The sequence below is a fragment of the Hydrocarboniphaga sp. genome (assembly GCF_965279055.1).
GTDB lineage: Bacteria > Pseudomonadota > Gammaproteobacteria > Nevskiales > Nevskiaceae > Hydrocarboniphaga.
This window is the reverse complement of the sequence record NZ_OZ257125.1, coordinates 1,820,529-1,877,572: the sequence shown is the minus strand read 5'-3', so window position 1 is coordinate 1,877,572 and position 57,044 is coordinate 1,820,529. Positions and strand designations below refer to the sequence as shown.

General features: G+C 64.7%; 49 protein-coding genes and 2 pseudogenes. 20 read left to right on the top strand and 31 right to left on the bottom strand.

Going from position 1 to position 57,044, the window contains the following annotated elements; genetic code table 11:
* Positions 1-75 precede the first annotated feature (75 nt).
* The 3 genes from ACQZF9_RS08480 to ACQZF9_RS08470 are packed head-to-tail and all read right to left on the bottom strand — an operon-like array spanning position 76 to position 2,936.
* A complete protein-coding gene (locus ACQZF9_RS08480) occupies positions 76-1,614 on the bottom strand; it encodes a cryptochrome/photolyase family protein (RefSeq protein WP_428312801.1) in 1,539 nt (512 codons plus the stop codon).
* Complete coding sequence (locus ACQZF9_RS08475; RefSeq protein ID WP_428312800.1) at positions 1,601-1,774, bottom strand: DUF2256 domain-containing protein; 174 nt, start codon at positions 1,772-1,774, stop codon at positions 1,601-1,603. Before ACQZF9_RS08475 ends, ACQZF9_RS08480 begins: the two co-directional genes overlap by 14 nt.
* 10 nt (positions 1,775-1,784) lie before the next feature.
* The gene (locus ACQZF9_RS08470) at positions 1,785-2,936 is read right to left on the bottom strand and encodes a sensor histidine kinase (protein ID WP_428312799.1); all 1,152 of its coding nucleotides are present in this window, start codon (positions 2,934-2,936) and stop codon (positions 1,785-1,787) included.
* A 236-nt stretch (positions 2,937-3,172) separates the two neighbouring features.
* Here ACQZF9_RS08470 and ACQZF9_RS08465 point away from each other — a divergent pair, with 236 nt between their 5' ends.
* The 3 genes and pseudogenes from ACQZF9_RS08465 to ACQZF9_RS08455 all read left to right on the top strand — a co-directional run bounded on the left by ACQZF9_RS08465 (position 3,173) and on the right by ACQZF9_RS08455 (position 4,495).
* On the top strand, positions 3,173-3,526 hold the full coding sequence (locus ACQZF9_RS08465; protein ID WP_428312798.1) for a response regulator: 354 nt from the start codon (positions 3,173-3,175) through the stop codon (positions 3,524-3,526).
* Positions 3,527-3,611: 85 nt separating this feature from the next.
* Positions 3,612-3,887: pseudogene (locus ACQZF9_RS08460) on the top strand (helix-turn-helix domain-containing protein); the annotation flags it as partial.
* Between the two features lie 263 nt (positions 3,888-4,150).
* Positions 4,151-4,495 (top strand): HopJ type III effector protein, encoded by a 345-nt coding sequence (locus ACQZF9_RS08455; RefSeq protein ID WP_428312797.1) that lies wholly within the window; start codon positions 4,151-4,153, stop codon positions 4,493-4,495.
* Positions 4,496-4,658: 163 nt separating this feature from the next.
* On the opposite strand, the gene ACQZF9_RS08450 is transcribed toward ACQZF9_RS08455, so the two are convergent.
* A complete protein-coding gene (locus tag ACQZF9_RS08450; RefSeq protein WP_428312796.1) occupies positions 4,659-5,453 on the bottom strand; it encodes an esterase/lipase family protein in 795 nt (264 codons plus the stop codon).
* Between the two features lie 112 nt (positions 5,454-5,565).
* On the opposite strand from ACQZF9_RS08450, the gene ACQZF9_RS08445 reads away from it, so the two are divergent.
* On the top strand, positions 5,566-6,447 hold the full coding sequence (locus tag ACQZF9_RS08445; RefSeq protein WP_428312795.1) for a rhodanese-related sulfurtransferase: 882 nt from the start codon (positions 5,566-5,568) through the stop codon (positions 6,445-6,447).
* A gap of 78 nt (positions 6,448-6,525) precedes the next feature.
* On the opposite strand, the gene ACQZF9_RS08440 is transcribed toward ACQZF9_RS08445, so the two are convergent.
* Entirely contained in the window at positions 6,526-6,843 is a 318-nt protein-coding gene (locus ACQZF9_RS08440) for a hypothetical protein (RefSeq protein WP_428312794.1), read from the bottom strand.
* 364 nt (positions 6,844-7,207) lie between these two features.
* On the opposite strand from ACQZF9_RS08440, the gene ACQZF9_RS08435 reads away from it, so the two are divergent.
* Complete coding sequence (locus ACQZF9_RS08435; protein ID WP_428312793.1) at positions 7,208-8,416, top strand: CehA/McbA family metallohydrolase; 1,209 nt, start codon at positions 7,208-7,210, stop codon at positions 8,414-8,416.
* Positions 8,417-8,561: 145 nt separating this feature from the next.
* On the opposite strand, the gene ACQZF9_RS08430 is transcribed toward ACQZF9_RS08435, so the two are convergent.
* Complete coding sequence (locus ACQZF9_RS08430) at positions 8,562-9,041, bottom strand: hypothetical protein (protein ID WP_428312792.1); 480 nt, start codon at positions 9,039-9,041, stop codon at positions 8,562-8,564.
* A 314-nt stretch (positions 9,042-9,355) separates the two neighbouring features.
* Here ACQZF9_RS08430 and ACQZF9_RS08425 point away from each other — a divergent pair, with 314 nt between their 5' ends.
* Positions 9,356-10,075, top strand: coding sequence for a dienelactone hydrolase family protein (locus ACQZF9_RS08425; protein WP_428312791.1), 720 nt, complete (start codon positions 9,356-9,358; stop codon positions 10,073-10,075).
* A complete protein-coding gene (locus ACQZF9_RS08420; RefSeq protein WP_428312790.1) occupies positions 10,072-10,527 on the top strand; it encodes a MarR family winged helix-turn-helix transcriptional regulator in 456 nt (151 codons plus the stop codon). Before ACQZF9_RS08425 ends, ACQZF9_RS08420 begins: the two co-directional genes overlap by 4 nt.
* A 122-nt stretch (positions 10,528-10,649) precedes the next feature.
* Here ACQZF9_RS08420 and ACQZF9_RS08415 read toward each other — a convergent pair whose 3' ends face one another.
* The 5 genes from ACQZF9_RS08415 to ACQZF9_RS08395 all read right to left on the bottom strand — a co-directional run bounded on the left by ACQZF9_RS08415 (position 10,650) and on the right by ACQZF9_RS08395 (position 18,232).
* A complete protein-coding gene (locus tag ACQZF9_RS08415) occupies positions 10,650-11,816 on the bottom strand; it encodes a serine hydrolase domain-containing protein (RefSeq protein WP_428312789.1) in 1,167 nt (388 codons plus the stop codon).
* 85 nt (positions 11,817-11,901) lie between these two features.
* Positions 11,902-12,585, bottom strand: a complete 684-nt coding sequence (locus tag ACQZF9_RS08410; protein WP_428312788.1) for a LuxR C-terminal-related transcriptional regulator — start codon at positions 12,583-12,585, stop codon at positions 11,902-11,904.
* 100 nt (positions 12,586-12,685) lie between these two features.
* The gene (locus ACQZF9_RS08405) at positions 12,686-14,299 is read right to left on the bottom strand and encodes a flavin-containing monooxygenase (protein WP_428312787.1); all 1,614 of its coding nucleotides are present in this window, start codon (positions 14,297-14,299) and stop codon (positions 12,686-12,688) included.
* A 107-nt stretch (positions 14,300-14,406) separates the two neighbouring features.
* The gene (locus ACQZF9_RS08400; RefSeq protein ID WP_428312786.1) at positions 14,407-17,145 is read right to left on the bottom strand and encodes a LuxR C-terminal-related transcriptional regulator; all 2,739 of its coding nucleotides are present in this window, start codon (positions 17,143-17,145) and stop codon (positions 14,407-14,409) included.
* A 34-nt stretch (positions 17,146-17,179) separates the two neighbouring features.
* Complete coding sequence (locus ACQZF9_RS08395; protein WP_428312785.1) at positions 17,180-18,232, bottom strand: NAD(P)-dependent alcohol dehydrogenase; 1,053 nt, start codon at positions 18,230-18,232, stop codon at positions 17,180-17,182.
* Between the two features lie 265 nt (positions 18,233-18,497).
* On the opposite strand from ACQZF9_RS08395, the gene ACQZF9_RS08390 reads away from it, so the two are divergent.
* Positions 18,498-20,069, top strand: a complete 1,572-nt coding sequence (locus tag ACQZF9_RS08390) for a long-chain-fatty-acid--CoA ligase (protein WP_428312784.1) — start codon at positions 18,498-18,500, stop codon at positions 20,067-20,069.
* A 161-nt stretch (positions 20,070-20,230) separates the two neighbouring features.
* Here the strand turns inward: ACQZF9_RS08390 and ACQZF9_RS08385 are convergent, their stop codons facing one another.
* The 7 genes from ACQZF9_RS08385 to ACQZF9_RS08355 form a co-directional block, all read right to left on the bottom strand.
* A complete protein-coding gene (locus ACQZF9_RS08385) occupies positions 20,231-21,268 on the bottom strand; it encodes a hypothetical protein (protein ID WP_428312783.1) in 1,038 nt (345 codons plus the stop codon).
* Between the two features lie 150 nt (positions 21,269-21,418).
* Complete coding sequence (locus ACQZF9_RS08380; protein ID WP_428312782.1) at positions 21,419-21,868, bottom strand: hypothetical protein; 450 nt, start codon at positions 21,866-21,868, stop codon at positions 21,419-21,421.
* 12 nt (positions 21,869-21,880) lie between these two features.
* A complete protein-coding gene (locus ACQZF9_RS08375) occupies positions 21,881-22,489 on the bottom strand; it encodes a hypothetical protein (RefSeq protein WP_428312781.1) in 609 nt (202 codons plus the stop codon).
* A 191-nt stretch (positions 22,490-22,680) separates the two neighbouring features.
* Positions 22,681-24,585: a tetratricopeptide repeat protein gene (locus tag ACQZF9_RS08370; protein ID WP_428312780.1), complete on the bottom strand. Its 1,905-nt coding sequence runs from the start codon at positions 24,583-24,585 to the stop codon at positions 22,681-22,683.
* Positions 24,586-24,752: 167 nt separating this feature from the next.
* Entirely contained in the window at positions 24,753-25,736 is a 984-nt protein-coding gene (gene rsgA / locus ACQZF9_RS08365) for a ribosome small subunit-dependent GTPase A (RefSeq protein WP_428312779.1), read from the bottom strand.
* Between the two features lie 58 nt (positions 25,737-25,794).
* Positions 25,795-28,836, bottom strand: a complete 3,042-nt coding sequence (locus tag ACQZF9_RS08360) for a PAS domain S-box protein (protein WP_428312778.1) — start codon at positions 28,834-28,836, stop codon at positions 25,795-25,797.
* Positions 28,837-28,983: 147 nt separating this feature from the next.
* Positions 28,984-29,421 (bottom strand): hypothetical protein, encoded by a 438-nt coding sequence (locus tag ACQZF9_RS08355; RefSeq protein ID WP_428312777.1) that lies wholly within the window; start codon positions 29,419-29,421, stop codon positions 28,984-28,986.
* 118 nt (positions 29,422-29,539) lie between these two features.
* On the opposite strand from ACQZF9_RS08355, the gene ACQZF9_RS08350 reads away from it, so the two are divergent.
* A complete protein-coding gene (locus tag ACQZF9_RS08350; protein WP_428312776.1) occupies positions 29,540-30,343 on the top strand; it encodes an SDR family NAD(P)-dependent oxidoreductase in 804 nt (267 codons plus the stop codon).
* Between the two features lie 15 nt (positions 30,344-30,358).
* On the opposite strand, the gene ACQZF9_RS08345 is transcribed toward ACQZF9_RS08350, so the two are convergent.
* The 3 genes from ACQZF9_RS08345 to ACQZF9_RS08335 all read right to left on the bottom strand — a co-directional run bounded on the left by ACQZF9_RS08345 (position 30,359) and on the right by ACQZF9_RS08335 (position 32,562).
* Positions 30,359-30,649, bottom strand: coding sequence for a DUF1330 domain-containing protein (locus ACQZF9_RS08345; protein WP_428312775.1), 291 nt, complete (start codon positions 30,647-30,649; stop codon positions 30,359-30,361).
* A 10-nt stretch (positions 30,650-30,659) separates the two neighbouring features.
* Positions 30,660-31,730, bottom strand: coding sequence for a phosphotransferase (locus ACQZF9_RS08340; protein ID WP_428312774.1), 1,071 nt, complete (start codon positions 31,728-31,730; stop codon positions 30,660-30,662).
* 376 nt (positions 31,731-32,106) lie between these two features.
* The gene (locus ACQZF9_RS08335) at positions 32,107-32,562 is read right to left on the bottom strand and encodes a hemerythrin domain-containing protein (protein ID WP_428312773.1); all 456 of its coding nucleotides are present in this window, start codon (positions 32,560-32,562) and stop codon (positions 32,107-32,109) included.
* 109 nt (positions 32,563-32,671) lie between these two features.
* On the opposite strand from ACQZF9_RS08335, the gene ACQZF9_RS08330 reads away from it, so the two are divergent.
* Entirely contained in the window at positions 32,672-33,211 is a 540-nt protein-coding gene (locus tag ACQZF9_RS08330) for an ECF-type sigma factor (protein ID WP_428312772.1), read from the top strand.
* An 88-nt stretch (positions 33,212-33,299) separates the two neighbouring features.
* On the opposite strand, the gene ACQZF9_RS08325 is transcribed toward ACQZF9_RS08330, so the two are convergent.
* Positions 33,300-36,029, bottom strand: a complete 2,730-nt coding sequence (locus tag ACQZF9_RS08325; protein ID WP_428312771.1) for a protein kinase domain-containing protein — start codon at positions 36,027-36,029, stop codon at positions 33,300-33,302.
* A 514-nt stretch (positions 36,030-36,543) separates the two neighbouring features.
* Here ACQZF9_RS08325 and exaC point away from each other — a divergent pair.
* The 9 genes from exaC (at position 36,544) to ACQZF9_RS08280 (ending at position 44,628) form a co-directional block, all read left to right on the top strand.
* On the top strand, positions 36,544-38,064 hold the full coding sequence (gene exaC, locus ACQZF9_RS08320; RefSeq protein ID WP_428312770.1) for an acetaldehyde dehydrogenase ExaC: 1,521 nt from the start codon (positions 36,544-36,546) through the stop codon (positions 38,062-38,064).
* A gap of 134 nt (positions 38,065-38,198) precedes the next feature.
* Positions 38,199-38,486: a c-type cytochrome gene (locus ACQZF9_RS08315; RefSeq protein WP_428312769.1), complete on the top strand. Its 288-nt coding sequence runs from the start codon at positions 38,199-38,201 to the stop codon at positions 38,484-38,486.
* Positions 38,483-39,751 (top strand): FCSD flavin-binding domain-containing protein, encoded by a 1,269-nt coding sequence (locus ACQZF9_RS08310; RefSeq protein ID WP_428312768.1) that lies wholly within the window; start codon positions 38,483-38,485, stop codon positions 39,749-39,751. The genes ACQZF9_RS08315 and ACQZF9_RS08310 overlap by 4 nt, the downstream gene beginning before the upstream one ends.
* Positions 39,752-39,944: 193 nt before the next feature.
* Positions 39,945-40,364 carry a putative toxin-antitoxin system toxin component, PIN family gene (locus ACQZF9_RS08305; protein WP_428312767.1) on the top strand — a complete coding sequence of 140 codons (420 nt, stop codon included), beginning with the start codon at positions 39,945-39,947 and terminating at the stop codon, positions 40,362-40,364.
* The gene (locus tag ACQZF9_RS08300; RefSeq protein ID WP_428312766.1) at positions 40,361-40,606 is read left to right on the top strand and encodes an Arc family DNA-binding protein; all 246 of its coding nucleotides are present in this window, start codon (positions 40,361-40,363) and stop codon (positions 40,604-40,606) included. Before ACQZF9_RS08305 ends, ACQZF9_RS08300 begins: the two co-directional genes overlap by 4 nt.
* Positions 40,607-40,869: 263 nt before the next feature.
* The gene (locus tag ACQZF9_RS08295; RefSeq protein WP_428312765.1) at positions 40,870-41,502 is read left to right on the top strand and encodes a hypothetical protein; all 633 of its coding nucleotides are present in this window, start codon (positions 40,870-40,872) and stop codon (positions 41,500-41,502) included.
* Positions 41,483-42,874 carry a 7-cyano-7-deazaguanine synthase gene (locus ACQZF9_RS08290; protein ID WP_428312764.1) on the top strand — a complete coding sequence of 464 codons (1,392 nt, stop codon included), beginning with the start codon at positions 41,483-41,485 and terminating at the stop codon, positions 42,872-42,874. Before ACQZF9_RS08295 ends, ACQZF9_RS08290 begins: the two co-directional genes overlap by 20 nt.
* On the top strand, positions 42,871-44,082 hold the full coding sequence (locus tag ACQZF9_RS08285; RefSeq protein ID WP_428312763.1) for a helix-turn-helix domain-containing protein: 1,212 nt from the start codon (positions 42,871-42,873) through the stop codon (positions 44,080-44,082). The genes ACQZF9_RS08290 and ACQZF9_RS08285 overlap by 4 nt, the downstream gene beginning before the upstream one ends.
* Before the next feature lie 6 nt (positions 44,083-44,088).
* Positions 44,089-44,628 carry a hypothetical protein gene (locus ACQZF9_RS08280; protein ID WP_428312762.1) on the top strand — a complete coding sequence of 180 codons (540 nt, stop codon included), beginning with the start codon at positions 44,089-44,091 and terminating at the stop codon, positions 44,626-44,628.
* 95 nt (positions 44,629-44,723) lie between these two features.
* Here ACQZF9_RS08280 and ACQZF9_RS08275 read toward each other — a convergent pair whose 3' ends face one another.
* The 6 genes from ACQZF9_RS08275 to ACQZF9_RS08250 all read right to left on the bottom strand — a co-directional run bounded on the left by ACQZF9_RS08275 (position 44,724) and on the right by ACQZF9_RS08250 (position 51,270).
* A complete protein-coding gene (locus ACQZF9_RS08275; RefSeq protein WP_428312761.1) occupies positions 44,724-45,644 on the bottom strand; it encodes a quinoprotein relay system zinc metallohydrolase 1 in 921 nt (306 codons plus the stop codon).
* The gene (locus ACQZF9_RS08270) at positions 45,641-46,432 is read right to left on the bottom strand and encodes a quinoprotein dehydrogenase-associated SoxYZ-like carrier (RefSeq protein ID WP_428312760.1); all 792 of its coding nucleotides are present in this window, start codon (positions 46,430-46,432) and stop codon (positions 45,641-45,643) included. Before ACQZF9_RS08270 ends, ACQZF9_RS08275 begins: the two co-directional genes overlap by 4 nt.
* Positions 46,429-47,313, bottom strand: a complete 885-nt coding sequence (locus ACQZF9_RS08265) for a substrate-binding periplasmic protein (protein WP_428312759.1) — start codon at positions 47,311-47,313, stop codon at positions 46,429-46,431. The genes ACQZF9_RS08270 and ACQZF9_RS08265 overlap by 4 nt, the downstream gene beginning before the upstream one ends.
* A 73-nt stretch (positions 47,314-47,386) precedes the next feature.
* Positions 47,387-47,803, bottom strand: a complete 417-nt coding sequence (pedF, locus tag ACQZF9_RS08260) for a cytochrome c-550 PedF (RefSeq protein ID WP_428312758.1) — start codon at positions 47,801-47,803, stop codon at positions 47,387-47,389.
* 139 nt (positions 47,804-47,942) lie between these two features.
* Positions 47,943-49,682 (bottom strand): PQQ-dependent methanol/ethanol family dehydrogenase, encoded by a 1,740-nt coding sequence (locus ACQZF9_RS08255; RefSeq protein WP_428312757.1) that lies wholly within the window; start codon positions 49,680-49,682, stop codon positions 47,943-47,945.
* A 358-nt stretch (positions 49,683-50,040) separates the two neighbouring features.
* Positions 50,041-51,270 carry a porin gene (locus tag ACQZF9_RS08250; RefSeq protein WP_428312756.1) on the bottom strand — a complete coding sequence of 410 codons (1,230 nt, stop codon included), beginning with the start codon at positions 51,268-51,270 and terminating at the stop codon, positions 50,041-50,043.
* Positions 51,271-51,718: 448 nt separating this feature from the next.
* On the opposite strand from ACQZF9_RS08250, the gene ACQZF9_RS08245 reads away from it, so the two are divergent.
* Positions 51,719-53,869 (top strand): sigma-54-dependent Fis family transcriptional regulator, encoded by a 2,151-nt coding sequence (locus ACQZF9_RS08245; RefSeq protein ID WP_428312755.1) that lies wholly within the window; start codon positions 51,719-51,721, stop codon positions 53,867-53,869.
* Positions 53,870-53,992: 123 nt separating this feature from the next.
* Here the strand turns inward: ACQZF9_RS08245 and ACQZF9_RS08240 are convergent, their stop codons facing one another.
* The 3 genes and pseudogenes from ACQZF9_RS08240 to ACQZF9_RS08230 all read right to left on the bottom strand — a co-directional run.
* Entirely contained in the window at positions 53,993-54,385 is a 393-nt protein-coding gene (locus ACQZF9_RS08240) for a hypothetical protein (protein ID WP_428312754.1), read from the bottom strand.
* A gap of 101 nt (positions 54,386-54,486) precedes the next feature.
* Positions 54,487-56,412 carry an acetate--CoA ligase gene (acs, locus tag ACQZF9_RS08235; RefSeq protein ID WP_428313395.1) on the bottom strand — a complete coding sequence of 642 codons (1,926 nt, stop codon included), beginning with the start codon at positions 56,410-56,412 and terminating at the stop codon, positions 54,487-54,489.
* A gap of 87 nt (positions 56,413-56,499) precedes the next feature.
* Positions 56,500-57,000: pseudogene (locus ACQZF9_RS08230) on the bottom strand (adenylate kinase); the annotation flags it as partial.
* Positions 57,001-57,044: the final 44 nt, after the last annotated feature.

Genomic DNA, 57,044 nt, shown 5'->3' with positions numbered 1-57,044 from the left:
ATCTAGGCGCATCGCGGGTACGGCCGCTGAATGGACTTTCGCCTCAGACGCATTGCCGGACGCGGAGCGTCCCGGTCATGCACGCAGCCGCTGTCTCAACAGCTCGGCTTCGGCACGAATCGCGGAGACGGCCTCGGGCTGCATCCGGTCGAGGTTGCGCACCTGCATCACCAGCCGTGGATGCGCGGCGAAGCGTTGACGATGGCGCGCGAGGAAATCCCAGTACAAGGTGGTGAACGGGCAGGCTTTCGGGCCGGTGCTCAGTGCCGGATCGTAGCGGCAGCCGCTGCAGTAGTTGCTCATTTTCGCTATGTACTTGCCGCTGGCGATGTAGGGCTTGGAGCCCATCAGGCCGCCGTCGGCGTGCTGGCTCATGCCGATGCTGTTCGGCAGCTCCACCCATTCGACCGCATCGACATAAACCGCCAGATACCACTCGTGGACCTGGCGCGGGTCGACGCCGAGCAGCAGGGCGAACAGGCCGGTGATCATCAGCCGCTGGATGTGGTGCGCGTAGCCGTTGGCGAGCGTGTCTTCGATGGTGATGCGCAGGCAGCGCATCTCGGTCTTGCCGTTCCAGTAGAACGGCGGCAGCGGCTCGTGCGCGCCGAGCGCGTTGTCGTCGAGGTATTGCGGCATGTGATGCCAGTACAGGCCGCGCACGTACTCGCGCCAGCCGACGATCTGCCGCACGAAGCCTTCGACGCTCGCCAGCGGCGCCTGCCTGGCGTGCAATGCGGCGACGGCCGCGTCGATGACTTCGCGCGGCGACAACAGCTTGAGGTTCATCGCCGCCGACAGGCGGCTATGCCAGAGCAAGGGCTCGCGATCCCACATCGCATCCTGGTACGGGCCGAAGTCGGCGAGCCGATGTTCGACGAAATCCGCGAGCGCGACGCGTGCCTGCTCGCGCGTCAAGGGCCAGTCGAAGCCGGCAAGCGAGCCAGGATGATCCGGGTACTGCGCCTCGACCAGCGCCAGCACGTCGCGCGTGATCGCGTCGGGCTCGAAGCGGCGCGTCTGCGGCACGAAGCCAGGGCCCTGGGCGCCGAAGGACCGGCGATTGTCCGAGTCGTAATTCCACTGGCCGCCTTCAGGCTGGCCATCGGCGCTGATCAGCAGGCCGCTGCGGCCGCGCATCCAGCGGTAGAAGTGTTCTAGGCGTGGATGCGTCCGGCCGCGCATCCAGCTGTCGAAGTCGTCGCGGGAGCACAGGAAATGGCGATCGGCGCGGACATCGAACGGCAGCCCGACAGACGCGGCCACCTGCTCCAGATCGCGCGCCAGCCGCCATTCACCGGCTTCGACCCAGACCAGTTGCTGCGGCTGCAGCGCGGCGACCGCCGCGCTCAGCGCCTCGGCCAGCGTCGTGTGCGGATGCGCGCCGCTGGCCTGGTAGTCGACGCGCCAGCCGCGCGCTTCGAGCGCAACGCGAAAGTGGCGCATCGCCGCGAGGAAGATCGCGATACGCGCCTGGTGCGTCCATACGTAGCGGGACTCGGCCGGCGCCTCGCACATCCAGACCCGGTCCCTGCCCGGCTCGAAACCGTCGAACGCGGCCGAGTCCAGGTCGAGCTGGTCGCCGAGCACGACGACCAGGTTACGGACCGTCATTTGCGCCGTCCGGTGGTTTCGCCGTGCCGCGTCGGGCGCGACAGGCGTCGGAGCAATAGCGCACCTGGTCCCAGACCTTCTCCCACTTTTTTCGCCATGCGAAAGACCGGCCGCAGACGGCGCAGGGCTTTTCGGGGAGATGCGGCTTGCGATGCCTCACAGCCCGCGGATCACACCGCGGTGCTTGCAGCAGCCCGAGCGGCGGCATCGCGGCTCGGCAAGGTGAAGCGGAAGATGGCGCCGCGTCCTTCTTCGCTCTCGGCTGCCACGGTTCCGCCATGGGCCTCGGCAAAGGTCTTGACGATGGTCAGTCCCAGGCCCATTCCGCCGGTATCCAGCGCATCGGTTTCGCCCTTTTCGAACACCTTGCCGATCATGTCGGCGGCAATGCCGGCGCCGGTGTCGACGACGATGCATTCGACGGTTCCGTCTTCGCCGGTCGAGGCCTCGATCGAGATTTCGCCGCGCGGCGTGTAGCGGATCGCGTTGGAGATCAGGTTCTGGAAGATCCGCTTCAGAAAGTCGGCATCGGCGTAAACCACCAGATCCTCCGGCACGCGATTGATCAGCTGGGTGCTGCCGGTGCCGGCGACCGGATGCAGATCGTGAACCAGCGCCTCGACGAAAGGCCACAGGTCGAACTCGCGCCGCTCCAGGCGCACGCCGACCTCGGTCTGCAGATTGGTGTTCTCCTCGAGCACCTTGCCGACCAGCTTTTCGAGCTGGTCGACGTTGCGGCGCAGGGCTTTGAGCATCTGCGCGGTCTTGCCGCTGGCATCGCCGTCGGCGACCGTCTTCTCCAGTACCCGGCCGACGAGTGCGATCGCATTCAACGGCGTGCGCAGGTCGTGCGCGACGAAGGCCAGATATTCTTCACGCCGCTGGCGCACATCCAGCGCGCGCTGGGTGGCGTAGGTCTGCAGCGCCAGGCCGATCGCATGGTCGAACACGCGGTTGACGATGTGGAACGGCCGCCCCTGCAGCTGGATGCCGCTTTCGTCGGCGAGGTCGTGAATGCAGCCGCGAAGGATGTTGTATTCGGCGACGACCTCGCCGATATCGAAAGCATCCTGCACGCGCTGCAGGCCATGCGACGTCGAGCTGGAGTTACGCAGCATCTCGGGAATGCTGTCGTCGCGCCCGGCCAGCAAGGCCGCTTCCAGCTCGACCAGCAGACCGGGGATGTGGTCGTTCAGGGTCGGCACGTCGAGGTGCCGGGCCGAGGGCAACTCGCGTATCTGCGCACGCCAACGCCGCATCACGGTTTCGCTGCTGTCGGCGAGCAAACCGGCCAAAAGCGTCAGATCCTTGATGACGTTCACTCCATGCCGGAACGGATGCAATCCACGGCGCGACAAGACGGTGGGCCGATCATACACGCCCGCCCAGGCCGTCCGCTGCCGCGCCCCAGAACCGCCTGCCACACCGTGGCGGCGCCGGCCCGCATGGCCCGGACGCGGGCGTTCATATGTTTTCGCCTAGCTTGCCTGATCACCCTGTGCCGGTAGGTCGAATCAACATGAAGGGCGCGAGAGCTTCACCAGCGGAACCGTGCACGGTGCTGGTCGTCGACGATCACGAGAGCACGCGGGAGATGCTGCGCATCGCGCTGGGCATTCACGGGTTCCAGGTCGAAACGGCGGAAAACGGCGTGGAGGCGCTCGCGGTACTCGCCGGCACCCGATGCCATGTCGTCCTCACCGACTACTGGATGCCGGAGATGAACGGCGTCGAGCTGCTGCAGGCGATGCGCAGGGACGACGATCTGGCCGATATCCCGGTGGTGATCATGACCGCCGCGCACGACAGCCTGCCGCCGCTGGCCGGCGGGGCCGATGCCTTGCTGCACAAGCCCTTCGACTCGGACTCGCTGATTCGGGTGCTGGAACAAGTCGACTGCCTGCCGCATTGAGCCGGTCGAAGTCGCGCCGCGCCGTCTATCGGCCCGGCGCGGCAGAACTCAGAACCGCTCGTTGGCGGTCTTGGAGCGGCCGTAGGCCGGCATGAGCCGCGCCTCGTTCCATCGGCATTTCAAAGCCGCGACGACGATGAGCCCGCTGCAGTACCAGAAGACGCTAAGGCTGCGGCTGGCGCGGCGATTCCTGCTGGAACGTGGCAACACTCAACTCAGCGCGCATAGCGTCGGCTATGAAAGCGCGTCCCAGTTCAGCCGCGACTACGCCCGGCTGTTCGGCCTGCCGCCGGCACGCGATGCCGCGCGACTGCGCGGCGAGGCCGTCGACGCCAGCTTGCGGGACGAAGGAGTGGAATAGCCCAGGCGCGGCGCGTCGCAATGCGGCAGGTCTTTGCCTTCTCCCTCCGGGAGAAGGTGGCCTGACGGGCCGGATGAGGGCTCATTCTCCCAACGCCCTCACCCGTCGCTGCCGCGACACCCTCTCCCGGAGGGAGAGGGCAAAAGCTCGCGCTGCACTTGAAAGTTCGGAACGATAGCGGCATAGAGGCAAACACACCCACGACAACACCACGCATTGACGCCGCGATGCCGACTGCACACTCCGATCGAATCCCCACCGACATGTCTCTGAGCCTGTTCCTGCAACGATTGCGCGAAACCCCTGAGCTCGTCGAATTCGCCGACAGCATCGCCGCGATCGAAAGCCACTACGACTACACGCCGACGGCGTTTCGCAATGGCCAGGTCGAAAGCGCCGCCGGACAAAACGCCGGCTCCTGCAAGATCTTCGCGTTCGCCAGGCTGCAGCAACTGAGCGCCGAGGAAACGCTCGCCTGCTTCGGCCGCTACTACCGCGAAGACGTGCTGCGGCACCCGCACGGCGACGACCACGCGAACATCCGCAACTTCATGCGCAGCGGCTGGGACGGCATCGCTTTCGAAGGCCAGGCGCTCAAGCCTCGTTGATTGCGCTGCAGGCGCGGCCATTGTCAGGCCTGCTCGGAGCCTGCGATCCAGTTGCGACCAAGTGAACGCAGCGCCGGCGACGGTAGCGCCCGGGATATCGAGGCAGCTTTCACGCCCGCGGTCTGATCGCGAACGCTGCCCGGCATATCGACCGGGCCGCGCCTCACCGACCGCTTTCTATCGCCGCGAGAACTTCGCGCCAGACGACGGGACTGAAGGCCATGCCCAGATGCGAGCCGGCGATCTCAACCTGGCGCAGCCGCGGGCTGAAGTGATCCTGCGCTGCCGCCCAGCCGACGATGCCGTCGCTGCGACTGACGATGCTGGTGATCGGCTGCCGGATCGGCCGGCTTTCGCGAAGGCGGACATGCTGCTCGATCCAGTCCAGATCCAGGCCTTTTGCGCGCAGCGCCCGCGCCGTCGCGGTGTACTTGGGGCCGCCGATCACCGGCGAACCCAGCGTGATCACCTGGGCGATGTCGTCCGGCAGATCGCGCGCGACTTCGCGGGCGATCGTGCCGCCGAGGCTCCAGCCGATCAGGGTCAGCGGCTCGCCGAGCTGCCTGGATCGCTGTGCCGCGCGCTCCACCATGCGGTCACAAAGCAGCGCCACACCGGCTTCGCGCCGGTACTGCCGCAACGGAGACAGCGCCCAGCCCGCGGAAATATCGGCCAGCGTGTGCGGCAGATCGAGACCGGCGCGATTGACACCCAGGCCCCAGCCCTCGACCTGATAACCCCGCGACGACAGGTAGCGCCGCAGCGGCAGCATGATCGCATCGTTGGCGCCGAAGCCCGGCAGGATGACGATGGGCCGGTTCGATCTTGCAGCACCCGGCTGCGGCTTCTGCGTCAGCATCGCCGACAGCATGTGCGCGAGGTCGAACACCACGCGCGACTCGCGCCACATCGCGAGCCGCGGCGGAGGCTTGAGTTCGGCAGCGGGCGGGTAACTCATTGCGTGAAAATCCGGTCGATCGCGGCCGGCAATGGTAACCCGCTGCGCAAGCGACCGCGGTGCCCGCGCGTGGGCGATTTACAATACCGGAACCCTGGTCGCATCCCGCCCGATGAAGCCCTACGTTGTCGCTGCGCTGTATCACTTCGCCCGCCTGCCCGACTACGCCGAGCTGCGCGAGCCGCTGCACGCGGTCTGCGTGGACGCCGGTGTGCGCGGCACGCTGCTGCTGGCGTCCGAAGGCATCAACGGCACCATCGCCGGCGAGCGCCACGGCATCGATGCGGTGCTGGCCTGGCTGCGCGCCGACCCGCGCCTGGCGACGCTGGAGCACAAGGAATCCTTCGCCGACCAGCTGCCGTTCGCGAAACTGAAGATCAAGCTCAAGCGGGAGATCGTGACGATGGGCGTGCCCGGCGTGGATCCCGCGAGGCTGGCGGGCACCTACGTCGATCCGCAGCAGTGGAACACGCTGCTGAGCAACCCGGATGTGCTGGTGGTCGATACGCGCAACCGCTACGAGGTCAAGGTCGGCACGTTCCGCAACGCGGTCTCGCCGCAGACCGACAGTTTCAGCGAATTCCCGGCCTATGTGGCGCGTGAACTGCGCGACCAGAAGCAGCGGCCGATCGCGATGTTCTGCACCGGCGGCATCCGCTGCGAGAAAGCCACGGCCTATCTGCGCGAACAGGGCTTCGAGCAGGTCTACCACCTGCACGGCGGCATCCTGAAATACCTGGAGCAGGTGCCGGAAGCCGACAGTCTGTGGCAGGGCGAGTGCTATGTCTTCGACGATCGCGTCGCCGTCGGCCACGGACTCAGGCCGGGACAGACGCGGCGCTGCGAACCCTGCGGCGCACCGCTGCTGCCCGATGAGCTGAGTTCAGAAGACTACGATCCCGGCATCCATTGCCCGCACTGCATTGCGCAGCTGACGCCCGAACGGCGCGCGATGCTGCTGATGCGACGCGAACAGCGGGCAACTTCAGGCTGAGCGCGGCTTGCCGGCGATTCCGCCGCATACAGAGAAGCCGCGCCGGTTACCCGACGCGGCTTTGGCGCCGACCGCAGGCTAGTTGCCGCTGGAGTTTTCGCCGCCGCCGGTTCCGTCGCTGGTCATGCTGTTGCCGCCGCTACGCTGCATGTCGCCCTGCTGCTTTTTGGCTTCGCTCCTGCTGACGATGTTGAACTTGGTCTTGTCGGGGCCCGAGCCGCCATCCGGCTTGAGCTGCAGGCCGTTGACCGTCGTCGTCTGAGGCTGCGCGGCCGGCGCCTGGCTGTACTGTGTCTGCGCCTGCGTCGGCTGGGCCTGCGTCTGCGCGAGGGCCGAAGCGCCGGTCAAACTGGCGGCAAGGCCGGCCGTTGCCGCAAAAATCGTGATGGGGTTCATTGGGGTAACTCCTCGTAGGTTCCGTCCTGGAACGAGTTATAGGTCGCTGGCCGCGCTGCGTTGCGCCCCGATGCTTCGTTGCATCGATCACCAGCGATTACACACTGCACCCTGTTTTACGGACCGCGACTGAATCCGGATGCGCGCTTACCGGTGTAGATCGACCGCTGCAATTCGACAGACTGCCGAGCTGCCGCTGTCGCGATCAAACCGCTTCGCCGCGCTTCAGACGGAGTGACGGCGCTCCGGAGCGTTCCATCCGCGCGCCGTGCCTGATTTCAATTGCCCGTAACATCACGCTGGCATCTTTCGCGGCCCGCTGCGCTTGCCTCGCCTGCGCTCACGCCCGCCAGGATGCTCTTTAATGTCCCTGAACCGCTGCAGCTATTTGCTCGTCATCTGCCTCTGCCTTGCCGCCTGTGACACCAGCGCGCCGAGCGCCCACAACGAAGCGTCTGCCAGCCCCGGTTCACCTGGAACGCCGACGCTGCCACCGGTGGCCAGCCTCAAGGGCGGACTATGGATGAAGGGCGACCTACACATCCACTCACGGCACAGCACCGACTCCAGCAACAACCCGGAATCAAAGATCATCGCGCTCGGCGAACGCGTGGGCATGGACTACCTTGCCATCAGCGATCACGACAATCACGTCAACGGCGACGTCGCGCACAATACCTGGACCGATCCCGAGTTCCGCTCCAACTCGTTGCTGCTGCTCTACAGTGCCGAGCTGACCACCGCCCGCGGCCACGCTAATCCGTTTTCGGCGAAACCCTACAACCATCAGCGGCTATACGACGCACGGGACGGCCTGGACACGACGCTGGCGAAGATCATCAAGGAGGAAGGCGTGCATTTCTCAGCCAACCATCCCAACGGTGCCGATCATTTCGGCTTCAGTTATGACATGGTCGATTCGATGGAGGTGTGGAATTCCTCGATCTGGTCCAGCAACGCCGGCTCGCTGCTGATCTGGCAAGACATGCTCAACTCCGGCCGCAACATCACCGCGCGTGGCGGCAGCGACTCTCACCATGGTTATCCCGGAGTCGGCGACACGCCCGGGCAGAACAGTATCCAGGCTGGTGCCAACAATGTCGGCACGCCGACCACCTGGGTGTATGCCACCGCACGCACCTCGGAGGCCGTGATCGCCGCACTCACCAACGGCCGCGTCAGCATCAGCAGCAATCCCAATGCGCCGCGCGTGGAGCTCTACGCCGACCTCGACCAGGACGGCACGATGGACATGATGATGGGAGACAACACCGCGCCGACAGGGAGCGCCGTCGCCTTTCGCGTCGATCTGGTTGGCGTCGGTGCGGCGGTCGCGCCCTACACCGTTACCGTGATCAAGAACGGCGCCACGTTCGGCACCTATACGGTGCTGCCGACGTCGCCCTCGCTTAGCTTCACCGACACGCCCGCGACCGGCGAACGCAGCTACTACCGCGTGCAGGTCGAGGGGCAGCAGGCGCTATACCCGGAGGTACCTGCATCCGCCTTGCTGAGCGCCAACATGATCGCGCTATCCAACCCGGTCTATTTCAACTTCAACCGTCCGCGCTGACCTGCAGACGGCCGATCGCGATTGGATCTTGCGCTGCGCCCCGCTGAGCGAAGCGTCGAGCGGGCTTATTGATTTCAGCTTGCAACCGACCGGATCCAGCGGCCACTCCGGGCAACTGAGCCGCGTCAACGTCTTCGCGCGCGGCTCAGTCGCTTGTCTGCCTGCGCAAGTAGATGATCTGCGCAGTCAGGCCGATGACGAGAAACACAAACAGGGCGCCGTGAGCTCCGAGGAGAATCGGTGATTTCAAGTCCGTTACCAGCGGATGACCGTCCGGAACACGACGCAGAGTTTCGGTCACAGTTGGCAACATCAGCAGAAAGGCGGTCAGTGTGAGGCTGATCGTCTCAACGTAGATCCTTGCACGCCCCTGCCCAGGAAGCCGAGCGACGCCATACCCAACAAGGAGCAGCAGGAGTGTCACACCAGCAATGACATAACTAACCGGCGCATGGGCGATGGCGAGGATGGTGACTGAACCGATCAGCATCGAAAAAAAGTAGATGGCGCCTGCCGTCGAGCGCGGCACGATCCGGCCGAAGCGGGCAAACATATAAGCAGCGACGGGAATGGCCGGCAGGCTGCCGAGCGTATGTACCCAGCCGAGTGGCGAGATTCCAAACATATCAAGTTCCTCCTGCGATCTCGGGTGGTTTTCACCCCCTGACCGGATGCGTTCACAGACTCGTATTATCTGCGTTGCCATTATAAATGGTACCATTTATATTCGCGCAAGAGACTCCATGCGAGAACGCCGCAAAGCAGTGCCCGTTAGAAGACGGCTTGCGCTAGCTGGAAACGGCGCCGACCAGCAGGTTTTCTGGGCGGCACGTTACCGCTCTCGAATGAACTTTCCAGAGCCGCCCGTGGCCGCTACCGCCTCAGTGGAAGCGCGCCCCCGGGGCGGCATCCGGCCACTAGCACAAGGAAGGTCAAACGATGAACCTCGAGCCTATCGCTTACGACTGCGGCGGGACGACGCTTACCGGCTATCTCGCCATGCCCGCCACGGAGCAGCCGGTGCCGGGCGTCCTTGTTGCCCACGATGCGTCCGGTGTGAACGACCAAATCAATTCGCGCGCGACCGCGCTTGCCGAACTTGGCTATGCCGCGTTTGCCGTCGATATGTACGGTGTCGCTGGCTTTCCCCGTGACGAGCTGGTGCGACGTCATACGGAACTCCTCGAAACGCCCGGCCTGTTTTTGAAGCGCGCCACAGCGGGGCTCCGCACATTGGCGGCGCAGCCGCTTGTCGATGCCTCACGTCTCGCGGCGGTCGGCTTCTGCCAAGGCGGCATCACCGTCCTTGAGCTGGCCCGCGCCGGCTCGCCAATTCTTGCTGCAATTGGCTTTCACCCCGGCTACATTCGTCCGAACGGCAGCCAGGATGGCCCAATCGCGGCCAAGGTGCTCATGATGTCGGGAACCGAAGACCCCTATGCGTCACGCGAAGACTTCGCAGCCTTCTCGACCGAGATGGCGGCCAAGGCGCGGGATTGGCAGCTACACCTGTTCGGCGGCATCGGCCACACCTTCACCGATCCCTTGATCGATGCGCTCGGTGTGCCGGGCATGGCCTACGATGCAACCGCCGACCGCCTGTCCTGGGCGATGATGCGGACACTTCTCGAGATGTGCTTCGAGGTCCCACCGGCATGATCGACGATCAAGCATTGGCAGCAGCATTCCGGCATCTATCAGCCTTGGGCATGCGCGTCGAAGATCGACTGATGCGAGAGAAGGGCGTTTCGCTCGCACAGAGCCGGCTGCTGGAAGTCATCCTGCAAACTCCCGATGCTCGCTGGTCTGACATCGCGACGGCGCTCGGCTATTCGCCGAGGACCATAACCGAGGCGCTCGACGCTCTGGAGCGCGACGGGCTCATCACGCGGACGACCGACCCGGCGGATCGCCGAGCGAAGATTCTGACCGTCACAAAGAAAGGCGCGAGGGATCTGGCGGCTTCGCAGGATGTTCGTGATCAAGTCCGTAAGGTTTTCTTCGGCGTTCTAACGGATGGCGAGAAGGACCGCCTCTTCAAGATGCTGCAGCGGATGCGCGACGCAATCCAGGCGTTTGATGGCCAGGAGCCGCTTGAGCTGCCCGGTTAGGGCGCGGCCCGCGCCATTCTCGTGGCGAAGACCGGTTGCGGCGGGGACGGTTCATGGTTCCTGGGCTGAAAGCCGGCGCCTGGAAGGTGGACCGACATCTCTCATCGAACTGAACCGATCACTCAACAGTATCGGTAAATCTGCCGCTCGAATTCGTTGCACATGCTGCGAACCTTCGCATCCCAGAACGGCATGATCTGCGTGGCGATCACCGCGGTGATGCCGGTCTTGCGGTCGATCCAGTAATACACGTTCGGCAGGCCGGCCCATGCCATCGTGCCGGGCGCGCGGCCTTCGGGCGTGGCTTGAGCGTTGAGAATGAAGCTCAGACCCCACTTCAGGTCGATGCCCGGATGCAGGTCGCAGTCGTTCGACAGCGTCGGCATCGCGGTCTTCATCGCGGGCACGGACAGCGCGCCGATATGGTTCATGCCCATCAGTTCGACCGTGGTCGGCGCCAGTATCCGATTGCCGTCGAGAATCCCGCCATTGAGGATCGCCTGGCAGAAGCGCAGGTAGTGTGGTGCCCGGCCGGACAAGCCGTGGCCACCCATATCGAATTCGGCATCCGGCGGCAGGCCAAACGGGATCGGAACCAGGGTGCCATCCGGCAGGCGCGCGTGCATCGCGGCTGCACGGGAAAGCTGTTCCTGATCGGCCTGAAAGCTCACGTCGCTCATCCCCAGCGGGCCGAAGATATGGCTCGCCATATAGTCACGCAGGCGCAGGCCGCTCACGGCCTCGACCAGACGGCCCGCCCAATCGACGCCGATCGAATATTCCCATGCCGTGCCGGGGTCACGGACCAGCGCACGATGCATCGTCGCACGAGTGCCGCTGATCACGTTGGGAGTGCCAGTGCTTTCCTGTTCGCGGACCACGTCGGCGTTAAACATTTCGTAGGCGAATCCAGACGTATGCGTCAACAGACTGCGCAGAGTCACCGGCGACGATGGCGCGCGCAGTATCGGCGTGCCATCCGCGTTCCAGCCGGTGCGGACCTGTATTTTTCCGATCTCCGGCAGCACGCTGGCTGCCGGCGCATCGAGATCGAGCCTGCCCTGCTCGACCAGCTGCATCGCCGCCGTCGCGGTCAGTGACTTGGTCAGCGAGGCGAACCAGATAAAGGTGTCCATCGTCATCGGCACGCCGCCGCCGACGGCGCGGACGCCGAATGCGCCCTCGTAGATTACGCCGCTGCGGTCAGCGACCGTGGCGATCACACCAGGAATGTCTCCGCTGTCGGCGGCGGCTTGCAGCACAGCGTCCAGCGCATTGTTCAGGCTCATCGTGGCTCCTCATTTCGATTGTTCTTATGACCGCTTCAGAGTGTCGCTTCGCCGCGCGCGAGGCGTGGCCGCGCGCCGACAAGGTTCAAGCCGCGCCAACCAGGCCGAGATCTCGCGCGGCGATCAAGGCCTGCAGCCGATTGCTGACGTAGAGCTTGCAGAAGATGTTCTTCAGATGAAATTTGATCGTGTTTTCGGTGACGAAAAGGCACTGGCTCATTTGCCGGTTCGTCGCGCCGCGTTCCATCTGCCTGATGACCTGCAATTCCTGTTGTGTCAGCGGGCTCAGCAGCTCGAAGCCGGCGCGCCTTCTTTCGAGGCTGGCGGCAGCCGCTGGGCGCGGCACGTAATCGATCATCGTCATCCGCGGCTCTGATCTGGATGGCGACGAATCGCTGCGCTTGAACGTGACCGAAAATTTCCTGTCGCAGGAGAAGAAGCGCGAATTCAGCTCCCGCATCGGACCGCGCAGCTTCTCCAGCTCGAGGTCCGGAGCACGAACTTCGAGCCGGATGACTTTTGAAATCCTGCCCGCCTTGGCCAGCAGCTGTTCAACATTCTGCAGTTGTGCAAGCAGGGCTTCTGCGTCGACATAGCCCTTGCAACAATGAGCAATGTTGCCGCTGAGAGAAAAGGCATATTCGATGCAGCCGGCCTCGCCGTGCGTCTTCGTCAGAAACTCCCTAGCGAGCGCCTTGAATGCATCGAGTTTTCCGTGCTCGACGTCAAAGAACGGCGCCAGGCTGCAACCACGATCCGGCTTCAACATCGCTGTCTCCTGTACTGGCGGCAGAAGCTTCGGTGACGGACCCCGTTCGAACGGGGTCACGCTCGCGCGAACGCCGCGCCGGCTCCGGGCGGCCTTTGCTTCACGCAAGCTCGAAGCCCTGGTACTCGCACTGCTGCACCTTGGCGCAAGCCTCCTGATACGCAGGCACGCCGCCGATGTAACTGAGCAGGCGCTGCTGCTTACCCTCGACGTTGGCGCCGGTGTACCAGCTCCGGGTCTTGGCCACGAGCGTCATGTTGGCCAGCTCGTCGTGATGCGCGAGCCAGGCCTGTTCGGTTTCTGCCGTCGGCATGATCAGGCGCCGACCATGCTGGCGCAGGTAGCCGATGCAGTCGGTAATCCACTGCACCTGGTGCTGCAGACAGGTCGGTGCATTGCAGAACGCGGCGACCGGCGCATACGGCGCGGCCGTGGTGAACAGGTTCGGGTAGCCATGAATCTGCAGGCCCAGCGTCGTGCGGATGTCCTTTTTCCACGAGTCCCGCAGCGAGATACCGTCGCGTCCGCGAATGTCGATCGAAGTCAGGGCGCCGGTGCCGGCGTCGAAGCCGGTCGCCAGGATGATCACGTCGAGTTCGATCTCGCCCGCCGACGTGCGGATGCCCTTGGGCGTGAAGCACTCGATCGGCGTTGCCTTGATATCCACCAGATCGACGTTGTCGCGGTTGAACATGTCGTAGTAGCCGTTTTCCAGCGGCACCCGACGCGTGCCGAAGCCGTGGTCGGTCGGCACCAGCTTTTCGGCGATCTTCGGATCGTCAATGCGCGCGCGGATCTTGCCGCGAACGAAGTCCGATACCGCTTCGCTGACCTTGGGGTCGAAGAAGATCTCGGTGAACCCCGCCACCCAGAGTCGCAGCGAGCCATCGGCCCACAGACGTTCGAGTGTCGCCAGACGCTCTTCGGCCGACAGGCTGAAGTACTCACGGCCATCCGGCGGATCGGCGAAGCCGACGAAGGTCTTGTTGACGATCTCGCGCGTCTGCGGATAACGCGCGCGGATCTCGGCGTGGTCGGCATCGTTGTAGCGGCGGTTGAGCATCGGCAGCGCGTAATTCGCGGTGCGCTGGAACACGGTCAGGTGGCCGACTTCGGCCGCGATGGTCTGGACGATCTGGATTCCGGTGGCACCGGTGCCGATCACGCCGACGCGCTTGCCCTTCAGGTCGATGCCCTCGCGCGGCCAGCGCGCACTGTGGACCAGCTGCCCCTCGAAGGACTCGTGCCCGGCGAACGGTGGCAGCATCGGCGCACTCAGCGGGCCCAGCGCCATCACCACGAACGGCGCTTCGTAGAGCTGCCCGTCTTCGGTGGTCAGGGTCCAGGTCGAGCTGCGCTCGTTCCAGATCGCCGCCTTCACGCGCGCATTGAAGCTGATGTCCTTGCGCAGGTCGAAGCGATCGGCCACGTGATTGAAGTAGCGCTCCGACTCTTCCTGCGCGACGAATCGCTGGCTCCAGTTCCAGTCCTGCAGCAACTCGTCGGAAAACCAGTACTGGTAGATATCCGACGGCGAGTCCGTGCGCGCGCCGGGATAACAGTTCCAGTACCAGGTGCCGCCGACGCCCGGAGCGGCCTCGATCACACGCACTTTCATCCCCAGGCGACGCAGCGCCCAGAGTTGATACAGGCCGGTCAAACCGGCGCCGATGACGAGGGCGTCGAAACGTTCGGCTGATTTCGGGGCGGACATGAAGAATCTCCTGGGATCGATGAGTGAGCCGGCACGCGCCATGCGCGCTCCGGCGGAAACGGTCGGCAACTTTCAGCTCGACCAGGCCGGCGTGCCGGGCGCGCGGTTCATTCCGGCTCCTTGAGCAGCTGCAGTCGGGCCATCTCCGCGATGGCCTGCTCGCGATGGGTCACGCCGAGCTTGATGAAGATGTTCTTGAGGTACCACTTGATGGTGTCGACGCTGACGTCGAGCAGGCGCGCGATCTCTTTGTTGCTGCGGCGCTGCGCGAGATGCCGCAGCACTTCGGTCTGGCGCGCCGTGAACAACTCCGCGGGCCTGATCGGCGCCGCGCCGAAACACGCCGCTCCCTCTCGCGAGTCGCGGCTGGTGACGAGCACGCGCTGCGCCGCGGAATTGAATTCGAGCAGACCCTCGGATCCGACCGGCCGTCTCCTGGCCTTGTCGCGCACCCGTTCGAGGATCGCGATCAGCGGCTGCCCCTCGTCGAGAAACAGCCGGATCAGGTCTCTGGACATGCCGTCGTCGATCGCGCGCAACAGCGATTGCTCGGCCGCGGCTACCAGGCCCGCGGCGTCCTGTGCCAGCGCCAGCACGATGCGCGCGCGAATCTCCTGGGATTTCCAGCCGCTGGCTTCGCAGGCGATCAGCTGCGCTTGCACCAGCTCGACCGCGTCCGCGCCGCGACCGCGCGCGCACAGCAGTCGCGCGCGCGCCAGATCCAGGCCGATGCGGACTTCCTGCGTGGCGTCGTCGTCGATCAGCTGATCGGTCAGCAGGCTTTCGGCTCCGCGCAGATCGCCTTCCAGCACTCTCATGCGCACGCGCTCGAACGCGATCATCGCGCCGAGGCGCCGCAGTTTCAGTGTCGCGGCGGTTTCCTGGCCCTCCTGCAACAGCGACGTCGCCTCTTCGCGCTGGCCGTGCAGCAATGCCAGCCGCGCACCGGTGATGAAGGTGGCGAGGTAGAAGTCGACGACGCCGCCTTCGAAGCCAAGGAAGCGGCTCTCGGCGATCAGGCGCTCGCTCGCTTCCAGCTCGTTGGCTTCGTAGAGCAGCTGGCCGAGCAGCGCGCTGGCCAGCCGCGCCGAGTTGGACTGGGGGCCCGAGCTGCGCGTCGCCAGATCGATCGCCTCGCCGTAGGTCGCGCGCGCCTGACCGGTCGAGCCCGCGCGATACTGCGCCAGGCCCAGAAAGCAACGGCCATAGACGCTGGGGAACAGGCCTTCCGAGCGCTCGTGATAATCGCGCGCCCACAGCTGCAGCGGATCCACCTTGCCGAACTGTTGCCGGTGCAGGTGGTAGTACGACAGCACGTTGGCGGCGACGCCGACTGCGAGCGGCGTGAAATCCTGCGGCCGATCCAGGCAATTGGCGACCAGCGGCTCGATGCCGTCGATACGATCGCCATAGGCGCACATGCAGGCACGCACCACATCGGCTTCGTCGAGCAGCCTTTGCCGCTCGACGGCCGCAAGCGTGCTGGCCACACGCTCGACGTGCCACAAGGCGACCTCGGCTTCCTGCGGCCGGTGCGTCAGCGTATCGGCCCAGGCAATCGCCATCTGCATCCTGGGCCGGTCCAGCAGCGCCGTTCCCGGCAGCTTGCGCACCAGATTGAGCAAGGTCGACATCCAGCTGGTTGCCACCAGCGGGATCGCATGGCGCTCGATCTGATCCACGGCAAGCTTCAGGTCTTTGGCCGCCAGCGCGTGGTCGACTGCTTCGACGATCTGGCCCTGGTCCGACAGCCAGCGCGCCGCCGCGCGATGCAGATCGGCGGTTTCGCCGGGGAAGTCACGCTCCAGCCGGCGCTGCAGGAAGCGCGCGAACAGATGGTGATAGCGAAACCATTTGCGCTCCTCGCCGATCGGCTGCAGGAACAACTCCTGGCTCTCCAGCGCCTCCAGCTGCGCCACGCCATCGTGGGCACCGGTGACGGCATTGCACAGCTCGCCGCACATCCGCTCGAGAATCGAGGTGCGGCACAGGAAGGCCACCTGCTCCGGCGGCAGGCGGCCGACGACGTTTTCGGCGAGATATTCGCCGATGTCGTTCGCCGCGGCGCCGGCGGTCCATTGCGCGATGCCATCGGCGTTTCCCGACGCGCGCAGCGAGATCGACGCCAGGTGCAAGGCCGCGGCCCATCCTTCCGTGGTGCGCCACAGCGAGGACTGGTCTTCGGTGCTGAGCGAGATGCCCTCGTGCTGCGACAAAAAAGTGCGCGACTCTTCCAGATCGAAACGCAAGGCAGTCGAATCGATTTCCACCAGCAGGTCGTGCACGCGCAGGCGGCTCAGCGGCACACCGCCGCGCGTGCGGCTGGTGATGACCACGTGCAGGTTCGGCGGCAGGTGCATCAGCAGGTGCTGAACCGACGATTGCACCGCCGCGTCGTGGATCAGATGCCAGTCGTCGATGAACAGCACGCTCTCGCCGTCCTGCAGGGCCAGGTCGGCGAGCAGCGTGTCCAGCACGTAATCGGCGGAGGAGTCGGGGTTGGCTTCGATCAGGCCGCGCAGGCTTGACCCGACCCCGCCGTCGAAGGCCCGAACCGCTTCGAGCAGATACGCCAGAAAGCGGTTGAGATCGTTGTCGGCAACATCGAGCGACAACCACGCCACGCCGATACGGCGCGCGCGAAGCTGATCGGCCCACTGCGTTGCGAGCGTGGTCTTGCCAAAGCCTGCAGGCCCATGAATCAGCGCCAGCTTGCGCGTCAGCACGCCCTCCAGCGCCGCGAGCAGCTGCGGCCGGGCGATCAGCGTGCCGCGCCAGGTGGGCGCTCGCAGCTTGCTGGCGACCAGCCGGCGCTGGCGCGGCATGCCCTCGCCGACCGGACTCACTGCGGCCTCACGTGTCGCGACGGATTCATCGGGATCAGAACGTGATCAGCGGCTTGATGATGTTGTCCTGCTTGGTCTGCATCAGCCTGAAGGCAGTCGCCACATCCTCGAAAGGGAATTTGTGAGTCGTCATCAGCGTCGGATCGAATCGGCGCGACTCGATCAGGCGCAGCAGCCGCGTCGTGCGCACCCGCCCGCCCCGACACAGCGCGGTCCTGATCTGCTTGTCGCCCATGCCCAGGCCGAATTCCGCGAGCGGGATCGACAGCGCGGTGGTGTCGCCATCGCCGTGGTAGCCGATGTTGGAAATGACACCACCGGCCTTGGTGACCTTGACGCAGGCCTCGAAGGTTTTCTGATGCCCCAGGGCGTCGATCGCCGCATCGACGCCATCACCGGTCAGCGACATGATCTCGCTGACCGGGTCAACGACACCGGGGTCGATGACGATGTCGGCGCCGTAGCGTCGCGCCAGCGCCGCGCGATCGGGCTTGCCCTCGACGGCGATGATCAATCCGGCTCCGCACAGCGTCGCGCCGATGGTGGCGGACAGGCCGACCGGGCCCTGGGCAAAGATCGCGACCGAGCCGCCGAGCGGAATCTGCGCGTGTTCGGCACCGATGAAACCGGTCGATAGCATGTCGGTCGTATACAGCGCCTGCTCGTCGGTGACGCCGGCCGGAATCAGCGCCAGGTTGAAGTCGGCGTCGTTGACGTGGAAATACTCGGCGAGGTTGCCGTCCTTCTGGTTGGTGAACTTGTACCCGCCGAGCATGCCGCCGCACTGCGAGGTGAAGCCGCGCTGGCAGCCGTCGCAGGAGCCGCAAGGCGTCACCGCGTTGACCGCAACGCGATCGCCCACCTTGTAGCGGACCACGCTGCTGCCGACGGCATGCACCACGCCAACGCTTTCGTGGCCGAGAATCCGGCCTTCGGGAATCGGAAGGCCACCCGAAACGGTGTGGACATCGGACGTGCAGATCAAGGACGCGGTCGTTCTGATGATGGCATCGTTAGGGCCGGCCACCGGGATCGCACGGTCGACGACACCGACACGTCCTGCGCCGAGAAACACGAATGCGCGCATGCTGACTCTCCTCGTAATATGCGCCGCCTTGGTGTGGCGGCTTCCACTGTCGATGCGTGGTTTGTGCGCTCCATGTTAGGGGCGCATCGGGTGCTTGTAACCCCACTTGAAGAGTAGTCCGCTCGCGTCGCACGGGTAGTGGCAACGGATGCCGTAATGTGTTCAACATAAGGCCCGCAATCGCTTTGCTGCAGCGCGGTGGGCGCGTCGCGACGTCTGCCTGGCAGGCTGCAGCCAACCGATCGATAACCGAGACTCGAATACGATGGAAACTCCGCTGAGCCCGCTCGACTTCCTGCGCCGCGCGCGCAAGCTCTATCCGGATCGCGAGGCGGTCGTCGACGGCGGGCTGCGGCTTAGCTATCGCCAGTTCGGCGAGCGCATCGACAAGGCCTCGGCCGCCCTCGCCGCGCTCGGCGTGCGCCCCGGCGACCGCGTCGCGACCATTGCGCCCAACGTGCATGGGCACCTCGAGCAGTTCTACGCGGTGCCGCAGATCGGCGCGGTGCTGGTGCCGATCAACTATCGGCTGACGCCGGACGACTTCGTCTATCTGTGCGAGCACAGCGGCTCGAAGCTGATCATCGCCAGCGGCGATTACCTGGATGCCATCGACAGCGTGCGCGCCAAGCTGCCCGGCGTGCAGCACTTCGTCGCACTCGATGGCAACAAGGCCGGCTGGCTCGACTACGAGGCGCTGCTGGCCGCGAGCGACGGCCACTTCACCAAGGTGGAGGCGGCCGAAACCGACCTGATCACGATCAACTACACCAGCGGCACGACCTCGCGTCCCAAGGGCGTGATGATCACGCATCGCAACGCCTGGGTGAACTCGATCGGCGTGCTCGCACACTGGAACCTCACACCGGCCAGCCGCTACCTGTGGACGCTGCCGATGTTCCATGCCAACGGCTGGACCTTCACCTGGACCATCACCGGCACCGGCGGTACGCACGTCTGCCTGCCGAAAGTCGAGGCCGCGCGGATCTATCAGGCGATCAATCAGGAACAGATCACGCACCTGTGCGCGGCGCCGACGGTGCTTATCGCGATCGCAAACGGGCCGGCGGACGAGCGCAGCAGCCTGCGCCGCGGCGTGAAGGTGTTCACCGCCGGCGCCCCGCCCGCCCCGGCGACGATCGAGCGCATGGAGGGCGAACTCGGCTGGGAAATCACACAGGTCTACGGGCTCACGGAGACCGCCCCGTTCATTTCGATCTGCGAGCCGCTGCCAGCGCACCAGGCGCTTGCGCCCGGCGAATGCGCCGTGCAGAAGGCGCGCCAGGGCGTGGAGCTGATCACCTCCGGCGAGTTACGTGTTGTCGACGAGCAGATGAACGACGTGCCGCACGACGGCACCACGCTCGGCGAAATCGTCGCCAAGGGCAACGTGGTGATGAAGGGCTACTACAACGACCCGGAGGCCACGGCCAAGGCCTTCACCGGCGGCTATTTCCATTCGGGCGACGCGGCGGTGGTGCATCCCGACGGCTATGTCGAGATCCGCGATCGCTTCAAGGACGTGATCATCTCCGGCGGCGAAAACATCTCGTCGATCGAAGTCGAGGGCGCGCTGTTGCGACACCCGTCGATACTGGAGGTGGCGGTGGTCGGCATGCCGCACGACAAATGGGGCGAGTCGCCCCACGCGTTCATCGTGCTGCGCGACGGCGCGCAGGCGGCAGAGGACGAAATGCGCCGCTTCGCGCGCGAGAACATGGCGCACTTCAAAGTGCCGAGCGCCTTCCACTTCGTGACCGAACTGCCCAAGACGGCGACCGGCAAGATTCAGAAGTTCGTGCTACGGGCAGGGAAAAGGAGCATATCGGCGCAGTAGCAGGAATGCTGTTGTGTTCGCTTTTTTCGATGGCGTCGGCGCACTCAACTGGCCGTAGGCGCGAACGGCTTCTGTATGCCAGGAGCGGACGGTCGGCGTTCTCAAACGATGCGGGCCACCGTTAACGCTCGCGACGTCGGGTAGGGGTTGATATGCGGGAGCTAGTTTGCTTGTCGAGCCCGCCAGCGCTCGATACCTTCGTTCACGTATTTCGGGTATGCCCCGGTGAAATATTCGAAGATGAGGGGATTGCCTGAGAGGAACTGGCAAGCCAGTTCTACCCAGTCGGAAACTGTCACTGCGCTGTTTATCTTGAACAACTTCACCGAAGGGGCTTTGATCTGAAGGTGTCCTTTGAAGTTGAAATTGAAGTCTGAATCTCGTCGCGCTAGGTAGGTGCGTTCGTCGAAGTATTGAACCGCACCATCGACGTGGCGGAAGACCTTTTTTGAAAGATCGTACTCTGCGTGGATGTACCTAGCTGGATAGAATAAATCGTCACCGACTTGGATTTGCACTCGCTGAGTTTTCAGTTCAAGTGCTTGAAATGTCTTGATACCGTTCTTCTCGCTCCATTTAAAGTCAAGCGAGTAGGCGTCCGAGAAGAAGGCTTGCACGAAGCTATCATCGACATCCGCTGATGGCCTGAGCTTCCCGATGCCAAGCGCGATATTCTCAATCGCTTCTGAGAAAGGGGCGCCGTACCAGGTGTCCATCTCCCTGTAGCCGTAGTGATCCACATCAACACGAACACTATCGGGGTCCAAAGAGATGAAGCACTCATCTCTCTTCGCCACATATTCAGAGAACAGTTCGATAAAGCGCGGATAGAAATTATTCAGACGATGAAATCCACGGCGGAAATGCGGATGTGCGACAGCAACGAATTGCGGACAATAAAAATGACCTTCACGAGTTCCGAACGAGAATTCTCTCAGCAGGTCCCTGATGAGGAAAACGCCGTCCTTGTCCGGCACGATTTCACTACCAAGTAGACCTCGCAGTAGCCCAGGGTAAGTAGCGAAAACCCCTGATGGATGCGAGAAGTCAAGATGTGAGCGATCGACAGGAAGTCCCTTCTGTTTGCACAGGATGAGGAATGGCTCGATCTGTCCGGCGTGACGATCTAGAGCCTCCAGCCGAAGTTCGTCGCGATACTTCCTCCAGCGCCGCAGCTCTTCAGTTTCGCCGTCTTCCATATCGACCTGGGTGTTTATCCTGTAAAGGAGACATCGAGACTCGAACTGTTGCTGCAGACCATGGCCCCGAGTGCAGCCTTCATAATGAGCCAAAGCCCAGTGTGCCCAGGCGGGCGCGCCCTCCCGGCGCCAAAAGCGTCCCTAGCAAGCTCAAGTCTGCTTCCGAATCCTGTCGTAGGCGCGGAGAATCTTGTAAGTCGCGAGCCCGTCGATTAGGCAATACTTGGTCGAGGATCGACCGGGCATTATTGTCAGTGCGCGCAGGGTCTCGCGAACTGCACTGCCGATGAGATGAGAGTGTTGTACGACATACACATCAGCGCCGGTCCGCGCTAGCCGGACAATCTGGTCAGCACGCTTGCCCATCATCTCGAGGGTCATCTCACGAAAGTTAGTGGGGCCCTTCAACAGAAAAGCGGCGGTACGCCGTTTTCCTCCCACCACTACGTTTCCAGAGAAGTGATCGTCTGATTCTCCACCCCAATCCTTCTTGGTCGGCTCAAGAAGTAGAGACCCGATCGCTTCCTTCACGAATGCCTCACTCAACTGAGACATCACGCTGGTCCATTCATGGTCATTTGCAACGACGACGTTCGACATCGCGCTGAACTGCTAAATGTCTTCTGGCAGGAGTTCTCCGAAGTTCTGTCCGAGCCACATCAGGGCAGATGAGTCTGCGCCATTGCGAGGATGATCGAACCAAGGAGATCCAATTACCAATGGCTCGATCCGAAAGCGATCGGGCTCGTCGTGGACCAACCCGATGATCGATTCGACGTATCCTTTCTTACTTCCCTCGGCCAAGGTCATGCGGCCGGTGTCGCTCACAAGGTGAGAAGTGTGGTACGCGATGACGACAGGCTTGCCGAAAGTAACCGGCAGCTCCACCTCATGCTCGACACGCTTTGCATCGTAGATTTCTGGACACGCTGCCAGCCGCTCGGTGCTGCGGAAGAGGTGTCTTGGCTTCTGTAGCGCGAGTGCCTCCATTAAGGTGGGCGCGCCCAGGACTTCACAAAAGTCTTCTACCATCGTCACAAGGAGATGGCGGTTGGCGAGCCGTGCCATGTGGTCATCGGCTTCGGAGGCGCGCGACGTGTAGTAATCCCGGCCTTTGCTGCCCAAGGCCATGAAACACAAGCGCTGATTGATAAGGCCTGCATCGATATGGTGGAACGCATCCTTGGTTCGCAGTCCCGGTGGAATCTCTTCGATGCCCATTCCCGCCCCCAAAATTTGAGATCCGATTGTCGGTCTGGTTCTTGACCTAGTGGCCAGGTTGCACCCGGTCAATAAGTCTTGCCAGTCCAGGCTTCGGACCTAGATGCAGATTTTAGATGGTATATCCCAGTCAGAGCTTTCGCGGTCGACAGACTTTCAACGTCCGGTTCGGGCTGAAAGGCGCCACCGGCTCAAGCGCAACAACCCTCCAGTGACTTGCGCTGCGCGTCGCTCAGGTCCAGATGCAGCGCCTGACGATACTGCTCGCGCGCCGCGTCATGGCGGCCGAGTTTGTCCAGCGCCCGGCCCCAGCTCAGGTGCAGCGCGCCCCAGTTGGGCGCGTACTTTTCGGCTTCGGTGTACCGCGCGACCGCCGCCTTGTAATCCTGCTTGGCGGCGAGCGCGTCGCCCCAGCTCTTCAGCGGATCGGCCCAGTGCGGGCCGCGAGCATTCGCGTCGGTGAATTTGGCGACCGCGCCGTCGATATCACCGTGGCGCATCAAGGCTTCGCCCCAGGAAAAATACGAACTCGGGATCGACGGCGCCAGCGCCACCGCCTCGGCGTACTGTTGCTGCGCCAGCGCCCAGTCGCCGTGGTGATCGCCGATGTCGGCCTTGAAGCGATAGCAATCGACCCCGCGACCGCCGCGCTCGATGTCGGCAACGGCTTTGTCGTGCTGTCCGGTCCACTCCTCCGCCAGCGCCAGCCAGCAGGACGGGCCGATGAAGTTGCCGGCCATCGCGGTCGACGCGGATACGGCGGCGTCGACCTGATTCAGCGCCACGAGCGCCGCGGCATGGTCGCCGCGATCTAGCGCGATGATGCCGTTGACGAAATCGGTCTGGATCACGGCATAAGGATCAGTGGCGGCGCCGGGCGATGTTTGCAGCGCCAGCAGCGCGCCTTGCCAGTCGTGCATTTGCGCCAGTTGCTGTGCATCGCTCGCCGCCGCGGTCACGGTACCCGTTCCCTGTCCGGCACTGTCCGCCATATCGCGCAGGTTGCTCTCGTGCACGGCCGGCAGATCCCAGCGCAACACGTCGAGATTCTGGAAATACAGCGGAGAGACGTCTTTGGCAAACCACTGCCCGCGCCGGGCGAGGCGCTCCAGTTGCAGGCCCGTCTGCACCGTGCCTTCCTCGTCGCCGAGCGTCGTCTGGACGGACATGATGTTGTTGTAGCCCACCCAGTAGTCCGGCTTCAGCGCGACCGCCTGACGGAACCGGGTCAAGGCCTCCGCATACTGCCCCTGATCGAGTAGCGCCAGGCCCCAGAGATTGAGCAGCAGCGGCTTGTCGGACGGCAGCGCCGAGCCGTAGTGGGTCTTGACCAGTTCGATCGCCTCTTGGTCGCGGGCTTCGTCGGTCAGATAGGCACCGAAGCGGTAGGTCTCCGAAACACCATAGATGTACTCGGCAGCTTGCAGGGTCAGCGCCGACAGTTCCGATGCTTTGCCGTAGAAGGTCTTGGCCGCGAAGCCGTTGCCGCGGACCGTGAGCGCGAGGCCGCCTTCGGCGGTCTGCGTGATGCCGCCGCCGATGTGCGTTTCGTTGCCGAGCCAGGCACGCAGATAGCGTTGCAGCTCGCCGATCGAGATATGCGCCTCCGGAATTTCCACGCGGACATCCCCGGTCCAGGCGTCGGTGATGCCGCGCTTGGAAACCGAAGAACGCGTTTCCGACTGGAAGCGTTGCAACTGGTCGAGCAGGCCGGACGCGATCGTCTTGCCGCTGAGGCCCTGCTGGTCCATCGCCGGCGGAACGTCGAAAGCGCCGATCACCACGTTCTGCGCATGCCAGGCCGAGAACAACAGGTTGACCACGACGCCGGCGACCACCAGCACGACCAGCGCAAGGCCGACTTCGAACACGATGCGCAGCCGCTCGCGGATGTTCTGTACGCGCTGGTTGTTGTTGGCAAACACCTGGCCCAGGCGCTGTTGCTCGAGCAGCGCCTGCTGCGCCGCCTGCACGCCGCGCTGGCGCTGCAGATAGCCCACCTGTTCGTGAATCAGCTGCTGTTTTTCACGATCGGCTGCCTGCAAGGCAATCGCATCGGCCACGCTATCGCTTGCCGGCGGGCTCATCTGCGCCATGCGTACTCCCCCAATCCGAGCCCGACTAAGTCGCGAGCTTTATCACCAAGGTTAGCAGATGGAATCAGTCGCCCGATAAGGCCGCTGCCCGTTGCGCTGCGGCGCGCCGGCGAGCGTTGCGGACCACCTCGCCACTACGGTGATCACTCGCCTTTTGCGCAGGACACTCAGGGTTTTCCGCGCCTGAACTTCTTCGCCCGCGGCGCCATGCTGGCCCGCCATTCGGCGATCCGTGCCGCGGACAGATCGCGGATAACGGCGCAGCCGGGCTCGTCGCGATGGCCGCAATCGCTGAAGCGGCAGTGCCGCGCCAACTCGCGGATCTCGGCGAATTCGTCTTCCACCTGCGCCTGCTCCTGCGACAGTTTCAGCTCGCGCAGGCCCGGCGTGTCGATCAGGCAGGCTCCGCTCGGCAGCATGCGCAGCGAACGCGCCGTGGTGGTGTGGCGGCCCAGATCGTCATGCGACTGCGTCGCCCCGGTGCGCTGACCCTCATTGCCCAGCAGATTGTTCATCAGCGTGGATTTGCCGACGCCGGAGGAGCCGAGCAATACCAGCGTCCGGCCCGGCAGCAGCCAGCTGGCGAGCATGGCGGTGGCCTGCGGGCTGCGCGCATCCATCGTCAGCACCGGCGTGGCGTCGCCGGCCAGCGCCTGGACCTCGGCACGCAGAGCGTCGGCATTGCGCACGCGGTCGATCTTGGTCAGCAGCAGCACCGGCGCGGCGCCGGCGGCGATGGCCATCAGGCGGTATCGCATCAGCCGGTCGGCGCTGAAGTCGCCGTCCAGGCCCATGACCAGCAGCGCCGTATCGACGTTCGCCACCAGCCGCTGGCGACGTCCGTCCTCGCGGGTTCTCTCCAGCAGGCTGGTGCGCGGTATCAGTTGCGTGAGGCTTTCGCCCTCCTCTTCGAACAGCGCCCAGTCGCCCACGGCGATGCCGTCGTCGTCGGCGTCCAGCGTCTTGTAGAGCGCGGTCTGCGTTCGGGCACTGAATTCCTGCTGGCCGTCGTGCACGCGGTAGCCGCTGCGATGCTGCTCGACCACCCTCACCGGCCGGCCGCTGGCGGCCGGCAGTTGCGCGAGCGCGTCGGCCAGGGCGGTGTTCCAGCCGAGTCGTATCAACTGATCGCTGTGGGTGTTGCGGGTCATGAAGCCTTGCGGGAAGCGGGTGGTCGGGTTGCCGAGGGTAGCAGCCGGCGGCGCTGCTTCAAGGCGGCGCGACGCTGTCGATCATGTCGCCGATCTTGTTGGCGAGGTCCGCCATCACGAAAGGCTTGGTCAACACGTCCATGCCGGGCTCCAGGTGGCCGTTGCCGATCGCGGCGTTCTCGGCGTAGCCGGTGATGAACAGCACTTTCAGCCCGGGCCGCGACACGCGCGCGGCGTCGGCGACCTGGCGGCCATTCATGCCACCCGGCAGGCCGACATCGGTGATCAGCAGATCAATGCGCGCCTCCGAGTTGAGGATCTTCAGGCCGGCCGGGCCGTCTTCGGCCTCGATCGCGGTGTAGCCGGCCTCCGCCAGCACTTCGGCGATCAGCATGCGGATGGTCGGCTCGTCGTCGATGATCAACACGGTTTCGCCGGCGCCGATATCGGGCACCGCGTGCGGCTCGCGCGGCGCCTCGCTGTCGACTTCGCCGATATGGCGCGGGAAATACAGGCACATCGTCGTACCGTGCTCGGCCTCGGTGTAGACCCGCACCTGGCCGCCGGACTGACGCACGAAACCGTGAATCATCGACAGCCCCAGCCCGGTGCCCTGGCCGATCGGCTTGGTGGTGAAAAACGGATCGAAGATCTTGTCGACGATGTCTTTCGGGATGCCGGTGCCGCTGTCGCTGACGCAGATCGAAATGTACTGGCCCGGCGCCAGATCGCGTTCGCGCGCCGCGCGCGCGTCCAGCCATTTGTTCGCGGTCTCGATGGTCAGCTGGCCGCCGCCGGGCATCGCGTCGCGTGCATTGATCGCCAGGTTCAGCAGCGCGCTTTCGAGCTGGGCGGCATCGACCTTGATCGGCCACAGGCCGGCGGCGCCGACCACCTCGACCTTGATCGCCGGGCCGACGGTGCGGTTGATCAGCTCCTCCATGCCGAACACCAGGCGGTTCACCGCGGTGGGCTTGGGATCGAGCGTCTGCCGGCGCGAGAACGCGAGCAACCGCTGCGTCAGCGCCGCCGCCCTGCGCGCCGACGTCTGTGCGGCGTCGATGAAGCGATCGACACCGTCGAGCCGCCCCTGTGCGATGCGGCGCTCGAGCAGTTCGAGACTGCCGCTGATACCGGCGAGCAGATTGTTGAAGTCGTGCGCGATGCCGCCGGTGAGCTGGCCGATCGCCTCCATTTTCTGCGCCTGGCGCAGCGCCTGGTTGGCCTGGCCGAGTTCAGCGGTGCGCTCGGCGACACGCTGCTCCAGCAGCTCGTTGGACTCCTGCACGCGGCCGATCAGCCGCGCATTCTCGATCGCCACGGCGGCATGCGCGGCCAGGCCGACGATCAGCGACTCGTGCTGCTCGGAGAAACGCGCCGGCTGCGGATGGCCGAAGAACAGGCCGCCGATGACCTCGCCGTCGCGCGCGATCACCGGCACCGCCAGATAGCTGGTCACCGGCAGATGACCTTCCGGCATGCCCTTGCGCGGCGTGTTGTGGCCGTAGCGCGGGTCGAGCTTGATGTCGTCGGAGCGGATCACGCCTTCGCCGCCGAACGTCGGCGCGAACAGCGCGGTATTGCGCGGCATCGGAAAGCCCTCGAACGCCGAGCGCGGCGCACCGGACAAGCTGTAGAGCATGTAGCTCTCGCCGGCCTCGTCGACGACGTTGTAGAAGAACGCGCCGAACTGCGCACTGCAGAGTTCAACTCCGGCGTCGACGACCAGCTGCACGATCTGGCTCAGGTCCTGTTCGGCGGCGGTCGCGGCGGCGACGTAGTTCAGTGCCTCCAGCGCGCGGCTCTTTTCAGTCAGGGCCGCCTCGACCCGCTTGCGGTCGGTGATGTCGATGACGAACTTGAACGCGGTGCCGTCCGGCAGCAGCTTGGCGGCGAACAGACCCCACCACAGCGAGCCGTCCTTGCGCCGGTACTCCTTCTCGTACGGCGTGGTCTCGCCTTTTTCTTTCAGCTCGGCAAACGCGCGACGCGAGTTTTCGATGTAGTCCGGCGCGGTCAGCCGCTCCCAGGTCAGCTCGCCGCTGGCGATGTCCTGCGCGCTGTAGCCGCTCATGCGCTGGAACGCCGCGTTGGCGTCGATCAGCACGCCGGCGCCGTCGAGGTAGACCGCGCCGACGGTCTGGATTTCGAGCGCGGTGCGAAACCGCTCCTCGCTGGCGCGCAGCGCCCTTTCGGCGCGCTCGGCCTCGGTGACGTCGCTGCCCTCACAGAGCACGCCGACGACACGGCCGTCGGAGTCGCGCATGGCTTCGCAGACGAAGGTCATCAGGCGCTCTTCCTCGTCGCCGGACGGCTGGCGAAAGCGCACCGGCGCGGCGACCACCGAGACCCGTTCGCCGGTAGCGTAGACGCGGTCGATCATCTCGAAATAGCCCTGATCGCTGACGTCCGGGAACGCTTCGCGTATGGTCTTGCCGGCCCAGTCCTGGCTGCCGAACACGCGCCGGTGCGCGGCGTTGACAAACTCGACACGATGCTCCGGCCCGCGCATCGACACGATGAAGCCCGGCGCCTGCTCGAAGGCCTGCAGGAAGCGCTCGCGCTCGGTCGACAGCCGCCGATCGGCCTGCACGCGCTGAGTGGTTTCGATGACGATCGCGATCACACCGGCGGGCTGGCCGGCCTCGTCGAATACCGGCGAGTAGTCCAGGTTCATCCACACCTGCTCGGCGCGACCGTTGCGATACAGCGTCAGCTCGTGATCCTGATAGGCCAGCGTGCCGCCGCCGAGGCAGACCTTCATCACGTTGTCGTTGAACGCCGCGACTTCGGGCCAGCCTTCGCGCACTTTCGAGCCGAACAGCTCGGGATGGCGGCCGCCGGCGAAGATCGAGTAGGCGTCGTTGTAGAGCATGATGCCGTCTTCGCCCCACAGCATCACGATCGGCACCGGTGACAGCAGCACGATGCCGAGCGCGGTGTTCAGGCTGGCCGGCCAGGTCTCGATCGCGCCGAGTGAAGTCGCCGACCAGTCACGCTGCGCGAGCAGGTTCCCGCAGTGTCCACCGCGCAGCAGCCACGCCGGTGAGGCGCCCTGGGACGTGCCGATGCTGCCTGTAGCAGTCGCTGCTGTGTGCATGCGCCGTCCGTAGCGATTCTGATTATTCCGGTCGCGGTGGATGCGGGCCGTTGACGGCCCCGCCCCATGTACCGCGCCGAAATATAACAGCCGTGGGCTCCGGCCTGCCCAGTGCCGGACGTCGCTACAAGTCGCTCTGAGGCCGAGCTAGCGGCGCTTCTTCAACACCGGGCCGCAGGCCGGCGACGCCAGCAGCAGATCGGGATCGCTGCGCAGTTCGTACTTCACGGTCGCGTCCAGCGTCTGCATCTTCATCGCGCCGGCGGGCGCATCGGTGATCGCCAGCTTGAGGTTGTTTTCGGTCATCAGGATGCCGCCGCGATAGCGCACGCGGCGCAGCACCGACTTGTCCGGCTTCTCCGCGGTGGTCCAGCACAGCAAGCCGGAGCCGTCTTCGGCCAGCACCAGCGTCGCCTGGCCGCCGTCGCTGGTGGCACCCGACCAGGTGCCGATGTCGATATCCGGCGCCGGCTCCGCCGGGCCGCTGCCGTAGACATACAGATTGGGTTGGCCCGCGTCGTCCTTCGACGAGGCACAGGCCGTGGCCAGCAGCGCGACCATCAACAGCAGACCGAACGAACGCATCAGTTTCTCCACGGAAGATGCCGTCAGCGTAGCGCGTCGCCGCGCGCTTGTGTTGCCTGGGCGCGGCCGGCGCGCTGTTACCATCGGACACAAGTGCTGGACACGATGGAGCAGGAGCATGGCGCAGGTAGGGCTGCTGGATCTCGCAGGACAGGCCGCGCTGGTGACCGGCGCCGGCCAGGGCGCCGGCCGCGGTATCGCGATGCTGCTGGCGCAGCACAATGCCGGCGGCGTCGCCGTCAATGATTTCGTCATGGCGCGCGCCGAGGCAGTCGCCGCCGAGATACAGGCCCTGGGCGTGCGCGCCGTGCCGGTGCAGGCCGACGTCGGCGACCACGCCGCGGTCGCTGCGGCTTTCGCCAAGGCGCGAGCCGTACTCGGGCCGATCACGCTGCTGGTCAACAATGCTGGCAATGCCGGGCCCGAGGCGACGATGGGCCTGTCGCCTTTCTTCTGGGAGACCGCGCCCGAGGATTGGGACCGCTATTTCCGCACCAATCTGCAGGGCGTGATGAACTGCTGCCATGTCGCGCTGCCGGAGATGGTCGCGCAGCAGCGCGGCCGGATCGTCACCATCGTCTCGGACTCCGGCCGCGTCGGCGAGGCGCGGCTGGCCGCCTATGCCGCGGCCAAGGCAGCGGCCGCCGGCTTCGTGCGATCCATCGCCAAGGAAACCGGGCGCTTCGGCATCACCTGCAATGCGATCTCGCTGTCGACACTGGAACCGCCGATGGACGACGAGCAGCTCGCTCGGTTCATCGCCAGCGATCGTTCCAGGGCGCAGCTGGCGAGCTACACCATCCGGCGCTTCGGCAAGCCCGCCGATGTCGCCGCGATGAGCCTGTTCCTGTGCTCCGACGCCGCTTCGTGGATCACCGGCCAGACTTATCCGGTCAACGGCGGTTACAGCTTCGCGGTGTAAGCGCCGAGCGCCGGCTCACGAACCGGTCACGATGAACACGCGGTAGTCGGCGGCCTGTTGCCGATGCGGTATCGCGCGCTGGTAAGCCGGGCTTTGGTACCAGGCTTTTGCGTCCTCGACACTGGCGAACTGCAGCACGACGACGCCATCGGGCGCCTCGCCTTCCAGCGCCTCGATGCTGCCGTAGACCACCAGCGGCGCCGGTCTCGGCAGCGGCGGCGTCGTGCGATTGGAACCACGATAGCGATCCATTGCCGCCTGATCGACGATCGCGCCTTCGCGAATGAAGATCAGGTACGCGGTCATTTTGCGCCGCCTACCCGGCCAGCACCGATGCGCTGTCCAGATCGCTGAAGGCTGCCGCATAGCGCTGTGCCAGTGCGATCGAAATCGCCGGCGCCTGCCAGCCGTCGGTGCCCAGCGTCGACAACCAGATGGCGAGGCCGTAGGCCGGCGTGGCGCGGTAACGCCGCCACATCTGCTCCGCACTCGGTCGCTCGGCCGCCGGCACGTCCAGCGCATCGCGATAGATCTGTACCAGCTCACGCTCGTGGCGCCGCCGATCGGCCTCGGTCAGCGCGCCGACCAGAAAGTAGCCCACGTCCTGCGACCACTCGCCGCGCCGCACCACCTGCCAGTCGAGAAACCCGACCTGGCCGCCGGGCACGATGTAGGTGTTGCCGATATGCGCGTCACCGTGCAGCAGGGTCATCGGGTGCTCGCTGAGGCTCGCCACGTAGCGCCGCCAGAACTCCAGGATCTGCTCGCCGTCGTAGTGCGGCAGCGAATCCGGCAGCAGACCCGCGGCGCGCTCCAGGCCGATCGGAATGCGTCTGCGCAGTCCCACCAGCCAGCCCTCGCTCGCTTCCCAGGTCTTGATCCAGCCCAGCTGCGGATGGCGGTCGGCGGAGAATCCCCAGTACTGGCTGTGCAGCCGCGCCAGTCCGCGCAGGCCGTCGGCAACCTGCTCCGCGCTCATCGGCCGCAGCGCGTCACGCGGATCAGCGTCGCGTTGTTTCAGGTCTTCCATCACCAGCAGGAAATCGCCCCGCTGCTGATCCGCAATCGCCCTGTAGACGATGGGATGTTCCACCGGCAACGGCACATTCGCGCCGAACAGCAGCGCCTCGTTGAACAGGTTGCCGTTGCGCAGGTGTACGGCGCGATGCGCCGGATCGTTGGCTTTGAGGAACAGCGTCCGCGGACCGCTGCCACGCGAATAGGACAGCTGCAGCACGGCGCGGCGATTGGTGCCGTCGTCGCGATGCACGATGTCGACCTGCTGCACCACGGCACCGGCGCAACGCGCGGCCAGCGCGTCGTTCAACCAGGCCGGCGTGATGTCTTCCCAGCGCTGCGGCACACGATCCTGATCCTTAGGGAACATCTGAATAAGTCCTGCACGTCCGCGCCGACGTCAAAACCGGCACGATGCAAGGAAGGAGTGACGAAGTGTATTGGGCATACAGGAGGAGCGACTGACGCCGCAGCGTGCCGGTTTTGGCGCCGGCCCTTTGGGTTGCCCCGGAGCTGCCGCCATGCGGCGTTGCGGGCCGCTTGTTTGGAATCGCCAAACCGCGCAGCCCGCGCCTTGCCTGGCGGCAGCTCCGGGGCAACGCGGGCGCGCAAGACTTATTCAGATGTTCCTTAGCTGTCGGCACGCGGCACCTCGCAATGGCTGCATCTGCAGGATGCTGCCATGAAGCTCGGGCCGGTGAGTGCGCGCAATGTGTTGCGCGCGCACGCGGCCATGCCTGTATACGCTAGCCGGCTTCGAGCTTGCGGTGCATGTCGCGATAGTCCTTGCGGTATTGCACCGCCAGACGCGTCTTCTGCGTGTCGCTGAGGATCTTGCCGGAAATCTGGAAGAAGATTTTCTCTTCCTCGCGCAGATGGTCGTAGAGCTTCTCGGCCAGCTTCTTCATCTTGCTGGTCCAGCTGCGGCCGGCATGGTGACCGTGCTGCATCTCTTCGACCAGCTCGTCCATCTCGTGATGATCGGCGAGCGCGTCGCGCGACGGGTGCAGGCCGCGATCGTCCATCAGGATTTCGACGTACAGATAGCGCTCCTCCGCCGCCTCGTGCGCCGCCAGCTCGATCCGCAGCAGGCGGAATATTTCATCGCGGCGCGGATCGGCCTTGGACAGCATCAACCGGCGCATCAGCGTCCGCTGGATGCGGTGGCTCTCGCGCAGCGCTTCGAAAATGGTCTCCGCCATTGCTCCCCCCTTTTTGGACACGAGGCGCGAGTGTAAAAAGGCCTTGCTGACTGCCGGCCTATCGCGCACCCCGCTGCCGTCGGCCGCGCCATGCTTTAGGCTTGGCGGCATGACCACCATCTCACCCACTTCGGATGCGCGCAGACCCCGGCTCGACGATCTGTGGGACGACCATTACGCCGATCTGAAAAAGCTCGCGCGCAGCCGCCTGCGGCTGTCCGGCCGCGGGCCGCTGATGGACACCACCTGCCTGGTACACGAGTCCTATCTGAAACTGCTGGCCTCGGCCAAATCCGAAATCGGCGAGGCCCAGCGTGCGCAGTTTTTCGCCCACGCTTCCAAGGTGATGCGCTCGGTGATCGTCGACATGGCGCGCCAGCATCTGGCCGAGCGCCGCGGCGGCGGCGAGGTGCTACGGCTGGACACGCAGAATCTCGACCAGGCGATCGTCGAGGACGATCCGCTGTACGTCGATGAAGCCGTCGAGGCGCTGCGGCTGCGCGAGCCGCGGCTGGCGCAGATCGTCGAAATGCGTTTTTTCGGCGGCCTCACCGAACTCGACATCGCCCAGGCGCTGAACCTGTCCGAGCGCACCGTGCGCAACGACTGGAACAAGGCGCGCGTGCTGATGAAGCTGCTGCTGGAGTAGCAACAATCCCCGGGTTTCACCCGGGCTACTGATGCAATTGCTGGAGTAGCCCGGGTGAAACCCGGGATCGCACAACGCCCGCCACGCCCTACAGGCGCGCGGCCTGCGCCAGCAATTCCTGTTTCATTCGTGGATCGTAGAGCGCCCTGACCTGCTGCAACTGCTGCAGTGCCACGGCCGCCAGCGCCCGGGCCTGAGCGGCGTCGCCTTTTTCACCGGCGATCTGCGCCAGGCGCATTCTGGCCTGGGCCGCGACCAGCGTCGGCCGGACCGCCGACAGCCGGACGATCTCGGCGAATTCCGGCTCCGCCGCGGCGCGGTCGCCGTGACGATAGACGAAGTCCGCCAGCGCAAAACGCGCCGCCAGCGACTGCCGCGCCTGCGGCTGGTTCAGGCGCTGATAATCCTCGTTGGCGGCCATGAACTGCTGCCGCGCTTCAGCTATGCGTCCGAGCGCCTCGTAGACCTGGCCCAGATACAGCATCACGTCGGCGCGACGCACCTTGGCCGGGCGGAAGCTGTAGTTCACTTGCAGCGCCTGCTGCAGCAGCGGCAGCGCCTCGGCGTGGCGGCGATGCGCGATCAGAAACTTGGCATACGCCAGGCGAAACCAGCCCCCGGCCTCGACCAGCTGCGGTGATTTGATCGCGTCCAACTCCGCCAGTCCGGATGAAAACAGCTGCTCGGCCTGCGCGCTGTCGCCCTTCCAGTCGAGCAGCGTCGCGCGCCACAGGCAGGCATCCCAGTGCGTATAGATTTCGCGACCATAGGTCTGCAGCACCAACGCGTCGCCACGCTCGTAGTTGGCCAGCGCCTTGTCCATGTTGCCCATCAGCCGTTCGATATGGCCCAGGCGCACCCACTGGCTGGCGATGAACCAGTCGTTGCGGCTGGCCGTCACCTGCTGTTCGCGCTCCAGCGCTTGCTTGGTCAGTGCATAGGCTTCGTCGATACGCCCGGCCTGGACCAGGCTGTTGCTCAGATGCGCGTAAGTCCACGGCAGATCGGCTTGCGGTGGATCGAGACGCTCGTAGATCGTGATCGCCTGGTGCAGCCTGGCGATCACATCCTCGGAGTAGCCGATTTCGGGCACCTCGTAGCGCGCCGATTCCAGCAGCCACTTCGCCTCCAGCGCGCTGCCTTGCAGGCCGTATTCGCGGATCGCCTTCGCCGCCTGATCCAGCAGCGCCGCAGCGCCGCGACGGTCCGGATAGTCCATGTCGGTGGAGGCTTCATCCAGCAGGCTCTGGATCAGCCGGGGATCGCCGGGGCCGCTGAGCTGCTGCACCAGTTGACGGTAGCGCCGCTGCAGCCGCTCGGTCTCGTCGCGCTGGAACCAGGCGCGATAAATCCACGCGGCTTTCTTCAGCAGCTCGAGCCGCGTCTCCGGCTGGTCGGCGAGCCGGCTGTCGAGCTTGGCGACGATGTTGTCGAGCAACTCGCGCGCGGTGACCGAGCCGGGCTCGTGCTGGACCGCGGACAGGCGATCGCTGGCCGACAGGATGTCGAGCAGGAAATCGCGGCTGGCATTGGCGCGCTGCGCCTCGCGCTCGGCACGCCGCGCCTCGATCTGGCTGGCGCCGACTCCGCCGGCGACGACGATCAGGAACAGCGCGCCGACCGCGAGCAGCAGCCGATGACGCCGGCCGAACTTGCGCGCGCGCTCGAACACGGTGATGTGGCGCGCGCGGATCGGCTCGGAGCGGCGGTGTCGCGCCAGGTCTTCGGCGAAGCTTTCCGCCGAGCGGTAACGCGCGCGCGGGTTGGGCTCCATCGCCTGCGCCAGGATCGCATCCAGATCGCCGCGCAGCGCGCGCCTGAGCTGCGCGGGCGTCAGGCCGCCGATGCTCGCCGCGACCGCCGCCGGCACGGCTTGCGTGGAGGCAAGCGGCGGCGCCTCGGCGTAGCCTTCGCGCGCGCGCCGCTGCGATGCAAACGGCTTCATGCCGCACAGCAGCTCGTACAGCACCAGGCCGAGCGTGTAGAGATCGGTGGCCACCGTCAGCGCGCCGCCGCCGAGCTGCTCGGGGGCCGCGTAGTCCGGCGTCGCCGAACGTCCGCCGATGCGCGTCAACTCGGTTTCTGCGCCGACCCCGCTGTCGTCAAGCAGCTTGGCGATGCCGAAGTCGAGCAGCTTCACCACGCCTTCCGGCGTCACCAGGATGTTCGACGGCTTGAGGTCGCGATGCACCACCAGGCCGACATGCGCGGACTGCACCGCGCTCAGCACCTGGTCGAACAGCGCCAGCCGCGCGGCGATGCCCAGGCGGCGCTCACGGCAGTAGTCGTCGATACGCTGGCCGTCGACGCATTCCAGCGCCATCCAAGGCTGGCCGTCCTCGGCAATGCCGGCGTCCTGCAGGCGCACGATGTTGGGATGATCCAGGCCGGCCAGGATCTGCTTCTCGCGGCCCAGGCGCAGCCGCATGGCCGGGCCGAGCAGCCAGGTGTGCGGCAGCTTCAGCGCGATTTCGCGCAGGCTGGGGTCATCCCAGCGATGCGCGCGCCAGACTTCACCCATGCCGCCGCGACCCAGCGGCGCGGTGATCTGGTAGCTGCCGAAGCGGCGGCCGCTTTCGAACAGATAGGGTTCGGGCTGCTCGACGCGCAGCGACGGCACGCCGGTCGCCGCGCTGGCCTGCAACTCCAGGTCGGCCTGCAACGCGGATTGCAGCAGCCCGCGCAGACCGGCGTGTTCCTGCGGCAGCGAGTTCAGCCAGGCCGGCCGCTGCGAAGGCGGCAGCGCCAGGCCCTGGTCGAGCAGGCCGGAGAAACGCCGCCAGTTCGCGGCATCGAGTTTTTCTAGGGTTTCGGACAAGGCTCTGGGTGGGCGGCGGAGCGACACGGCAACAGCCGGCCAGCGCAGCGGATTTATCAACATTGTCCTACATCAGCTGGCGTTCCGCCCTACGTCGAATCCAAAGGGACGCAAGGCTGCCTGCACTTTCTCCGCCGGCGTTGCGCTGCCACGGCGATGACACAGTCCGTGTCAGTCCTGATATCGGCCACCGCGCGCGGCGGCTCCCGGCATCTTCAAGCGGCGCTCGCCGGCGCGCCGGACGCACCCGGACAATCCTTTCCCGATCAACAATCTGCGCGGCGCCTCTGGCCGCGGCGGCCGAGTTTGGCCAGGGCTTTCGCCGGCCCGCCGAAGCTGGCATGACCCATGCTCTGGCGGGCCCGCGAACGCCGGCACCGGGCTTAGGTCAACCGGCGGTGGCGTCGGAACCCGTAATTCCGCGCGAAGTCCATCCCATAGGCGCAGACTGCCAGTCAGGCGCAGCGCTACCAAAGACGCCGCAAAAGATGACAAACCAACGAGGAGCTAAAACATGAAGTACGCACATCCCGGCACGCCCGGCAGCATCGTCACGTTCAAGCCGAAGTACGGCAACTACATCGGCGGCAAGTTCGTGCCGCCGGTCGAGGGCAAGTACTTCACCAACACTTCGCCGGTGAACGGCAAGGTTATCGCCGAATTCCCGCGCTCCACCGCCGCCGACGTCGAGATGGCGCTGGACGCCGCCCACGCCGCCGCCGATGCCTGGGGCGAAACCAGCGTCGCCGCGCGATCCCTGGTGCTGCTGAAGATCGCAGACCGCATCGAACAGAATCTCGAGCTGCTCGCGGTCACCGAAACCTGGGACAACGGCAAAGCCGTGCGCGAAACGCTGAACGCCGACATCCCGCTCGCGGTCGATCACTTCCGCTATTTCGCCGGCGCGATCCGCGCCCAGGAAGGCACGCTGGGCGAAATCGACTCCAAGACCACCGCCTATCACATTCACGAACCGCTCGGCGTCGTCGGCCAGATCATCCCGTGGAATTTCCCGCTGCTGATGGCCGCGTGGAAGCTCGCACCGGCGCTCGCCGCCGGCAACTGCATCGTCATGAAACCGGCCGAGCAGACGCCGCTGGGCATCAGCGTGCTGATGGAACTGATCGGCGACCTGTTGCCGCCGGGCGTGCTGAACATCGTGCAGGGCTACGGCAAGGAGGCCGGCGAAGCGCTCGCCAGCAGCAAGCGCATCGCCAAGATAGCCTTCACCGGCTCCACGCCGGTCGGCGAACACCTGATGGGCCTGGCGGCGAAGAACATCATCCCGAGCACGATGGAACTCGGCGGCAAGAGCCCGAACATCTTCTTCGAAGACGTGATGCAGGCCGAGCCGGAATTCATCGACAAGTGCGCCGAAGGCCTGGTGCTGGCGTTCTTCAACCAGGGCGAGGTCTGCACCTGCCCGTCGCGCGCGCTGATCCAGGAATCGATCTACGAGCCGCTGATGGCCAAGGTCATGGAGAAGATCAAGAAGATCAAGCGCGGTGATCCGCTGGACACCGACGTGATGGTCGGCGCGCAGGCCAGCGCCCAGCAGTTCGACAAGATCCAGTCCTACTTCACGATCGCCAAGCAGGAAGGCGCGCAAGTGCTGGTCGGCGGCGGCGTCGCGAAACTGGAAGGCGAACTCGGCGGCGGCTACTACATCGAGCCGACGCTGCTGAAAGGCAACAACAAGATGCGCGTGTTCCAGGAGGAAATCTTCGGGCCGGTGGTCAGCGTAACGACCTTCAAGACCGAGGAAGAAGCCATCGCCATCGCCAACGACAGCGAGTTCGGCCTCGGCGCCGGCCTGTGGACGCGCGACATCAATCGCGCCTATCGCGTCGGCCGCAAGATCAAGGCCGGCCGCGTCTGGACCAACTGCTATCACCTGTACCCGGCGCACGCCGCGTTCGGTGGCTACAAGCGTTCGGGTGTCGGCCGCGAAAACCACAAGATGATGCTCGACCACTATCAGCAGACCAAGAACCTGCTGGTCAGCTACGACATCAATCCGCTGGGCTTTTTCTAGCTTCGGCAGCGTCCCTCGATACGCTTTGCAAGCGAAGCTATTCGGGATGAACGGAGATTCTTGAGCGATCCCCGTTCCTCCCGAGTAGCCGCGCAGCGGCGTATCGAGGGACGCAAACTTTCCTCTGCCGTCCCGTGATCCGACTGATGCCGCTGGCGATGGTGCTGCTACCCGGCATCGCAGTCGCGGCGCCCTTGTCGCCGCTGGCGATGTCCTGCCAGGGCTGTCATCGGCCCGGTGGCGATTCTGAGGAGTTCGTCGCGCTGGATCGTCTTTCCGCGGCGACCATCGTGAGTGATCTGCAGCGTTTTCGCGATCAGCCGCAAAGCGGTTCGATCATGGCGCGCTTCAGCAGCAAGCTGTCCGACGAGGACATTGCGGCCCTCGCCGCGCAGTTGTCTTCCAAACCCCAAAAACAATGACGCTCAGCCGGCGCCAGTTGCTGGCTGCGGGCCTCGCCGTGCCGGCGAGCTTCAACGCAGGGGCGACGCCGCGCCACGGCCCGCGCCTGATCGTCGTCGGCGCCGGCTTCGGCGGCGCCACCTGCGCCAAGTACCTGCGCGTGCTGATGCCCGACGCCGTGATCACGCTGATCGACCGGCGCGCACAGTTCTACACCGGGCCGTTCACCAATCTGGTCATCGCCGGGCTGCGTACGCCGCACAGCATCGAACGCGACCTCGCAAAAATTGCCGAGCATCACCGCGTCAGGCTGATCGTCGACGAAGTCACCGCGATCGATACCGGCAAGCTGCAAGTCAGCACCGCTCGCCACGGCGTGCACAGCGCCGATCGGATCGTCATCGCGCCCGGCGTCGCGATGCGCTGGGACGCCATCGAAGGTCTCGATCCCCGGCATAGCGAGCAGATGCCGCATGCCTGGCTCGGCGACGCGCAGTTGCTGAGTCTGCGCGCTCGCGTCGCGGCGCTGGCTGACGGCGCGACGGTGCTGATCGCGGCGCCGCCCAACCCCTACCGCTGCCCGCCCGGACCTTACGAGCGCGCCAGCCTGATAGCGGCTGCGCTGACGCGCGCCGGCCGCCGGCGCTGCAAGATCCTGATCGCCGATGCCAAAGACGATTTCTCCAAACGTGCGCTGTTTCAGCTGGAATGGGATCGCCTGTATCCCGGCCTGATCGCCTGGATACCACGCGCGGAAAACGGCGAAGTCGTGCGCGTCGATACCGCGAGCAACCAAGTGTGGTTACGCGATGCGAACGTCTCGCTGAAGGTCGATCTCGCCTCGATCATTCCGCCGCAGCGTGCTGCCGATCTGGCGACGCAGCACGACCTGGCCGACGAATCGCTGTGGTGTCCTGTCGATCCGGCGAGCTTCGAGTCGCGTCGCCATGCCGGTATTCACGTGATCGGCGACGCCGCGCAGGCGGCGCCGATGCCGAAGTCCGGCTTCTCGGCGAACAGCCAGGCCAAGCTGTGCGCGGCTGCAATCGCCGCGGCCTTGAGCGGAAAGCCGGCACCCGAGCCGCAGCTGCTCAATACCTGCTACAGCCTGGTCGGCGAGAGCGCGGCGATCTCGGTGTCCGGTTTCTACGGCGCGATCAATGGCCGCCTGTCCGCCCTATCCGAAGGCATGAGCCCGCTGTCCGGCGACACCGCGTTGCGCGAACGAGAGGCGCGGCAGGCACATGCCTGGTACGACAGCATCACCGCGGACAGTTTCGGCTGACAGGCGTCATTCGCGCGCGAGAGTTAAGCCAGCCGGGCATCGCGGGCCCTTGACACGGCGAAGGGGAAATACCGTGTGCCTTGGCAGTGACTGATGCAGTTCGCAGTCACAGCCACGGAAGATCGTCGTTGGCGTCACACAATAAGCCTGATCAGAACTGCCAATATGACATCGCCGGTGATACTATAAGAAAGTGAAATTAGTGCTCGATACCGATGTGGTGATCGCGGGTCTTAGGAGCCCCACGGGTGCGTCCGCCGAACTGCTCCGTATGGCGCGACACGGTCGGATCAGCCTCCTTATTAGTGTCCCGCTGTTTATCGAGTACGAGGCGAAATGCACGGAGGAAGAGCACCTGTCGGCGGCAGGATTGACCGCAGCGGACGCGCAGGCCTTTCTCGACGCTTTGGCCGTATTCGCGCAACCGGTGACAATCCACTACTCGTGGCGACCACAGTTGAGCGATCCCGCCGATGAGATGGTTTTGGAAACAGCCGTAAACGGCCAAGCGGACGCCCTGGTCACATTCAACCAGCGGGATTTTGGAAAGGCACCCGGACAGTTTGGAATTGAGTTGTTACTTCCTTCGGAAGCATTAAGGAGATCGCGATGAAAGCTATTTCAACTTTCCCACTGCGCCTGCCACGTTCGATCAGGGCGGCGGTCGAAAAGGTCAGCAAGCAGGACGGCACCAGCATGAATCAGTTCGTCGCGACGGCTGTCGCGGAAAAGCTGGCGGTGATGGATGCAGAACAGTTCTTCAAGGCGCGGCAAAGTCGCGCAGACTTGAAAAAGTTCGACGCGATCATGAAGCGTAAACGTGGATTGCCGCCTCGCGCCGGAGACGAAGCCTAAAACAATCTTGCATGACCGCCGTCAGCGTCGAAGCGCTCACGGCCTCGATCCGGGGGAGCAATTGCGGTACAGCGTGGCGGTACTTGCTGATCCGCCATGACGCCGTTGCATCGAACGTGACGCTGAAGCACCTGCTTGACCACTTCGGCCGAAGCTAACGCTGCCCAGTCGGGGCCGCTGCCGCGAGACTGACGTGACATTCTTACATTTTAAGACGTACTTATTTGACATGGACAAGTTTTAGCCATAACCTGTCTGCGCACTTGAATGAAGCGCAGAAAATGGCCGAGAACGAAATCCTGGACCTGAGTAGCCGCCGCTGGCAGCGCACCCGTGCGGCATTGGTGACCCCAAGCTTCACGCTCACGGCCATCGCCGAGTGCGCTGCGGATGACCTTAACCGCGGGCTTCGCTTGCAGCTCTCCAAAGCACTTCAGTCTGGGCAGACGCTGTTGACGGTCTTGCAGGCCACCGAGCAGCATCCCGCAGCGATGCGCGCCGTGGTCGAGAGCTTCCAGGATCAGCAACTGGTCCGCGTTGCCCGCAATGCCATCGCGGCCACGCCATCGAAGGAGCCGGCAGCCATTGCGCGGTGCATGACGGCCATGCTGATTGACAGCGTGATGGGAAAGGTTCCCGTGCTCGCCGAACGCAGCGGCTGTTTTGAGGACAGCGCCCGACGCGAAGCACTGATGCAGGCAGTGAGGCAGGAATTCGAGTCCCGACGCAGCGGGCTTACTGCGACTATAGAGGCGTCCTTACGTGGTCAGCCTGTGCGTCGCTTGCGTCAAACGGGCGCTGGACGAACCCAGCCTCCCGTCGAGGCAAGCGCGCTGGTGCACTCCCCACTCGCCATTCGTGTCGGAGGCGGGAACCATGTCCCAGGACAACGCTAAATCGCTCTCCATCCATGCGACGCCCGATCGCATTCATGTGCGAGGCGACATCGAGCAGGACTTGCGCTTGCTGGCGGATGCGCCCTTGCGCAGCCTGTTGTCTCGTCCGACCGCTCGCGGTGTAGACCTATTGAACGTAGCAGCGGGTGTGTACGCGGTTGATCGCGTCATCAAACGCAAACCCGGCAAGGGCAACGACATCGGTATTCGCTCTCTCCGATTGAGCTTCGCGGTTCACGATCTGGCCTTTTGGCAGCGTGACGAGATCATCGAGGCCGTAACCGAACTTCTGGTCTTCCTCACCGATGAGAACTGGTCGCTCAGCTTCGAATCCGCAGCCGCTTCGCCGTTGCCGCAGGACCAGTTGCGACTGGATTTGCCGTGGACGCAGCGTCCCCGCCGGATTGCGCTTTACAGCGGAGGGCTGGATTCGGCTGCCGGTCTTGCGAGTAGAGTCCTCGCGGGCGTAGATGATTACCTGCTCGTCACTGTGGGGCATCAAAGTGGGCTACGGCACCGCTGCGCCGACCAGATTCAGCGGCTCAGCGCGTTAACGCAGACGACGCGCCAACTGCACACGACTATGGTCGTGGCGCTGCGGGGTGGTGCAGCGAAGCGCATCAGCCGCCAAGAACGCTCGCAGCGCAGCCGTGCCTTTCTGTTTTGCGCAACTGCGGCCGTCGTGGCTCAAGCCTGCGAGATTGAAGACATCGAGGTCTTCGAGAACGGTGTCGGCGCTATTAACTTGCCGCTGATGACCGGTATGCTGGCGGGCGGTCTGGCGACGCGGGGCGCACACCCTACTTTCTTGAAGTTGATGAGCCAGCTTGCATCGGCCGTGGCGGAAAAGCCCATCCGCTACTCTCTGCCGTTTGCGACTCAGACCAAGGCGGAAATGCTAGTCCCGCTCAAAGCACAGGGTCTGGCCGACTGGGCACAGCTTTCGCGCTCCTGCGTGCATACCTCCTGGCGTGAGCGCAAGACCGGCCATTGCGGACAGTGCCCTGGCTGCATCGAACGCAGGCAGGCATTTGCTGCGGCGGGTATCGCGGAACCAGCCGGCCAATACAGCCTCGACTTGGTGTCAGACCCCAAACCACTGACGCGGGACAGCGCCGATTATCTGCGCTGTTATCTCAACGATGCGGCAGCTTGTCTAGCGAACGATCCGCTGATGCAACGTCGCTTGCATTGGCATCTCACCGGCACGCAGGTGCCATCTGAACAGCACGCCGCTGTTGCCGAGCGCCAGCGCCGCCATGCTCAAGAGGTCATTAATACGCTCGGTCATTTGTCCCCTCAACGTGTGCTAAAGGCTGCCGCCATTCGACGCGACAGTCACCCTTCGATTTCCTTGGACACGTCCCCATGAACTACGAAAACACCGACCTGTCGGCTTTAGCCGAACGGCTCGTGGCCGCACGCAAGAGTGCCGGCGTTACTCAGGATACGGCCGCCGCCCACCTCGACATGAGCCGTCCCACCTTCATCGCCATCGAGAAAGCGACGCGACGCCCGCGCCCGGAGGAATTGGTAAGGCTCGCCGCTCTTTATAAAACCTCCGTGAACGCGTTGCTACGGCAGGAAACGCAACCGCCGAAGCTGCAGCCCCATCTTCGCTCTGTGCTCAGCAGCAACCCCGATGATCAGGAGGAATTAGAGACCGCAATCGCCAAGCTCACCGGCTTCGTGGACGACTATCTTTTCCTCGAAAAGAAACTGGACGCGCAGCCTGTTACCAATTTTCCTCCCCGCATCCGCGCGCCGGTAGGTCCTATCGAGAGATTCGCCGAACACTGTGCGCAGGAAGAGCGTGCGCGGCTGAATCTTGGCGCGCACCTGCCGATCTACACGCTGCGCAAGGTCTTGGAGGACGTTGGCGTTCATGTGTTTTTGGACGCACTGCCTTCGAAGCTGGCGGGGCTCTATGTCTTCGTATCGGACTTCGGCTACTGCATCCTCATCAACAAGCTGCACCCCAAGGAGCGTCGTCGCTGGACGGCGGCGCATGAGTACGGGCACTTCCTGCTGGATCGCGACAAGCCCGGCGTGGACTATCTGCGGCCAATGCAGCGCAAGCCCGAGAACGAGCGATTTGCCGATGCTTTCGCTGCCGCCTTCCTGATGCCGGAGGCCGGAGTCCAGCGCCGCTTCTATGAGGAAGTCGAGCGCAAGAGCGACTTCAATGTAGGCGATCTCTGCCGGATGGCGGACTACTACGAAGTCTCGCTCACGGCGATGACCCTGCGGCTGGAATCGCTGAACCTGATCGGGCGTGGGAGCTGGGACTCCATCAAGGCATCGGGCGTGGCGGTCAAGGACTTGAAGCGCGAGGCGGGGGTGCAAGATCAGCCGGAGGCGGATTCCGCCGACACCTTCCCCGACCGATACAAGCTGCTGGCAGTGCAGGCATGGGCCTCAGACAAGATCAGCACCGGAACGCTCGCAAAATTGCTTCGCTGTTCGTTGGTGGAGGCACGGGAGATTGCCTACCAGCGTGCCGAGGTGACTGACGATGCCGACGGTGTTTCCGAACGGTTCAGCGTGAACCTGACGGACTCGCTGCTCGCCGCCCGGTAAGTCCGCATGAGCCACTACGTTCTGGACGCTTGTGCATTGGTGAATCTTTACTGCGGCTGGAGCGGACTGGGAGAACTCAGAAACTTCGGCGCCTCTTGGAGCATCGGCGACACCGCGCTGAAGGAGGCGATATTCGTGCGGGATTTCGACGCCGACGGCAACATCCACAAACTGACATTGGACCCCGCCGCAGTTATTGCCGATGGCAATCTGCAGGTACTCACGCTTGCTTCCGCTGCGGAGCACGCCTCGCTCATCGAGTTCGCGGCAGAATTGGACGACGGCGAGGCACAAGCCTTATCGCTTGCGCTGCATCGGAAGCGCATATTGGTAACGGACGATCGGCCTGCCGTCCGCGTAGCGAATGCCCCGTCCGTCGCCGTGCAAACGATGGGAACCCCGGAGGTTCTCATGGCTTGGGCGAACGCGAACTTGGAACGCCAGCGCCGTTTGCCGCAAGTCGTTCGTCGGATCGGCACCCTCGGCCCATTTCAACTCAAGAAAAGCTCGCCGCACTACGGTTGGTGGCAGGCGCTTCTAGCTTGACCGGATTGCCCCCGCGAAGGCGGGAATGCATTGCGGCGAGCGCGGCGGTGACATCCCTGGATTCCCGCCTTCGCGGGAATGACGACTCATCGGCGTCAACGCTTCGGCAGACTCTGCAACTCGATGTCCGGATACAGGTGCGACACCGAGCGGCGATATTCCTCGCCCAGCACCGCCAGATGCTGGAAGCGCGGCGGGATCGGCTGGTTCATCACCTCGGCCATGTCGAGGCCGCGATCGGCGGCGGACTTGAGGCTGGCCGTCAGCCAGCGCAAATAGTCGCGGGTCTGCTCGATCGCAGCGGCATCGTGTACCACCGGCCCATGGCCCGGCACCAGCGTCCTGAAATCCAGTTTCCCGATTTCGTCCAGCGTCGCCAGCCAGTGCGCGACGTTCGCGTTGGGTGTGGTCGCGGTGCGCTCGAAGAACACCAGGTCGCCGGCGAACAGGGTCTTGCTTTCGACGTCATAAACCATCAGATCGCCGTCGGTGTGCCCGGTACCGGCGATCAGCCTGAGCTTGCGGCCGGCGACGCTGACCTCGCCCGCGCTCACCGGTTGCGTCGGCACCAGCGACTGCGTGCCGGCCATCCAGCCGCCGACCAGTCGATACAGGTTGTCGGCCAGCGCATCGCCGCTGCTCTGTATCGCCGAGATCGTCGCCGGCAAGGCCGCGACCGGAACGCCGGCATAGGCCTGGTCGCCAAGATAATGATCCGGATGCTGATGGCTGATGTAGACCTGCGCGATCGGCTTGGGCGTGACTTTCGCGATCGCCGCACGCTGCTGCTCGCCGTACAGCCGCGACGGCCCGGTATCGATGACGATGACACCGTCACTGCCGATGATGAAACCGGTGTTGGCGATGTTGCCGCCGTTGTCGCGGCTGAAATGCTCGTTGCGACCGACGAACACCTGCACGCCGTCGGCGATCACCACCGGCTTCAGCGCATAGTCGTTGGCTGCCTGCACCGGCGACATCGCCAGCGAGGCGATCATCATCCACGCATGCTTCATGGCGCGACCTGCGCCGAGAACCGATTGCCCTGGATGTCGCGCGCCTGCAACTGCAGCTTGCCGGCGCTGCGCAGGTCGACACTGATCACCGGGTTCTCGGATACCGGCTCGAAAGTCTGCAGCGAAGCCAGCAGCGCGCCGTGCTCGTCGAGCATATCGATCCTGTCGAGATGGAAGGCCGGAATGCCGCTGGCGAGCCCGGTGTCCATCGGATGGATCACGCGAAAACGCAGGCGCTCGGATCGGGTGTCGCGCGGCCACAGCCGCGCCGACACTTCGCCGAGACGGTTCTGCCACAGCCCCTGCCCGGTGCCCAGGCTCGGCGCGGTACAGCCGCCGCCGGCGGCGCGCAGCCAGGCGCCGCCGACATGCCAGACGCCATCACGCGTGCGCATCGCCGCGCGCACCGGTGTCGACTGCTCGACCTTGAAGCGAAAGCCGATGTCGCTGGACGCCTGTAGCGGCGTGTACTGCAGGATTTTCGGCAGCGGATTCAGATCGGCGAACACCAGCACGGTTTCGACATCCTGCAAATCCGGCGCGCGCACCATCACCGGCACCTGCGCCTGGTCTTCGGCAGCCGGCGGCAGATCGACCTGCACCCGCGCATCGAACAGCACCGGGTCGCTGCCGAGGAAGCGCTCGCGCATGTACTTCCAGCTCGGCGAGTTCAGCGGATCGGCCGGCAGATTGCCGCGTGCCGGCGCGCTGCCGTCAGCCGCATGCGCGGCGAACGCGAAAGCGCTCGCGGCGCACAGCCACAACAGGCACAGGCGGCGCGCGATCACGGCGCCGCAGCGACGGCCATCTCCGGCGCAACGTAGTCGATGCCGTAGCGCGCGAAGATCGCCTGCAGCTCGCCGCTCTGCTGCAGTTTGGCCAGCGCATCGAGCACCGCCGCTTTCAGTTTCGGATTGCCGGCCTTGATCGCCATGCCGACATCCCAAGCCGTGCGATACAGGCCCTGGATCTCGGTGGTGCGTGTTTCGATAGGCGGGCCGCCGATGATTTTGAGCAGGCCTTGCAGTTCGCCGTGAGGCGCCATCACCGCGTCGACCTCGTCATTGGCGAAGGCCTGCACCGCGGCCATCGCCGTCGGCAGACGTTCGGCGGCGGTGCGCAGGCGGCCGCCATAGGCGCCGCTCAAATACAGATCGGCCATCGATCCCAGCTCGACGCCGACCTTGGTGCCGACCAGCGACAGCGGCGTCGCCATGTTCTTGTAGCGCCCCGGCCGATACGCGATGCTCACCGCCTCGTGGAAATAAGGCCCGATCAGATCTGCCTTTTCCTGGCGCTTGACGTACTGCGGATCCATGCCGACGTGCAGCATCAGATCGGCAACACCGCCGCCGAGGTAATGCCCTTTCCAGATGTTGTTGCGCAGGTCGTCGTCGGCATCGTCGCCGGCGATGATGGTCCGCAGGCGCAGCGGCAGGCCGATCTTCTGCGATATCGCCTTGGCCAGATCGACGTCGACGCCGATGTACTGGCCCTGGTCCAGATACGAGTAAGGCGGAAAGTCGCGATACACCGCGACTTCCAGACTGCCTTTTTCGCGCGCCTGATCGAGCTGGTCGAGCACCGGCTCCTGCGCGACCACCGGCAGCGACAGGCTCAGCAGGCAGGCGACGACCATCGACCGCGCGATGGGGATATCGAATTTCACGGTGACACTCCTCTACGTTCCGCTGCTATTGCTTCGGGCCGCTTCTGCGACGGCTCCGGCACGACGCTTCAGCTCATTCCTGGTGGACGGTTTCCAGCCAGGAGCGGATCGACCAGATCGCCTCTTCGCTGAAGATGCCATCGAACGACGGCATGTAGGTGACGCCGTTGCGGATCGAACCGTGACGTATGCGCTGCTGGAACAGATCGTCGCCTTCGTCACCGACCGGGAGCATGCGCAGATCGGGCGCGATGCCGCCGGACACGGCGCCGAGGCCGTGGCAACGCGCGCAGTTCTGGCCGAATGCGGCTTCACCGATCGCGATGGCTTTGGCGTTACCGCGAAACGGGTTGACTTCGAGCGGGCCTTGCAGCTTCGGCAGGCCCGCGGTGTCGACGGCCTGCGGTGTGACATTGCCGTGGGCGTTGGCGGCGGTAATGGCGACGCCTGCCGCGATCGACAGGACGGCAAATGCGGATGACTTTTTCATGTGCGTTCTAGGTTGGGGGGCTGGTTGGCTTTCTTGAATGTGTTCACGGCTACTGTAGGAGCGGATCCCATCCGCGACTGTGCTCTCGCAGTTTTCAGTCGCGGATAGGATCCGCTCCTACAGGTCGGCCAAAGAAGACTTACTTCGCGGCGGCTTGAGTGCGATGCAGCTTGAACACCCACATCATTCCGCCCTGGCTGATGTCCTTGACCTTCTTGGCGACTTCACCGCCCCACAGCGGCACCGCGCCGCCCCAGCCGGACGCCACCGCGACGAACTGCTCGCCGTCCTGCTCCCAGGTGATCGGCTGGCCGACCACGCCGGAACCGGTCTGGAATTTCCACAGTTCCTTGCCGGTCTTCGCATCGAAGGCCTTGAGGAAACCTTCCGGCGTGCCGGTGAAGACGAGATTGCCCGCCGTGGTCATCACACCGCCCCACAGCGGCGCTTCGTTGTTGTACTCCCAGACGATCTTGCCGGTCGCCGGGTCCATCGCGCGCAGCACGCCGATGTGGTCTTCATACAGCGGACGGATGGTGAAACCGGCACCGAGGAAGGCCGCGCCTTTCTTGTAGGTGATCGGCTCGTTCCAGATGTCCATGCCCCACTCGTTGGACGGCACGTAGAACAGGCCGGTGCCGTTGTTGTAGGCCATCGGCATCCAGTTCTTCGCGCCCAGGAAGGCCGGCGCCGCGAACACGGAGGAACCCTTCTCTTCCTTGCCCGGATCGCCAGGGCGATTGCCGGTTTCGATCGGACGGCCGGTCTTCATGTCGACGCCGGTGGTCCAGGTCTGCTTGGACACGAACGGCGACGCGCCGAGCAGCTTGCCGTTGGTGCGATCCAGCACATAGAAGAAGCCGTTGCGGTCGGCCTTGGCAGCGGCCTTCACCGTCTTGCCGTTCTTCTGGTAGTCGAACGGGATCAGCTCGTTGACGCCGTCGAAGTCCCAGGAGTCATGCGGCGTGCTCTGGTAGCTCCACGCGATCTTGCCGGTGTCGGCCTTGATCGCCAGCGTCGACGACGAGTACAGGTTGTCGCCCGGACGCGTGTGCGAATTCCATGGTGACGGGTTGCCGGTGCCGCAATAGATCAGGTCGGTGTCGGCGCCATAGGTGCAACCCAGCCAGGTCGCGGCACCGCCGCTCTTCCACTGGTCGCCCTGCCAGCTCGCATTGGTCTTGCCGGTGATGCCGTTGTCCTTGCCGTTGAGCATGCCCATATGGCCTTCGACGGTCGGACGCGACCAGACCAGCTTGCCGGTCTTGGCATCACGCGCATCGACGCGGCCGACGACGCCGAACTCACCACCGGAGACACCGGTGATGACCAGATTCTTCACGATCAGCGGCGCGGCGGTGTTGGAGTAGCCGGCCTTGTAGTCGTCGAGCTTCTCGTTCCAGACGACCTTGCCGGTCTCCTGGTTCAGCGCGACCAGATGCGCGTCCAGGGTGCTGAACATCACCAGATCGTCGAACAGCGCGGCGCCGCGATTGACCACGTCGCAGCACGGCATGATGCCGTCGGGCAGGCGGTGCTCGTAGACCCAGAGTTTCTTGCCGGTCTTCACGTCCAGCGCCCAGATGCGCGAGTACGAGCCGGTCAGGAACATCTTGCCGTTGTAGACCAGCGGCTGGGTTTCCTGGCCGCGCTGTTTCTCATCGCCGAACGAGAAGGTCCAGGCCGGCACCAGATCGCCGATGGTGTCGGCATTGATCTGCGTCAGCGGGCTGAAACGCTGGCCACCCTGTCCCATGCCGACGGTCAGCACATCGTCGGTGCTCTTGGCGTCGTTGGCGATCATGTCGGCGGTGACGCCGGCTGCCAGCACCGGCAGCGACATCGCCGACAACAGCATCGCCAGGCTGTGCTTCAACATCCGTTTGCCGCAACGTGGAATATTTTCCATCTGCTTTGTCTCCTGAATTCTTATGTGGGGTGAGCCCCTGCGGCGTCACCGGCGCGCCGTAAAGCACGATCAATGCCACGCCGACGCCACTATGGCACCGATTGGGCGCGGCAATTTTTTTTGCGGTTTTTCCGGCCTTTTTTGCTGTTTTCCGCTGGCGGCGACTACGGTAATCGCGCTGCCGGCAAGCGCTGCCGGCGTCGGTGTGTCACCGTCACAGCACCGACTGTCCCGCAATCGGTACGCGACCCAGCGCAAAAAAAAAGCCGGGCATAAAGCCCGGCGGAATAGGTCGCAGAGAGACGACCTCGAAGGGTGTCGGCAGACCTCAGAACGACAGGAAGGCGCCGACGTTGAAGTTGTTGCTGGTGTTCTTGCCGCCGTCGTGCGCCTTGGTGGTCACGTCGCTGAACTCGGCCAGCAGGGTCAGGTTCTTGGTCAGCGAGTGATACACGCCGCCGGTGACCTTGCTGTTCTTCTCCAGCAGGTTCGGTGCCGCGGCGCGATCGGCCGAGCCGGCGAAATCGAGCTTGCTGACGCCGTAGTTCACGCCGAGCTTGGTCTTGTTGATGGTGTACGTGCCCTGCAGCAGGTAGCCGTCGGAATCGCGCTTGTTGCCGAAGCCGTCGTCGCTGAGCACGAACAGGCCAGTGGTACCCAGGCCGCTGCCGAAGTAGTAGCTGCCCAGCAGATCCAGATTGCCGAACTTGGCCTTGGCGGCAAAGTCGACGCCGGTGCTGCGATAGTCGTCGCCGCTGGGCAGATGCTGGGTCTGGGTGATGAAGCTCGACGAGAAGTACAGATCGCCGGCCTTGTAGGCGAGCTTACCGTGGAAGCCGGGCTGGCCTTCGGCGGTGGCACCGGTCTGGAACAGCGGCTCGATCGGATCGAAGATGCCCAGGGTCAGAGTCAGGCCGCCGAGCACCGATGGCGTGGTGTAGTTCATCTGCGCCAGGGTGTCGGTGTAGATGTAGCCGAAGCCGATCGAACCCAGCGAGGTGTTCGCCGGGGCACCGGTGGACATCGCGCCGCCGACGCCGACACCCGGCAGGGTCATGTCGTTGATGATCGCGTCGAAGCCGAACAGGCCGAAGTTGCGGCCCAGCGAGAACGTGCCGATGTCCTTGTTGCCGAAGGTCATGAACACCTGGCGCACGTCCAGGCCGGTGGTGCCGAGCGCGACGTTGCTGCTGCCGCTCTGCAGGTTGGGGCTGCCGCCGTCGTTGGTGCTGATGCCGGGATAAAAGCCGAAAGTACCGGTGATGTCGTAGCCGTCCTGTGTGGTCGCGACGCCGAACACCAGCGCCGCCGGCAACAGGCCGTTGCTGACCGACGACACGTTCTTCTCACCGCCGCCGTCGACCGCGCAGGCGCTGCCGACGGTGACGATCGCATCCGGGTGGTTTTCGCAGCTGGAGTGGATGTAATGGACGTTGACGTTGCCGTTGGCGGTGAACTTCCAGTCACCGGCCTGCACCTCGATCGCCTGCGCCGCAGTGGAGCTGAACAGGCCGACGATGCTGGCGGCCACGGCCTTACGCTGATAAGAATGCTTCATTTGATTCCCCTGATTAGGTCTTTTAGTTTTCGCCTGCCCTGTCGGGGGACAGGCGAAGCGCGGCCGCTGCGTTCTCATCACCACCGGTCATCCGGCGATCGCACCCGCTGCGGCGGCGCGCCAGGAGCAATCGATATGCCAACTGCGAAAACTGGCTTTTTTAAAGGGGTTTTCGTCATATTCCGAGCCGGCCGCGCATTTGCCGCTGAGGCAGGCTGTCCCGATCCAAGGACGAAACCTGCGGCAGATTCGCGACAGCCATTACAAACCGCGGCGTCGGTATTGCGCCTTTTGGGGACCCGAGGCGCCTGTCAATGCGACTTTGGTCGGCTGTCACGCCTCTGACACAGGCGTCACCCCGGTTTTTGTAGTCAAAAACCTCGCAATTGCCCGCCGACATTGACGCCGTCAGGCGGCGCCCTTAGGTTCGACTGGCCAGCGGTTGTCGATGACCGCGCTGCGGACCGAGGCAGGCCGGCAGGGGCAGGAGAAAACCATTAAGCCGGCACGCCACGACGCGGCCGCGATAACGAGGTGTTTCATGGGCGATACCGCATTGGTACAACATGCGCGCGGCGTACTCGGACTGGTCAACGGTCTGGGCGCCCCGCCCCGCGCCGTGATCGAGGAATCGGTCAAGAGTTCGTGGCAGCGCTGCGTCAACGACTACCGTCTCGACCCCTCGCGCTCGCATTCGCCCTGCGTCGTCGACAGCACCAATCTGAAAGAGCTGCAGGGCCAGCACGATGAACTGGTCGATATCGCGCGTGCCGAGATGGACACGCTTTACGATCAGATCAGCGGCTCCGGCTATGCGCTGCTGCTGACCGACGTCAACGGCATCATCCTGACCGAGAAAATCGATCCGACGCTGGAGACGATGTTCCGCAGCGCCGGCCTGATCATCGGCGCCGACTGGAGCGAGCAGACCGAGGGCACCAACGGCATCGGCACCTGCATCGCCGAAGGCCGCTCGATCACGATCCACAGAGCCGATCATTTCCGCGCGCGCCATATCGGCCTGTCCTGCTCGGGCTCGCCGATCCGCGATCCCGACGGCAAGATGCTCGCCGTGCTCGACGCTTCCGTGGTCGGCTCGCACGACACGCGCAGCAGCCAGATGCACACCATGGCGCTGGTCAACACCTCGGCGCGACTGATCGAAAAATGCCTTTTTTTGAGGCGTTGCCAGCAGTATCGCATCCTGCGTTTCCACAGCCGGCCGGAGTTCGTCAACCTGCTGCACGACGCCGCTCTGGCGCTGGCAGAAGACGGCACCATCGTCGCCGCCGACGACATGGCGGTGGCGCTGCTGTCGGTGCGGGGCCGCGGCGCGCTGGTCGGCAGCCAGGTCAGCGATCTGTTCGATGTCGACCAGGCTGAACTGGCGCAACTCGCGAGTACGCGCCAGACGCTGTTCCCGGCGCGCGACATCCGCCTCGGCCGGCGCTTCTTCATCAGCCTGGTGCCGGCGCAGCGTTCGGCGCAGCTGATCGAAGTGCACTACGGCCGCCGCAACACCGACATGGTGCACGTCACGCCGCTGGCCCGGCCGCCGGTGATGTCGCTGAGCGAACTCGCCGGCGACGATCCCGACATGCTGCGCAACGCACGCGCCGCGGCACGCGTTGTCGACAGCCAGGTATCGATTCTCATACAGGGCCCGACCGGCTCCGGCAAGGAAGCTTTCGCCAAGGCCATGCACCTGTCGAGCACGCGCGCGAGCAAACCCTTCGTCGCAGTGAATTGCGGCGCGATTCCGGAGACGCTGATCGAGTCCGAGCTGTTCGGCTATCGCCCCGGCGCATTCACCGGTGCGCGCAAGGAAGGCTCGCGCGGCTACATCATGCAGTCCAGCGGCGGAACGCTGTTTCTCGATGAAATCGGCGACATGCCGTTGAACCTGCAGACGCGTCTGCTGCGCGTGCTCGAAGAGCAGGAAGTGACGCCGCTGGGCAGCGACACGCCGGTCAAGGTCGAGCTGCGCGTGGTCAGCGCCTCGCATCGTCGGCTGCGCGACATGATTGCCGCGGGCACGTTCCGCGAAGACCTGTACTATCGCCTGAACGGCATGACCCTGGAGCTGACCGCGCTGCGCGACCGCAGCGACAAGGAGCGCGTCGTGCGCAACATGTTCGCCACCGAAGCCAGCCACGCGGTGTCGATCGAAGCGCCGGCGTTCTCGCGGCTGATGAGCCATGCCTGGCCGGGCAACATCCGCGAACTGCGCAATGTCGCGCGCACTGCGCTCGCGATCTGCGAAGGTGGCGTGATCCGCATGGGTGATCTGCCGTCGGATCTGCGCCTGTTCAGCGCGGCGGCTGTCGGCGCGCCGCTGGCAAATCAGCCAGCGCAGAGTGTTCCGGCGATGGCGCTGCCGAATCCCGCCGAACCGATCACGACGATGGGCACGTCTTCCGATAACCCGCTGCTCGCCGCCGAACGTATCGCGATCCTGCAGGCCGTCGAGCAATGTCGCTGGAACATGACGCTGACCGCGCGCCAGTTGGGAATGAGTCGCAACACCCTGTACCGCAAGCTCAAGCGCCACGACATCGCCGTCGGCGAGTCGCGGCGGGACGAAGTGTCACGCGGATGACACAGCAGGAGTGACACTCAACCTGTAGGAGCGGACCCTGTCCGCGACTGAGCGGCTGCAGCGCTCGCGGAAATCTCCCAGTCGCGGACAGGGTCCGCTCCTACAGGGTTGAGCGCCTTGCGGTCAGGCAGCCGGATAGAACAACAGATTCAGCACCGCCAATAAAATCCAGAAGCCGATCTCCAGGGTCTCGGTGATCGGCTGTATCCGCCGCAATGCGCCGTAGACATGCACCACGGTCATGAAACCGTAGACGCAGAACATCAGGTCGAAGGCCAGCCGCAGATCGGCGCCGGTCAGCGCCGCGCGCAGCGCCACCAACTCGATGATCAGGATGAAGGCACCCAGGCAGCGACCGAAGTAGACCGCCAGATCGGTGTCCTGCGGAATCTTCCACTGCATCAGCCGCGCCCAGACCAGTGGTTTCAGGAAGATCGGCAGTGCGAATGCAAGCGTGGTGCTGACCATCAGGATCAGCAGGTAGGTCGTCGCGTGGCTTGAATACAGTCCGATCATCGTCTTTCTCCCCGTTTCTGTCGTCGCACATGCAGGAGCGGGCTTGCCCGCGACAGCGAGTTCACAGTCGCAGGCAAGCCCGCTCCTACAGCGTGCAGCGCTTATCCCCGCAACTGCTCCAGAATCGCCGGATTCTCCAAGGTGCTGACGTCCTGCGTCACCGTCTCGCCGGCGCCGATCGAGCGCAGCAGGCGACGCATGATCTTGCCGGAGCGGGTTTTCGGCAAGCCGTCGACCAGGCGCACTTCGTCGGGGCGCGCGATTGCGCCCAGTTGCTCGGCGACCCAGGCGCAGAGTTCGCGCGGCAGGCCTTCGGCGAGCGCGTCGCTGCGTTCGCCGCGGACGACGACGAACGCCAGGATCGCCTCGCCCTTGATGTCATGCGGACGCCCGACGACAGCCGCTTCGGCGACACGCGGATGCGCGGCCAGCGCGGACTCGACTTCCATCGTGCCGAGGCGATGGCCGGAGACGTTGAGCACGTCGTCGATGCGGCCAAGGATCCAGACGTAGCCGTCCTCGTCGCGCTGCGCGCCGTCACCGGCAACGTAGATGTCGGGGCCGAAACGGCCGAAGTAAGTCTCGGCATACCGCTCGTCGTTGCCCCAGATCGTGCTCAGCATCGACGGCCAGGGTTTGGCGACGACCAGGAACCCGCCGCGGCCGATCTGCGTGACCGGCTTGCCGTCCTCGTCGACGATGTCCACCGCAATGCCGGGCAAGGGCCGCGTGCACGATCCCGGCTTGGTCGCGACCACGCCCGGCACCGGCGCGATCATCATCGAGCCGGTTTCGGTCTGCCACCAGGTATCGACGATCGGGCAACGCTCGCCGCCGATGACACGGTGATACCACATCCAGGCTTCCGGATTGATCGGCTCGCCGACGGTGCCGAGCAGGCGCAGCGAACTCAGATCATGCCGTTGCGGCAGATGGTCGCCGAGGCGCATCAGCGCGCGGATCGCGGTCGGCGCGGTGTAGAAGATGCTGACCTTGTGCGCGGCGATCATGCGCCAGAAACGCTCGCCGTCCGGATACGTCGGGATGCCTTCGAAGATCACCTGGGTGACGCCGTTGCTCAGCGGCCCGTAGGCCACGTAGGAATGGCCGGTGATCCAGCCGATGTCGGCGGTGCACCAGAAAACGTCCTCGGCTTTCAGATCGAACACCCACTGCATCGTCACCGTTGCGCCGAGCAGATAGCCGGCGGTGGAATGCTGCACGCCCTTGGGCTTGCCGGTCGATCCCGAGGTGTAAAGCAGGAACAGCGGATGGTTGGACTCCACCCATTCCGGCATGCACTCGGCGCTCTGCTGCGGCACCAGGTCGTGCCACCACAGATCGCGATGCGGCTGCATCGCGCAGCCGTCCATGCGTTGATACACCAGCACATGCTCGACGCTGGCGCAGCCGGAGCCAAGCGCCTTGTCGACAGCGCCTTTGAGATCGACCCGCTTGCCGCCGCGCGGCGCGGCGTCGGCGGTGATCACCAGCCGCGCGCCGGCGTCCTCGATTCGATCCTTCAGCGAATCGGCCGAAAACCCGCCGAAAACCGCCGAATGCACCGCGCCGATGCGCGCGCAGGCCTGCATCGCCATCACCGCCTGTGGGCCCATCGGCAGATACAGCACCACGCGATCGCTCTTGCGCACGCCGAGCGCGAGCAGCGCGTTGGCAAGGCGGCAGACTTCGGCGTGCAGCTCGGCGTAGCGGTATTCGGTGATCTTGCCGTCGTCGGCCTCGAACACGATCGCGGTCTTGTCGCCCCGGGTCGGCAGATGCCGATCGAGGCAGTTGTACGAGGCATTGATCAGGCCGCCGGTGAACCAGCGGTGACGCGGCGCGTCGCGACTGTCCAGGGTCTGCACGAACATCTGCTGCCAGCTTAATTGCGCGCGCGCCTGCTCCGCCCAGAAACCTTCGTGATCGCGCGACGCATGCGCGTACAGCGCATCGAGCTTGACCACGTCCAGATTGGCGGCAGCGGCGAACGCCGCCGGCGGCGCGAAGCTGCGCGTCTCGTGCATCACCGACTGGATGTTGTGATTGCGGCTGTCGAGCTCGGCGCAAAGCTGGTTGAAGATCGTCAGCACATGACCGACGCCATTGAGCGTGAACAGTTTGTCTTGCGCCTGGTAGTAGTCGAGCAGCGGACGCGTCTCGGTCTGGTAGACCTCGATGCGACGCATCACGGTCGCCTCCTTGTCGTCGCTGCGGCCTTCGGCGATGCCGCGCTCGATCAGGCGGCGACGCAGCTCGACCGCGGCCACGTCCAGATGCAGCACCTTGTCGATGCCCGGCAGCTTGCGCTCGGCCAGCAGCCGGTCGAGGGTCGCGGCCTGCGCGGCGTTGCGCGGAAAGCCGTCGAGGATGAAGCCCTTCGCCATGTCGGCCTCGGCCAGCCGCGCTTCGACGATACCGATGACGATGCGGTCCTCGACCAGCTGGCCGGCGTCCATCGCCGCCTTGGCCTCGCGGCCGAGTTCGGTGCCATTGCGCACCGCATCGCGCAGCACGTCACCGGTGCTGAGCTTGGGGATCGCATAATGCGCCGCCAGTTTTTCTCCCTGCGTGCCCTTGCCGGATCCCGGCGCGCCTAGCAGTACGATTCTCATTCTGGATTCCCTCGATTCGATAGCGACGGCGCTACACCCGCAGG

Bases quoted from the DNA above. Each gene is read 5' to 3' on its own strand.
- ACQZF9_RS08335 (WP_428312773.1), bottom strand. From the start codon at position 32,562: ATGGCGGAGACCATTTTCGAAGCGCTGCGCGAGAGCCACCGCATCCAG.
- ACQZF9_RS08330 (WP_428312772.1), top strand. From the start codon at position 32,672: ATGACCACCATCTCACCCACTTCGGATGCGCGCAGACCCCGGCTCGAC.
- ACQZF9_RS08340 (WP_428312774.1), bottom strand. From the start codon at position 31,730: ATGTTCCCTAAGGATCAGGATCGTGTGCCGCAGCGCTGGGAAGACATC.
- ACQZF9_RS08385 (WP_428312783.1), bottom strand. From the start codon at position 21,268: ATGGAAGACGGCGAAACTGAAGAGCTGCGGCGCTGGAGGAAGTATCGC.
- acs (WP_428313395.1), bottom strand. From the start codon at position 56,412: ATGCACGAGACGCGCAGCTTCGCGCCGCCGGCGGCGTTCGCCGCTGCC.
- ACQZF9_RS08310 (WP_428312768.1), top strand. From the start codon at position 38,483: ATGACGCTCAGCCGGCGCCAGTTGCTGGCTGCGGGCCTCGCCGTGCCG.
- ACQZF9_RS08245 (WP_428312755.1), top strand. From the start codon at position 51,719: ATGACCGCGCTGCGGACCGAGGCAGGCCGGCAGGGGCAGGAGAAAACC.
- ACQZF9_RS08280 (WP_428312762.1), top strand. From the start codon at position 44,089: ATGAGCCACTACGTTCTGGACGCTTGTGCATTGGTGAATCTTTACTGC.
- rsgA (WP_428312779.1), bottom strand. From the start codon at position 25,736: ATGACCCGCAACACCCACAGCGATCAGTTGATACGACTCGGCTGGAAC.
- ACQZF9_RS08445 (WP_428312795.1), top strand. From the start codon at position 5,566: ATGAAGCCCTACGTTGTCGCTGCGCTGTATCACTTCGCCCGCCTGCCC.
- ACQZF9_RS08440 (WP_428312794.1), bottom strand. From the start codon at position 6,843: ATGAACCCCATCACGATTTTTGCGGCAACGGCCGGCCTTGCCGCCAGT.
- ACQZF9_RS08405 (WP_428312787.1), bottom strand. From the start codon at position 14,299: ATGTCCGCCCCGAAATCAGCCGAACGTTTCGACGCCCTCGTCATCGGC.
- ACQZF9_RS08285 (WP_428312763.1), top strand. From the start codon at position 42,871: ATGAACTACGAAAACACCGACCTGTCGGCTTTAGCCGAACGGCTCGTG.
- ACQZF9_RS08375 (WP_428312781.1), bottom strand. From the start codon at position 22,489: ATGGGCATCGAAGAGATTCCACCGGGACTGCGAACCAAGGATGCGTTC.
- ACQZF9_RS08350 (WP_428312776.1), top strand. From the start codon at position 29,540: ATGGCGCAGGTAGGGCTGCTGGATCTCGCAGGACAGGCCGCGCTGGTG.
- ACQZF9_RS08355 (WP_428312777.1), bottom strand. From the start codon at position 29,421: ATGCGTTCGTTCGGTCTGCTGTTGATGGTCGCGCTGCTGGCCACGGCC.
- ACQZF9_RS08300 (WP_428312766.1), top strand. From the start codon at position 40,361: ATGAAAGCTATTTCAACTTTCCCACTGCGCCTGCCACGTTCGATCAGG.
- ACQZF9_RS08410 (WP_428312788.1), bottom strand. From the start codon at position 12,585: ATGTTGAAGCCGGATCGTGGTTGCAGCCTGGCGCCGTTCTTTGACGTC.
- pedF (WP_428312758.1), bottom strand. From the start codon at position 47,803: ATGAAAAAGTCATCCGCATTTGCCGTCCTGTCGATCGCGGCAGGCGTC.
- ACQZF9_RS08240 (WP_428312754.1), bottom strand. From the start codon at position 54,385: ATGATCGGACTGTATTCAAGCCACGCGACGACCTACCTGCTGATCCTG.
- ACQZF9_RS08420 (WP_428312790.1), top strand. From the start codon at position 10,072: ATGATCGACGATCAAGCATTGGCAGCAGCATTCCGGCATCTATCAGCC.
- ACQZF9_RS08455 (WP_428312797.1), top strand. From the start codon at position 4,151: ATGTCTCTGAGCCTGTTCCTGCAACGATTGCGCGAAACCCCTGAGCTC.
- ACQZF9_RS08250 (WP_428312756.1), bottom strand. From the start codon at position 51,270: ATGAAGCATTCTTATCAGCGTAAGGCCGTGGCCGCCAGCATCGTCGGC.
- ACQZF9_RS08360 (WP_428312778.1), bottom strand. From the start codon at position 28,836: ATGCACACAGCAGCGACTGCTACAGGCAGCATCGGCACGTCCCAGGGC.
- ACQZF9_RS08480 (WP_428312801.1), bottom strand. From the start codon at position 1,614: ATGACGGTCCGTAACCTGGTCGTCGTGCTCGGCGACCAGCTCGACCTG.
- ACQZF9_RS08290 (WP_428312764.1), top strand. From the start codon at position 41,483: ATGTCCCAGGACAACGCTAAATCGCTCTCCATCCATGCGACGCCCGAT.
- ACQZF9_RS08255 (WP_428312757.1), bottom strand. From the start codon at position 49,682: ATGTTGAAGCACAGCCTGGCGATGCTGTTGTCGGCGATGTCGCTGCCG.
- ACQZF9_RS08345 (WP_428312775.1), bottom strand. From the start codon at position 30,649: ATGACCGCGTACCTGATCTTCATTCGCGAAGGCGCGATCGTCGATCAG.
- ACQZF9_RS08395 (WP_428312785.1), bottom strand. From the start codon at position 18,232: ATGCGCGCATTCGTGTTTCTCGGCGCAGGACGTGTCGGTGTCGTCGAC.
- ACQZF9_RS08415 (WP_428312789.1), bottom strand. From the start codon at position 11,816: ATGAGCCTGAACAATGCGCTGGACGCTGTGCTGCAAGCCGCCGCCGAC.
- exaC (WP_428312770.1), top strand. From the start codon at position 36,544: ATGAAGTACGCACATCCCGGCACGCCCGGCAGCATCGTCACGTTCAAG.
- ACQZF9_RS08275 (WP_428312761.1), bottom strand. From the start codon at position 45,644: ATGAAGCATGCGTGGATGATGATCGCCTCGCTGGCGATGTCGCCGGTG.
- ACQZF9_RS08380 (WP_428312782.1), bottom strand. From the start codon at position 21,868: ATGTCGAACGTCGTCGTTGCAAATGACCATGAATGGACCAGCGTGATG.
- ACQZF9_RS08390 (WP_428312784.1), top strand. From the start codon at position 18,498: ATGGAAACTCCGCTGAGCCCGCTCGACTTCCTGCGCCGCGCGCGCAAG.
- ACQZF9_RS08450 (WP_428312796.1), bottom strand. From the start codon at position 5,453: ATGAGTTACCCGCCCGCTGCCGAACTCAAGCCTCCGCCGCGGCTCGCG.
- ACQZF9_RS08430 (WP_428312792.1), bottom strand. From the start codon at position 9,041: ATGTTTGGAATCTCGCCACTCGGCTGGGTACATACGCTCGGCAGCCTG.
- ACQZF9_RS08370 (WP_428312780.1), bottom strand. From the start codon at position 24,585: ATGGCGCAGATGAGCCCGCCGGCAAGCGATAGCGTGGCCGATGCGATT.
- ACQZF9_RS08435 (WP_428312793.1), top strand. From the start codon at position 7,208: ATGTCCCTGAACCGCTGCAGCTATTTGCTCGTCATCTGCCTCTGCCTT.
- ACQZF9_RS08425 (WP_428312791.1), top strand. From the start codon at position 9,356: ATGAACCTCGAGCCTATCGCTTACGACTGCGGCGGGACGACGCTTACC.